This window comes from Clostridium beijerinckii, from assembly GCF_036699995.1.
Lineage (GTDB): Bacteria > Bacillota > Clostridia > Clostridiales > Clostridiaceae > Clostridium > Clostridium helianthi.
Genome location: NZ_CP144906.1, coordinates 2,185,001 through 2,242,671, shown reverse-complemented (window position 1 = coordinate 2,242,671; position 57,671 = coordinate 2,185,001). Strand labels below are relative to the sequence as shown.

General features: G+C 31.9%; 50 protein-coding genes, 1 tRNA gene and 2 rRNA genes (1 of these 53 cut by a window edge). 5 read left to right on the top strand and 48 right to left on the bottom strand.

All coding sequences use genetic code 11. From position 1 onward, the window contains the following. Positions 1-183: 183 nt before the first annotated feature. The 11 genes from nifK to PZA12_RS10385 form a co-directional block, all read right to left on the bottom strand. On the bottom strand, positions 184-1,548 hold the full coding sequence (gene nifK / locus PZA12_RS10435; RefSeq protein WP_077839356.1) for a nitrogenase molybdenum-iron protein subunit beta: 1,365 nt from the start codon (positions 1,546-1,548) through the stop codon (positions 184-186). After that, positions 1,548-3,134, bottom strand: coding sequence for a nitrogenase component I subunit alpha (locus tag PZA12_RS10430; protein ID WP_017212869.1), 1,587 nt, complete (start codon positions 3,132-3,134; stop codon positions 1,548-1,550). Before PZA12_RS10430 ends, nifK begins: the two co-directional genes overlap by 1 nt. 18 nt (positions 3,135-3,152) lie before the next feature. Next, a complete protein-coding gene (locus tag PZA12_RS10425; RefSeq protein WP_041896047.1) occupies positions 3,153-3,536 on the bottom strand; it encodes a P-II family nitrogen regulator in 384 nt (127 codons plus the stop codon). A 24-nt stretch (positions 3,537-3,560) separates the two neighbouring features. Then, entirely contained in the window at positions 3,561-3,887 is a 327-nt protein-coding gene (locus tag PZA12_RS10420; protein ID WP_041896046.1) for a P-II family nitrogen regulator, read from the bottom strand. A gap of 289 nt (positions 3,888-4,176) precedes the next feature. After that, entirely contained in the window at positions 4,177-4,998 is an 822-nt protein-coding gene (nifH, locus tag PZA12_RS10415) for a nitrogenase iron protein (RefSeq protein ID WP_077839355.1), read from the bottom strand. A gap of 460 nt (positions 4,999-5,458) precedes the next feature. Next, positions 5,459-6,388, bottom strand: a complete 930-nt coding sequence (locus tag PZA12_RS10410) for a hypothetical protein (protein WP_242984848.1) — start codon at positions 6,386-6,388, stop codon at positions 5,459-5,461. 37 nt (positions 6,389-6,425) lie between these two features. Beyond that, positions 6,426-7,034: a Fe-only nitrogenase accessory AnfO family protein gene (locus PZA12_RS10405; RefSeq protein WP_077844809.1), complete on the bottom strand. Its 609-nt coding sequence runs from the start codon at positions 7,032-7,034 to the stop codon at positions 6,426-6,428. A gap of 156 nt (positions 7,035-7,190) precedes the next feature. Then, positions 7,191-8,156 carry a helix-turn-helix transcriptional regulator gene (locus PZA12_RS10400; RefSeq protein ID WP_103698573.1) on the bottom strand — a complete coding sequence of 322 codons (966 nt, stop codon included), beginning with the start codon at positions 8,154-8,156 and terminating at the stop codon, positions 7,191-7,193. A gap of 61 nt (positions 8,157-8,217) precedes the next feature. Continuing rightward, complete coding sequence (locus PZA12_RS10395) at positions 8,218-9,180, bottom strand: ABC transporter substrate-binding protein (protein WP_103698572.1); 963 nt, start codon at positions 9,178-9,180, stop codon at positions 8,218-8,220. Between the two features lie 209 nt (positions 9,181-9,389). Beyond that, positions 9,390-10,907 (bottom strand): ATP-binding cassette domain-containing protein, encoded by a 1,518-nt coding sequence (locus tag PZA12_RS10390; protein ID WP_103698571.1) that lies wholly within the window; start codon positions 10,905-10,907, stop codon positions 9,390-9,392. 331 nt (positions 10,908-11,238) lie between these two features. Beyond that, a complete protein-coding gene (locus tag PZA12_RS10385; RefSeq protein WP_017212876.1) occupies positions 11,239-11,445 on the bottom strand; it encodes a TOBE domain-containing protein in 207 nt (68 codons plus the stop codon). A 635-nt stretch (positions 11,446-12,080) separates the two neighbouring features. On the opposite strand from PZA12_RS10385, the gene modA reads away from it, so the two are divergent. Further along, on the top strand, positions 12,081-12,884 hold the full coding sequence (gene modA / locus PZA12_RS10380) for a molybdate ABC transporter substrate-binding protein (RefSeq protein ID WP_078117375.1): 804 nt from the start codon (positions 12,081-12,083) through the stop codon (positions 12,882-12,884). 58 nt (positions 12,885-12,942) lie between these two features. On the opposite strand, the gene PZA12_RS10375 is transcribed toward modA, so the two are convergent. The 25 genes from PZA12_RS10375 to PZA12_RS10255 all read right to left on the bottom strand — a co-directional run bounded on the left by PZA12_RS10375 (position 12,943) and on the right by PZA12_RS10255 (position 45,329). Next, positions 12,943-13,374 carry an MOSC domain-containing protein gene (locus PZA12_RS10375; RefSeq protein ID WP_078117376.1) on the bottom strand — a complete coding sequence of 144 codons (432 nt, stop codon included), beginning with the start codon at positions 13,372-13,374 and terminating at the stop codon, positions 12,943-12,945. Then, complete coding sequence (gene moaC / locus PZA12_RS10370; RefSeq protein WP_103698570.1) at positions 13,374-13,853, bottom strand: cyclic pyranopterin monophosphate synthase MoaC; 480 nt, start codon at positions 13,851-13,853, stop codon at positions 13,374-13,376. Before moaC ends, PZA12_RS10375 begins: the two co-directional genes overlap by 1 nt. 78 nt (positions 13,854-13,931) lie before the next feature. Continuing rightward, positions 13,932-14,906, bottom strand: a complete 975-nt coding sequence (gene moaA / locus PZA12_RS10365; protein ID WP_103698569.1) for a GTP 3',8-cyclase MoaA — start codon at positions 14,904-14,906, stop codon at positions 13,932-13,934. 169 nt (positions 14,907-15,075) lie between these two features. Continuing rightward, positions 15,076-16,095 (bottom strand): molybdopterin-binding protein, encoded by a 1,020-nt coding sequence (locus tag PZA12_RS10360; protein WP_103698568.1) that lies wholly within the window; start codon positions 16,093-16,095, stop codon positions 15,076-15,078. Between the two features lie 97 nt (positions 16,096-16,192). Further along, positions 16,193-17,122, bottom strand: a complete 930-nt coding sequence (locus tag PZA12_RS10355; RefSeq protein WP_103698567.1) for an NTP transferase domain-containing protein — start codon at positions 17,120-17,122, stop codon at positions 16,193-16,195. Between the two features lie 574 nt (positions 17,123-17,696). After that, positions 17,697-18,515, bottom strand: a complete 819-nt coding sequence (locus PZA12_RS10350) for an FAD binding domain-containing protein (RefSeq protein WP_078117380.1) — start codon at positions 18,513-18,515, stop codon at positions 17,697-17,699. Then, positions 18,509-18,976 carry a (2Fe-2S)-binding protein gene (locus PZA12_RS10345; protein ID WP_041896024.1) on the bottom strand — a complete coding sequence of 156 codons (468 nt, stop codon included), beginning with the start codon at positions 18,974-18,976 and terminating at the stop codon, positions 18,509-18,511. The genes PZA12_RS10350 and PZA12_RS10345 overlap by 7 nt, the downstream gene beginning before the upstream one ends. Then, on the bottom strand, positions 18,976-21,090 hold the full coding sequence (locus PZA12_RS10340) for a xanthine dehydrogenase family protein molybdopterin-binding subunit (RefSeq protein ID WP_103698566.1): 2,115 nt from the start codon (positions 21,088-21,090) through the stop codon (positions 18,976-18,978). Before PZA12_RS10340 ends, PZA12_RS10345 begins: the two co-directional genes overlap by 1 nt. Positions 21,091-21,219: 129 nt before the next feature. Beyond that, the gene (locus tag PZA12_RS10335) at positions 21,220-21,831 is read right to left on the bottom strand and encodes a nucleotidyltransferase family protein (RefSeq protein ID WP_103698565.1); all 612 of its coding nucleotides are present in this window, start codon (positions 21,829-21,831) and stop codon (positions 21,220-21,222) included. 362 nt (positions 21,832-22,193) lie between these two features. After that, positions 22,194-24,761 (bottom strand): selenium-dependent xanthine dehydrogenase, encoded by a 2,568-nt coding sequence (gene xdh, locus PZA12_RS10330; protein WP_103698564.1) that lies wholly within the window; start codon positions 24,759-24,761, stop codon positions 22,194-22,196. Between the two features lie 424 nt (positions 24,762-25,185). Beyond that, positions 25,186-26,532: a nucleobase:cation symporter-2 family protein gene (locus PZA12_RS10325; RefSeq protein WP_103698563.1), complete on the bottom strand. Its 1,347-nt coding sequence runs from the start codon at positions 26,530-26,532 to the stop codon at positions 25,186-25,188. A 215-nt stretch (positions 26,533-26,747) separates the two neighbouring features. Beyond that, positions 26,748-27,815 (bottom strand): XdhC family protein, encoded by a 1,068-nt coding sequence (locus PZA12_RS10320; RefSeq protein WP_103698584.1) that lies wholly within the window; start codon positions 27,813-27,815, stop codon positions 26,748-26,750. A gap of 80 nt (positions 27,816-27,895) precedes the next feature. Beyond that, positions 27,896-28,273, bottom strand: a complete 378-nt coding sequence (locus tag PZA12_RS10315; protein WP_103698562.1) for a RidA family protein — start codon at positions 28,271-28,273, stop codon at positions 27,896-27,898. Between the two features lie 83 nt (positions 28,274-28,356). Next, a complete protein-coding gene (gene ssnA, locus PZA12_RS10310) occupies positions 28,357-29,685 on the bottom strand; it encodes a putative aminohydrolase SsnA (RefSeq protein WP_103698561.1) in 1,329 nt (442 codons plus the stop codon). A gap of 220 nt (positions 29,686-29,905) precedes the next feature. Then, a complete protein-coding gene (gene dpaL / locus PZA12_RS10305; protein ID WP_103698560.1) occupies positions 29,906-31,108 on the bottom strand; it encodes a diaminopropionate ammonia-lyase in 1,203 nt (400 codons plus the stop codon). A gap of 46 nt (positions 31,109-31,154) precedes the next feature. Beyond that, positions 31,155-31,766 carry a TetR/AcrR family transcriptional regulator gene (locus tag PZA12_RS10300; RefSeq protein WP_103698559.1) on the bottom strand — a complete coding sequence of 204 codons (612 nt, stop codon included), beginning with the start codon at positions 31,764-31,766 and terminating at the stop codon, positions 31,155-31,157. Between the two features lie 554 nt (positions 31,767-32,320). Beyond that, on the bottom strand, positions 32,321-33,745 hold the full coding sequence (locus tag PZA12_RS10295) for an NCS2 family permease (RefSeq protein ID WP_017212894.1): 1,425 nt from the start codon (positions 33,743-33,745) through the stop codon (positions 32,321-32,323). 161 nt (positions 33,746-33,906) lie between these two features. Next, positions 33,907-36,924 (bottom strand): putative selenate reductase subunit YgfK, encoded by a 3,018-nt coding sequence (ygfK, locus tag PZA12_RS10290; protein WP_103698558.1) that lies wholly within the window; start codon positions 36,922-36,924, stop codon positions 33,907-33,909. A 440-nt stretch (positions 36,925-37,364) separates the two neighbouring features. Next, positions 37,365-38,648: a guanine deaminase gene (gene guaD / locus PZA12_RS10285; RefSeq protein WP_103698557.1), complete on the bottom strand. Its 1,284-nt coding sequence runs from the start codon at positions 38,646-38,648 to the stop codon at positions 37,365-37,367. A gap of 404 nt (positions 38,649-39,052) precedes the next feature. Next, on the bottom strand, positions 39,053-39,694 hold the full coding sequence (locus PZA12_RS10280; RefSeq protein WP_103698556.1) for a helix-turn-helix transcriptional regulator: 642 nt from the start codon (positions 39,692-39,694) through the stop codon (positions 39,053-39,055). A 124-nt stretch (positions 39,695-39,818) separates the two neighbouring features. Next, a complete protein-coding gene (gene hydA / locus PZA12_RS10275) occupies positions 39,819-41,195 on the bottom strand; it encodes a dihydropyrimidinase (protein WP_103698555.1) in 1,377 nt (458 codons plus the stop codon). Positions 41,196-41,583: 388 nt separating this feature from the next. Further along, positions 41,584-42,504: a carbamate kinase gene (gene arcC / locus PZA12_RS10270; RefSeq protein ID WP_078117393.1), complete on the bottom strand. Its 921-nt coding sequence runs from the start codon at positions 42,502-42,504 to the stop codon at positions 41,584-41,586. Positions 42,505-42,507: 3 nt separating this feature from the next. Beyond that, entirely contained in the window at positions 42,508-42,750 is a 243-nt protein-coding gene (locus tag PZA12_RS10265; protein WP_206490957.1) for a hypothetical protein, read from the bottom strand. Between the two features lie 38 nt (positions 42,751-42,788). After that, positions 42,789-43,982, bottom strand: a complete 1,194-nt coding sequence (ygeW, locus tag PZA12_RS10260) for a knotted carbamoyltransferase YgeW (protein ID WP_103698553.1) — start codon at positions 43,980-43,982, stop codon at positions 42,789-42,791. Between the two features lie 36 nt (positions 43,983-44,018). Further along, on the bottom strand, positions 44,019-45,329 hold the full coding sequence (locus PZA12_RS10255; protein WP_103698583.1) for a YgeY family selenium metabolism-linked hydrolase: 1,311 nt from the start codon (positions 45,327-45,329) through the stop codon (positions 44,019-44,021). Between the two features lie 620 nt (positions 45,330-45,949). Here PZA12_RS10255 and modB point away from each other — a divergent pair. After that, on the top strand, positions 45,950-46,627 hold the full coding sequence (gene modB / locus PZA12_RS10250; protein ID WP_077844832.1) for a molybdate ABC transporter permease subunit: 678 nt from the start codon (positions 45,950-45,952) through the stop codon (positions 46,625-46,627). Then, positions 46,627-47,676, top strand: a complete 1,050-nt coding sequence (locus tag PZA12_RS10245; protein ID WP_078117395.1) for a sulfate/molybdate ABC transporter ATP-binding protein — start codon at positions 46,627-46,629, stop codon at positions 47,674-47,676. The genes modB and PZA12_RS10245 overlap by 1 nt, the downstream gene beginning before the upstream one ends. Positions 47,677-47,880: 204 nt before the next feature. On the opposite strand, the gene PZA12_RS10240 is transcribed toward PZA12_RS10245, so the two are convergent. From PZA12_RS10240 to PZA12_RS10205, 8 genes are all read right to left on the bottom strand, one after another. Continuing rightward, positions 47,881-48,825, bottom strand: a complete 945-nt coding sequence (locus PZA12_RS10240) for a polysaccharide deacetylase family protein (RefSeq protein WP_077844834.1) — start codon at positions 48,823-48,825, stop codon at positions 47,881-47,883. A 568-nt stretch (positions 48,826-49,393) separates the two neighbouring features. After that, positions 49,394-49,558 (bottom strand): hypothetical protein, encoded by a 165-nt coding sequence (locus PZA12_RS10235; protein ID WP_171771180.1) that lies wholly within the window; start codon positions 49,556-49,558, stop codon positions 49,394-49,396. 43 nt (positions 49,559-49,601) lie between these two features. Continuing rightward, complete coding sequence (locus PZA12_RS10230) at positions 49,602-49,817, bottom strand: hypothetical protein (RefSeq protein WP_034851911.1); 216 nt, start codon at positions 49,815-49,817, stop codon at positions 49,602-49,604. Between the two features lie 201 nt (positions 49,818-50,018). After that, positions 50,019-50,252 carry a hypothetical protein gene (locus PZA12_RS10225; protein ID WP_078117396.1) on the bottom strand — a complete coding sequence of 78 codons (234 nt, stop codon included), beginning with the start codon at positions 50,250-50,252 and terminating at the stop codon, positions 50,019-50,021. 306 nt (positions 50,253-50,558) lie between these two features. Continuing rightward, positions 50,559-51,437: a tyrosine-type recombinase/integrase gene (locus PZA12_RS10220; protein ID WP_017212908.1), complete on the bottom strand. Its 879-nt coding sequence runs from the start codon at positions 51,435-51,437 to the stop codon at positions 50,559-50,561. Between the two features lie 82 nt (positions 51,438-51,519). Further along, positions 51,520-52,152, bottom strand: a complete 633-nt coding sequence (gene spoIIM / locus PZA12_RS10215; RefSeq protein WP_065418827.1) for a stage II sporulation protein M — start codon at positions 52,150-52,152, stop codon at positions 51,520-51,522. 163 nt (positions 52,153-52,315) lie between these two features. Beyond that, entirely contained in the window at positions 52,316-53,098 is a 783-nt protein-coding gene (locus PZA12_RS10210) for an SDR family oxidoreductase (protein ID WP_103699357.1), read from the bottom strand. Between the two features lie 214 nt (positions 53,099-53,312). Next, positions 53,313-54,236 (bottom strand): ketopantoate reductase family protein, encoded by a 924-nt coding sequence (locus tag PZA12_RS10205; protein ID WP_103699358.1) that lies wholly within the window; start codon positions 54,234-54,236, stop codon positions 53,313-53,315. Positions 54,237-54,368: 132 nt separating this feature from the next. Between PZA12_RS10205 and PZA12_RS10200 the strand changes: the two genes are divergently transcribed. Both PZA12_RS10200 and PZA12_RS10195 read left to right on the top strand, forming a co-directional pair. Further along, complete coding sequence (locus tag PZA12_RS10200; RefSeq protein ID WP_103699359.1) at positions 54,369-55,250, top strand: LysR family transcriptional regulator; 882 nt, start codon at positions 54,369-54,371, stop codon at positions 55,248-55,250. A 106-nt stretch (positions 55,251-55,356) separates the two neighbouring features. After that, complete coding sequence (locus tag PZA12_RS10195) at positions 55,357-55,863, top strand: flavin reductase family protein (protein WP_103699360.1); 507 nt, start codon at positions 55,357-55,359, stop codon at positions 55,861-55,863. 77 nt (positions 55,864-55,940) lie between these two features. Here the strand turns inward: PZA12_RS10195 and PZA12_RS10190 are convergent, their stop codons facing one another. From PZA12_RS10190 to PZA12_RS10175, 4 genes are all read right to left on the bottom strand, one after another. Continuing rightward, a complete protein-coding gene (locus PZA12_RS10190; protein ID WP_103699361.1) occupies positions 55,941-56,354 on the bottom strand; it encodes an acyl-CoA thioesterase in 414 nt (137 codons plus the stop codon). Between the two features lie 90 nt (positions 56,355-56,444). Beyond that, positions 56,445-56,561 (bottom strand): 5S ribosomal RNA (gene rrf, locus PZA12_RS10185). 3 nt (positions 56,562-56,564) lie between these two features. Then, positions 56,565-56,639 (bottom strand) — tRNA-Asn (locus PZA12_RS10180). Between the two features lie 138 nt (positions 56,640-56,777). After that, positions 56,778-57,671, bottom strand: a 23S ribosomal RNA gene (locus PZA12_RS10175); it runs 2,017 nt beyond the window's last position.

The following is a 57,671-nucleotide window of genomic DNA, read 5'->3' as shown; positions in this document are numbered from 1 at the left end:
CGTAGAAGTTCTTAATTATAAGTTGTTCCATTTCTGCTTGTCCCAATCTTGCATTGGGAGCATGCAAAAATGGGTACAACTTATAATGCTAGAACTTCACAACTTTATTCTATAGCAACCGAAACAACAGAGTAACATCTCTTTCGGCTGACTACCACACAACCTTAAATTCCACATATTTATCTACATTACTAATTCAAAATCTTCATCTTTTACATCTCTATCTTGTCTATCCATTAATGCACCAAGCATTAATTCTAATAATCTCATAGCACCTCTATATCCAACATTAGGCATATATGAATGAACATATCTATCTAATACTGGGAATCCAATTCTAACTAGTGGAATATCTTCAGCTCTTGCTATGTATTTACCATGAGTTCCACCCATTAGTAAATCAACAGATTCATTCTTAATTAATTGATGTAATTCAAAAAGATCGGCATCTTGTTTAGCTATGCAGCCTTCAACACCAAATTCATCAAACAATGCTTGCATTTGTTTTTCAAATACATTGGATGGAGTTCCTGTAATTACATACTTAGGAATCATTCCAAGCTCTAATAAGAATTTAGATAAAGCAATTAGTACATCTGGATCTCCATATAAAGCTACTTTCTTTCCATCATAATATGGATGAGAGTCAATCATTATATCAACTAATTGTCCTCTTTCTTCTTCAAGTTCATAAGGAACTTGCTGCTTGCTGAATTTACTTAATTCCATAATTAACTCATCTGTAGAACCAATACCTATTGGCATTTTTAATGTAGAGTATGGAATCTTGAATGATTTTTCAAGAGTAGCAGCTCCTGCTTCTGAAGCAAAACTTCCTAGTGCTAATGTTTTTTCGCAGTCACCTAATTCAATAATATCTTGAATCTTTGTACCACCTTTTGGATACATTTCATATTTTCCAGTCATCGGAGCATCAAAAACTCCAGTTGTATCTGGTAACATTGTGAAATCTACACCCATAAGCTTTAATAATCTCTTTACTTCACGCATATCGCCAGGGTTAACGAATCCAGGAATCACGCACATTTTTCCGTTCTTTACTCCAGTTGTTTTAGATAAACCTTTAATAAAGCCAGTAACCATATTAGAGAATCCTGTAATATGTGATCCAACATAACTTGGGGTATTTGCATGTAACACATATTTTCCTTCTGGAATATCTATAGCATCAATAAAACCTTTTAAATCATCACCAATTGTTTCTGATAAACATGTAGTATGAACTGCAATTATTTCTGGATCATACATATCAAAGATATTTTTAACAGCAGTTTTAATATTGCTACCACCACCAAATACACAAGCACCTTCACTAAATGATGAACTAGTTGCTATAGCTGGTTCTTTGAAATGTCTAGATAAAACTGTTCTATGATATGAGCAACAACCTTGTGAACCATGACTGTGGGGCATACATCCATGAACTCCAAGAGCTGCATACATAGCACCAACAGGTTGACATGTTTTACTAGGATTAATAGTAATCGCTTTTCTTTCCTTAATTTCTTTAGGAGTTAAATCTAACATTATACCTCACCTCCAAATGTTCCTTCTAATATTGATTCTGTTTTCCATGGAGCTACAGTGTATTTCCATGCTGGAGTATATAAACTCATTGTTACATCTCTACCAAAGTTTGCAGCGCCCTTAAATCCTGCATAAGGTCCACTATAATCATAAGAGTGCAATTGTCTTGATAATACTCCACCTTTTTGTATTATATATTTATCCTTAATGCCTGAGAAAAACATGTCAAGTTTTAACTTTTTAATAAATTCTTCTGTTTCAAATTCATTTAAGTCATCAACTACAATCGAACCTTTTTTCATGTCACGCATCATACCTGGATAATATTCTAAATTAATGATTTCTTTCTTTAATTCTTCTAATTCTTCATCTGTTTTAACTGGTTTATATTTACCTTCAATTTTTTCTACTTCTAATACTTCGATATTTTTTAAATCCGCATCTTCAATTATAGTTGGTATTACTTCTCTACCTTCATAATCATCTCTATGTGCAAATTCAAATCCTGCAACTAATGTTTCTACACCTAAGTCATTTAATAGCATTTGATAATGGTGGGATCTTGAACCTCCAACATATAAACCTGCCTTTTTACCAGTTAACTTGCTTCTATAATAATCCATATCATCTTTAATATCTTCAAGCTCTTCAGCTATAACAGCTTCAGTTCTTTCTGTGAACTCTGGATCATTAAAGAATTTCGCAATATCTCTTAAAGTTCTAACAGTACAATCAACTCCGATAAAATCAACTTTTATCCACGCAGTACCATATTGAATTTTCATCATTTCTGCGATATAATTAATGGAACGGTGACATTGGACTAGATTTAAATCTGCAGTATGGGCTTTTCTTATATCGTCAATGCTAGCATCACCTGTCATGACTGATATAACTTCATAGCCTATTTTCTTTAGAATTCTTTCTATTTCCCAAGCGTCACCACCTATGTTATACTCACCAAGGATATTAACTGAATGAGTTTTTGGTGTGTAATCCATAGTTCCGATTACAGATTTTATCAGCTTGTTATTTGCAATATGATGTCCTGCTGATTGAGATACACCTTTATATCCTTCACAAGGGAATGATATAACATCAATTCCATACAATTCTTTAGATTCATTTGCAACTGCTGGTAAGTCATCACCTATAAGTCCAACTGGACATGTTGCACAGATAAATATTGCTTTTGGATTAAATATATCTACAATTTCTTTTATAGCAGCCTTTAATTTCTTTTCTCCACCAAATACGATATCACTTTCACCTAAATTTGTAGAAAAACAATATTGTATAAAGTTTCCGTCACCTTTTTGTGGTACTGCTTTATTTCTTCTAGTACCCCATGAATAATATCCACATCCTATCGGTCCATGAGTTAAAAGTACTATATCTTTTAATGGTCCAAGAACAACACCTTTACATCCAGCATAACAACATCCTCTATGTGTCATAACTCCTGGTATAGTTCTTCTATTTGCATCTATTTCTTGAGTTTCCTGCTCAAGTTCAAGCATATGTTTCTTTCTGTTTTTATATACTTTGGCACTATACTTGTCCAAAACGCTATCAACTTTACTCATTAACTTCACCTCCACACTTTAAATTGCCTCTTCACCTATTTGTCCATCTCTGACTCTGTATACTTCTTCAACTGGTAATACAAATATCTTTCCATCTCCTGGAGTCCCAGTTGAATTTACACTTATCACAGTCTCTACTACTGTTTTTACTTCGTCATCTTTTACTACTAAAGTTATAAATCTTTTAGGTATTAATCTTCCTCTTTCTGATAAATTCTCACCATACGATGTTGGTGGCACTTCACCAGTTTCCATATAAGCTTCAACTAAAGCTATATCAATTGATTTCTTGCCTCTTCCAAGTACTTTTCTGCAAGTAATGGATGGAAAGCCAGCTTCTGCGAGTGCTTCTTTAGTTTTATTAACTTTATTCAAACGAATAATACACATAACTTCTTTCATAAAGCTATTCCTCCTATTTCAATTTTATAATCCTGATTTCCCACTACTTACAGTGTATACTTCCTCAATTGGTGCAACGAATATTTTTCCATCTCCAAATGCACCTTTTTCTCCAGTTCTAGAATTTCTCATTATTACTTTTATGACATCGTCTTTATCTTCATCTTTAACTGCAATCAGAAGCATCTCTTTTGGAAGTTCATCATAATATATTTCTCCAACTTTGATTCCTTTTTGTTTTCCTCTACCATAAACCGCCATCTTCGTTACTTCTGGGAAGCCAGCATCCAATAATTCTGAAAGCACAGTACTAACCCTTTCTGGTCTTATTATTGCGCGAATCATATACATATCTCTCTATCTCCTTTTATTTAATATTTTGTTTTATATATTTTTCAACTTAAATTTCACATTATAAATAATTGAATTCAAAAAATCCTGAATGGAAAAGTGGTGCTCCAAAAGTGATGCTCCAAATCTTGTATTTGGATAGCAGAACTTTCCCCTTGCGGGCATCTTGCATTTGGATAGCAGATCTTTCCCCTTGTTGGAATCTTCTATTGGGTTAACAAAACTTTCTTTATGAGCTTCAACATTAATTAATAATTGTGAATTGTGAATTGATAATTGTGCATTGATCCTAGATATCCATTAAACCATATTCCATTAATATTTCTTCTAATCTTTCTTGTTTCATTGGTTTTGGAATAACAAACATTTTATTATTTTCTATATTTTTAGCTAATGTTCTGTATTCATCAGCTTGATCAGCCTTTGGATCAAATTCTATAACTGTTTGTTTGTGTATTTCTGCTCTTTGAACCATATTATCTCTAGGTACAAAGTGAATAAGTTGACTTCCAAGCTCTTTTGCAAATGCTTCTAATAGTTCGTATTCTCTATCAACTTTTCTACTGTTACAAATGATTCCACCTAATCTAACTCCACCAGTTTTAGCATATTTTTGAATACCTTTTGAAATATTGTTAGCTGCATATAGTGCCATCATTTCTCCAGATGCTACGATGTATATTTCTTGTGCTTTACCTTCTCTGATTGGCATTGCAAAACCACCACATACAACGTCTCCGAGTACATCATAAAATACATAGTCTAAATCAGGTGTATATGCTCCTAATTGTTCAAGCATTCCTATTGAAGTAATAATACCTCTACCTGCACATCCAACTCCTGGTTCTGGTCCGCCTGATTCAACGCATCTTATATTTCCATATCCTGTTTTCAAGATTGCATCTAATTCAATATCGTCTCCTTCTTCTCTTAAAGTATCTAGAACTGTTTTTTGTGCTAAACCTCCAAGAACTAATCTTGTAGAATCTGCTTTAGGATCACATCCTACTATCATTATATTCTTTCCCATTTCAGCTAAAGCTGAAGTTAAATTTTGTGTGGTTGTAGATTTTCCTATACCACCTTTTCCATAAATAGCTACTTGTCTCATATTAGTTTCCTCCTCTTAATTAAATAGATTATATAAGCCCAAATGGGTCGTTATAACTTATTTGTATTAATATAACAGTAAATTAGTTTAAAAAAATAAGCCTAATTTATTTAACTATTAATAGTTATAATAAAATAGACTCCTTTGTCCTTTCATTGTAATAAAAAAATCTAAGTCGTTAACTTCCTCATTGAGTTAAACACTTAGACTCCATTGCCTTAATGACAGGTTAATATTCATTTTTTAATTTAAGTTATATTGTTTCAAAAAAAACTTGTGTATAAATTACTTTTTTATTAATTTCTGTTTTTCATTTGTTTGTTTTATTTATTGAAACTATAATATCACAAAAAACTGATATTGCAAACTATTTTTTTATTTTCTATAACTTTTTTAATGATAACGATATATTTTTATCAATTTATCAAAATCATTCGTGTTTTGTTAAATTTAATGAGAATTATTTATTTCTATCTCCATTAAGGGTAAAGTGCCTTTCCCCAAATGCTTTTATCTCAAATTTATTTTCTTTAATTTCATATTCATATTGTTTATCTATTATGACCTTATCATCAATAAATTCCACCTTTAAAGTTATCGTATCCAGAACTTCACTGTTAGAATACAATCTAATTTTTTTTGGAGAATGAAAAATCGTGTCACCTTCCGATGTTTTAATTGTAATTGTATTAGTAGATGTGATAAGAGATTTTATGCTTCCATCCTCATAAAATTCTAAAGAATTACTATCCCCATGAATTCCCATTGCATTAACGTCATAAGCTTCGATTTTTCCAATTGGCGTTTTTATATTTGTTGCAATTAATGGCTCACAGGAGTTTATTTTTCCGCTTTTATATAAAGAGACTCCTATTCTCCCTGCGAAATTACATTCTCCAACATTTATTTTAATTTTTTCTTTTGGCCACAATGTGATACTTCTAAGTTCTTGTGTTTCATAAAAATGAAGAGACATAATCTTAGCTTCAAATGATGAAAAATCAAAACTAAATTTATAAGCTTTTGCTAATTTATATTCATCATCTTCAGTCCAATACCCTGACAATCTTCCATCCAAAGGAAACAATCTATTTATTTCACCATCTTCATAGAATGTTATTTTTTCAACTTCAAATACACCTATACTAGTATTTATTACTGTCAAATCATTTAATGAAATACTCTTAATATTGCCATTCTTAAATACCTTTACTGGTGGAAATTCTTTTCTTCTTTCATCTACAAATCCATGCAACGGTACTAAATTATAGTCTAAAACTTTTAATTCACTGTATTCTTCCACCTTATACGCTTCTGGTTCTCCAGTGGAATAATACTCAGCAATAATAGCATCATTTAAAATACCATACTTAGTTATTATTTTCTCCATAAATTCGCCTCCTAGTCTATTATTTCTTTCATGTGCCTCAAACATTTTTCTGTACAGTTACCATATAATCATTTCTTTTTATCTCATTAATGGATAATAAGATTTCACCCTTGTCCATTTTTGCAACCAGCCAAGGCGGTACATGACAACAGCGTACTTCTATTTTTTTAACATCCTCTTTTTCTAAATAAGGAATTATTGCCTTTTTAGAAGTTATTTCAGGATTTATCAGCTCTAATTCCTGTAGATCTATCATGAAATATCCATCGCCAAGTTTCTTAGCAATTTCAACTTCTTTATTTTCATTCTCCTCCTGGACCATTTCATTTTTAATAATTTCATCAAAATAATCAAATGGGTTTCCTTCCAATTCCCAAACACTAAAATCCCCCATATAAAATACACTATACGGAATTCCAAAAGCCTTTTTTACTATTATAATTTTACAATCATCCATTTCATTAATTACATTTTTGTATTCCTGTCTGATTTCATTTATTGATTTTTCACCACCTGCCCTATTAATTAAAATAGTTTTTTTTGTTTTCCACAAATGTTTTTCTTTTGCAAATATTTTTACATATCGTGCTTCTTCAAAAGAACTTATAAGATCTTTTTCGTTTAAAAATACTCCTATTTTATCCATATACTATCACTCCTTTATTTAGATATATTCAAAAAATAATCAATCATCATTTATTATTTTCTTTCATATACCTTATTTTTTAATAACAAAAAGGCACAGTAAAATTACTGCGCCTTTGCATAAAATTATAATATTAATCTTATACTATATCATTATTTATGTTTTATCAAGTATTTTGCCTATATCTTTTAAATCATATCCGCCTAAACTTTCAATTTCCCTCTTAAACTCTTCACTTTGAATAGTTCTAATTATAAGTTGATATATGGGATATTTTAAATCAGATTCCTTGATAACTAAGTCATATCTTTCTTCCTGAATTTTAATAAAATCAATCCCATCAACCTGATTAGCTGCCTTTTCATTTCCTATCCCAACATTACCTTCCCCTCTTGCAATACTTCTTGCTACTGCAGAGTGGGATTGTTTTTCAATATTATATCCTTTAATTTGTTCTCTATTTATATTATTAACTCTTAATTTCTCGTCAAGCAAAATTCTTATTCCAGAACCTTTTTCCCTATTTATCATGGATATATCTTGTTTAATCAAGTCCTTCCAATTAGTTATTTTATTAGGATTTCCTTTTGGAACATAAAAACCAACATTCCTGTAAGCAAGGTTTATAATTAAACAAGATATACCTGGAACTAGTTTCCTTACAAAAGCAGTATTATATTCATTAGTATCTCCATCCCACAAATGTACTGACGATATAGAAATTTTATCATTATATAAGTCATATAGACCTGAGTAGCTTCCTGTATTAGACCTAAGGACCCTTATATCATTTGCCTTTTCCCTAATTTTTTCTGCTAAAACATCTAAAATCACATCTTGTCCTGATATTATAATATCATTTGAATTTTCCGCTTTTTTTATATTACTCAGATTTTCTTCTATTACTGGCTCATCTATTAATATCTTAATCTGATTATTACTACCTTTTGTTACCTTTTGACTATTGATGTAATTCTCAACATCCTTTTTATCAATTCTAAGCTTTTTCCCTACTTTGTATCCAGGTAATTCACCTCTTTTGACCATTTCATATACTGTATTTTTAGTTATCTTTAATAGTTCAGCGACATCTACTGCCGTTAGGGATTCTTCATTATTCATAGAACTTCCCTCCTCCGTATAATAATTTATTCTAACATTTAGAGGTGAGAATTTCTAGCATTTAGAAACATTTATTTAAATTTGGAAGTAATTTGTTTATATAATTATTGCTTATAAAATCCCATCCCAACCAATTTAACTTATAATTGTTTTCTTTTAAATACTCTAAATAATCCATTGGATGAGGCAGTGCTGCATCTTTGCATATATTTCGTACTTGTTCACTAGTAAAATAACTCACTACATTTTCCAACATGTTTGAAATATCATTTTGGACTAATAATGTCACTGGACTAACTATTGCACCTTCTTCAGGCCAAACAATCTTAACATTCTTATTATTTTTAAGAAGCCTTGCATAAAAATAGGGAATAACACTAATTGTAGGTGAATTCTCAATTCCTTTCCCTGCATTCTTTACCATTTCAGCTGGATGTCCGCCAAAGCCAACAAGTTCTTTTAATTTCATAATTCCATCCATACCATAATCTTTATATATCGCTAGCAATGTTGTTTCACAATACTTTCCTCGCTTTCCTCTTATGGCAACTTCTTTTTTAAATGAACTATTCAAAAGGTCTCCCCACGAGGTTGGTATATTTCTTTTATTCAATTTAGTTAAATCTACTGCCATAACTAAATGATTTAATGCCATTATATAATAATTACCTTTTGGATCACTAAAATCATTTTCAATTAATTTTCCATCTTCTATGTTTTTGATTTCCTTAAAGTATTTCTCTTCTATTGCCTTATCTCTAAAATCTTTTCTATAAAAACTATTAACTCCAGCACTTATAATAATCTTTGGCAATTCCTCTTTTTTAGGAATATATGAAGACTCATCCATCCACATGACCTCATAATTAGAATTACCTTCAACAAGATATTTAAAATCACATTCACTTTCTAAATTATTTATCATTTCATCAAAACCAATTTCTATTGGCACTTTTATAGGGCACGGTAACAATCCAAGAACATCGTATTCTGATTTATCAATTATATTTTTCATTTTTCCCATATTTTTAACCTCCATCTTATATTTTTTTCACTTATTTTTAATAAGAAGATGTTCCATTTTTGCTTGTCACGAGCTTGCCTCGGGAGCATGCATAAATGGCGCAACTTCTGATGTTAGAAATTCACAACTGTATTCTATAGCAACCGAAACAACAGAGTTCACCTAATTTCGGTTGGCTATTGCGTAAGTCTAAAGTAGCATTTGGATATCTATAGAAAATATTCTTTCATATCCCAATCTATTACTTCTCCACTTCTTAAGGCATTTCTGAGTTCTAACATTTTATTATCAATTTGTTTCATAATCTTAAGATTATCTCTTTCCTTTGGAACTGTTGTGATTACTTTATTTATCGCACCATTTTTTATCACAATTCTCTTATCCCCAAGCAATGCTAATATAGGGTCATGAGTAGATACAAAAACTATTTTTCCTTCTTTAACTAAAAGTTCTAATGCCCTGCTTCTATCTACCCCTGCATTTTCAATTTCATCAATTAGTACTATTGGGGAAGCGCTTAATAATGCTGTATCTGCAATCATTAATGCCCTTGATTGCCCCCCGCTCAATGAAGTTATCGGTGTATCCCCAGTGAATTCTTCTCCTGCTAGTTCATTTGCATATTTTACTATTTTGTCTGTAATACTTTTTATCTCTATAACATTCCTGCTTTTTGCATGCATTCTTATAAATTCTTCTACAGATACATCCATTACAAAATTCATATTCTGCGAAAGCTCTGCAACCAGCCTGCTACAATTTAAATTTTCTCCATTTATTTTTATAATTCTTCCAGTTGGAGTATCACCACTCGCAATACACTCTATATCTTCGAGTAATCTACTTTTACCAGATCCTGTAGGTCCAACTATGCAAATTACTTCCCCTACTTTAATTGTAAGTTCAATATCTTCTTTATTTCCACCTTTATCATGTCCTCCTACAATTGTTAATGAGTTAACTATTGTGCAGTCTATTTCAGATATTTCACTATTTTTGTCTAAAGAATAACTCGTTTTAAGTTCTCTGTTACTTTTAATTTCTTGGAAATTTATTTTTTTTGTGTTTCCAGTTTGGTAATCTTCACCTATTATTGTTTCTCCAAGGCAATAAGAGCATAATGCTGAAGGCATTGTAAATCTAAGTTTCTCTCCTTCAAGACTCTCAATAGATTTTGCTTTTTTTATGCTTAAGCTTAATTCATAAGCCCCCTGACCAGTAAGACCATTAATATACACTATCTCTGCTTTGGAATTAGCCTCTTTTACCATAAAACTAAACACTTCTCTTTCAGCCTGAGAAACTATGTCACCTTTTGTAATTACTATAATATCCGCATATTTTAACATTGGTCCAATCTTTTTAGGGGTGTTTACTCCAGACAGACTATCTATTACGCATACTGCTAAAATACCCTTAATATGAGGTGAGCACCTATTACATAACCCCGCACTCTCGCTTATCAACAAATCGAACCCATTCTCTGTTCCATATTTAACACAATCATCTATATTACTGATATAAAAGTGATCCGGGCAAAGATTTCCTGATAATCCTACCATAACTTCAATTCCTGCGTTTTTATAAAGTAAATCATCAAAAGTTGTAAGGCAGTCAAATTTTACAACTCCACATTTTCTTTGTTCCGATTTTAAGCACTCAATTACCTTTAATATTACTGAAGTCTTGCCCGATGATGGTGGTCCAGAAAATGTAACAAATTTCAAATTAATCACTCCATTCTTGTTCAACCTTTTAAGATACCATTACTTAGATATCATAATTTAATTTTTTATAAACAAAAAATCTCAAAGAGTTTTCTACATTTCTGCATTCTCCTCTTTGAGATCATTATTAATGATTCCGAACATTGCATATAGATATCATAAATATACACACATATAACTATATTCTTGTAGTATTGTAAAGAATTATTTTTTTGATATATATCCTTTTATTTAAATATATATAGTAGTCTGCTAGTAAAAAAGAGAATATCTTAGCTTAAGATATCCTCTTTTGATTATGATTTCATATGTAGTATAAGATTATAGAGAACTAAGCCATAACCATTACTGATGTTGCCTTAATTACTGCTGTAGCTTCTGATCCTACTGTTAATCCTAGTTCCTTTACTGCGTCCATTGAGATAGTTGATGATATTATAATATTTTCAGCAATCTCGATTTTTACTGATGCATTTACTGCCCCTTCTTTAATTTCAACAACTTTTCCTGCCAATTGGTTTCTTGCACTTAATTTCATTTTTATTTCCTCCCCAAGTTAAATTCAATCAATGTTGTTATGTTACTATTGATTATGTACATTATAAATTATTCCAGCTTAATTTACAACAATATTTTTACTTATATGTTAATTTTTATCATTTCACAATACAATTCGAAAATAGTTTTACATCAGCATCACATTTATAAAATCCTTTATTATTTCAATAAATACACTGAGTCAAAAATATCTTGAAATAATTATAAAGGATTATGGGTAGAAGCAATAACATTACGTAATTACTGTTTCTAACTGACAAATGCAATATAGAGATGTGATATTACAAGCTATATTACTTTTACATAATTATATATTTTCTCAACATAAGCAAAAAAAGATCTCAAAGAAGCTCATACATTTCTGTAATCTCTTCTTTGAGATCTTTATCTAATAAAACATAATGTAACATCACATTACCATTAGGCTAATTATAATCATATCCTAATAATTTTGTCAATATTTCTATTCAAGTACTTATTTTTACAATTACATATTGTTTTTCTTATAAATAAATGCTAGTATAATAAGCAACAAGCAAAACATAATGAAACATATCCAAACATAACAAAACATAATTATAATAGAAATATTTTTATGAATGTGAGGTTTTATTTATGAAAAAGAAAATAGGATTATTTAGTTTAGTAACTGTTTTATTAACAACGTCACTTATTGGTTGCGGAGCTCAAAAGGCATCAACTACTCCACAAAAGGAATCTGCTACTGAAGCTTCAATAGAATTAAACATTTCCGCTGCTGCTAGTTTAAAAGAAGCACTGACAGATATACAAGACGAATACAAAAAGACTGCTCCAAATGTTACTTTAACTGTTAACTATGGTGCTTCTGGATCTCTACAGCAACAAATAGAACAAGGTGCCCCTTGTGATATCTTCATTTCAGCTGGTCAAAGCCAAATGAAAGCGTTAGACAGCAAATCTTTATTACTTGAAAATACTAAAAAAGACTTAGTTAAAAATGATTTAGTTTTAGTCGGACCTAAAGACACTGCTATAACCGGTCTTTCTGATCTAACAAGTGATAAGGTTAAAAAGATAGCTGTTGGGGAACCTAAAAGTGTACCAGCTGGACAATATGCTGATGAAGTTTTCACTAAGCTTGGTATTAAAGATTCTATTTCATCAAAACTTGTTTTTGCAAAAGATGTAAAAGAAGTACTTGCCTGGTCGACTTCTGGAAATGCTGAAGTTGGATTTGTATATAAAAGTGATGCGTTAAGCAGTAAAGATGCTAAAATTATAGAAACAATAGCAGGGGACAAGCATTCACCTATTACATATCCAATCGGAATAATTAAGGCTAGTAAAAATGCTGATGCCGCAAAAGCATTTGAAGATTTCTTATTTACTGATACTTGTAAAAAGATCTTTGAAAAATATGGTTATGGAATAGCTTAATATAGTTAAAAAAAAATAACAATTCAAAAATATCACTTGAATTGTTATTTTTCTTATTTTAAACTATTATAATATTATCTCCAGCTTTAATATACCCCTCTTCTAGTACTTTAGTAAATATTCCTTCCCTAGGCATTACACAATCTCCTACCAATTTTCTAATTTCGCAGCCCAAATGACATTCCTTTCCTATCTGAGTAACTTCTAGCATAACATCCCCAATTTTAAGCTTTGTTCCTATAGGAAGTTCATATAAAACTATTCCCTCAGTAGTAATGTTTTCAGCAAACTTTCCTGGAGTAAGTCCTTCGGCTTCTGATGATTTCATTTTATCAATACTTTCAATTCCAAGCAAACTTACCTGCCTATGCCACTCTCCTGCATGAGCATCCCCATCGAGACCATGATTAACTCTAAAAAAACCTTTTTCTATAGGATGTTTTATAACACCTTTTTTCTCACTTATATTCACTGCAATAACCTTACTCATCATAATCCCTTCCTTTCAAATATGCCTGATTTCCCTCCACTTTTTTTTACAAGCATAATATTGTTTATGACCATTTCCCTATCAATAGCCTTACACATATCATAAATAGTTAATGCTGCAGTGGATACAGCAGTAAGGGCTTCCATCTCAATGCCTGTCTTTCCTACAGTCTTAGTAGTTGCAGTTATTTCAATTTTATTGTTTTCAATGTCAATTCGAAAACTTATATCACAGCCAGATATCATTATAGGATGGCACATTGGTATTATTTGTGGAGTATTTTTGGCACCCATTATACCTCCTACCTGCGCTACTGATAATACATCCCCTTTTGAAATAGTACCTTCTTTTATTCTTTCAATGGTTTCTCTTTTCATGGAAACTGTTCCAATTGCTACTGCTTCCCGTACAGTGTCAATTTTTTCAGATACATCAACCATTCTTGCTCTTCCTTCTTCATTTATATGAGTTAGTTCCATTTTTCTTATTCTCCTATCTTATACTCCCTAAGTTTTTCATTCTATTGATGCATACTGCTATAACTTTTCCAACAGTATTTATCCTCCTATTTGAACCATGTTTTTTAATTCTATATTTTCCGTGTCACTGCTATTAAAACCATGGTGACTTGGTTTATTATATATTGTATTTTCAATAACTCTTTTTAATTGTTCTTTACTTATTCCACTACGTAGAAGAGGCTTTAGTGCGACTCCATTATTATAATGAAGACATAATTTCAAATTTCCATCAGCAGTCAAACGAATACGATTACAAGTATTGCAAAATTCATTTGAAATTGCACTTATAAAGCCAATACTTCCTTTAAAATCTGATAAGTTATAATACACAGCTGGTCCATTACCATGTTTAATTTTTGAGTTCTGAAGAGTTCCAAAATTTTGTTCTATCTGCTCAAATATTTGTTCATTACAAACAGGTGAATAACTTTTTCCAAAACCAATAGGCATAAGTTCTATAAAACGCACATCGATTGGATTTTCTTTAGCAATTTTCAATATATCTATTAAGTCATCACCATTTAACTGAGCTATTGGGACACAATTTATTTTTGTTTTCAATCCAAGCTCCACTGCTTTTTTTAATCCAAGCTTCACTTTATCTAAGCAGTCTCTGCGAGTAATTTTATTAAAGCTTGTACTATTTAATGTATCAAGACTGATATTTACACTATCAAGACCAGCTTCTGCTAAACTATCTGCCATGTCACCAAAAAGTACGCCATTTGTGGTCATTGTTATCTCTTCAATCCCATCAATATCTTTGATTCTTCTAACTAAATTTACAATACCCTTTCGTACTAATGGTTCTCCGCCTGTAATTTTGACCTTGTGAATACCAAGCTGTGAAACAGTTTTAACTATTAGCATAATCTCCTTAAAAGTAAGTATTTCGTCATGTTCTAAGTTTTCAATTCCACATTCCGGCATACAATATACACATCTAAGATTACATCTATCTGTAACAGAAATTCTAAGGTATTCAATATTTCTACCACTACTATCTACCATTTTATTCACCTCATATCAGCCAAGTTTATCACAGATAATTTTTAAATACTTATTAAAGACATTAAGCCATAGGAACACTTTCAGGTTGACCTTGCAATATTTATCTAAGATTCATATGGGGATCAAATCCCACCTTAATCAAGTTTCACTTAATTAAGCTTTGTCAGTCTTATTTCCCGAAACCACAATTAGGGAATGTACAAATATCGCATGAAAGACACAATCCACCATGCCCAAGGTTTGCGATATCCTCTAAAGTTATTTTGTCATTTACCATAACTCTTGGAAGAACCAAATCAAAAATAGTCCGTTTAGCATACATTACGCAGCCTGGAAGTCCAATAATTGGGAGTGTGCCATTATAATATGCTAGTAAAAACATTGCACCTGGAAGCACAGGAGCACCATAGGAAACAATCTTTGCACCTGTATTTTGAATTGCAGTCGGTGTTGTATCATCAGGGTCTACACTCATTCCACCTGTACATATTATTAATTCTGCACCTTCTTTAATAAAATCCTTTATAGCTTCTGTAATTAATTTAGGATCATCACTCAGAATCTTCTGTCCTAAAACTTCAACATTATATTCTGCAAGCTTTTCTCTAATAACAGGCCCAAATGTATCTTTAATTCTTCCATAGAAAACCTCATTACCTGTAGTTACAATTCCTGCTTTTTTGTGGATAAATGGAAGAATCTCCATTAATGGTTTATCACCGGCCAATTTAACTGCCTCGTCCATTTTCTTTTGTTCAATTACAAGAGGAATAATACGTGTGCCTGCTAATTTATCACCTTTTTTTACAGGAAAATTACTGTGGCGTGTTGCAATCATCATTTCACCAAGAGAATTTATTTTACGAAGCTTTTCAATATCAATTTTAAACAAGCCATCTTCTGCCGCAATTAGTTCAATTTTGCCTTCCTTCACCTTAGTTGCACTCATATAGTCACTTTTACATATTTTACAGAGAATTTCTGCTGCTTCATTTTCATGAAGCATCCCCTCCTTTTTTTCCCATACATAAAGATTATCTTTACCTATTGATAATAAAACTGGAATATCTTCTTCAGTAACAATGTGCCCTTTTTTAAACGCAACATCTTTTTTTTCTCCTTTGATAATTTGTGTAATATCATGACAAATTACATTACCTACAGCTTCTGTAGTTTTAATCTTTTTCATTTTTGTTCCTCCATCATTATTTGGTAATTTTGTATAAGTATAACGAATTATAAGTAAAATTTTTTTCAAAAAACTTTTTAAATATTAATTGCAACTTCTAAAATAACCTTTCAAATTCATTCTTTGCAAACTGGTGTACATTCTGTTCAAATTGCTGATATTTTTCCAAAAATTCAGTACCTTCTTTTGTAAGATAAGTTTTTCCACCATTGCTCCCACCATGCTTTCTTTCAACTACTGCATAATCTAGTTCTTGTTCCAACTGATTTAACATACTCCATGCTTTACTATAAGATAATGCCATATGTTTGCATGCACTTCGTACAGAGTGGGTATCTTGAATCAGAATTAGAAGCAATTTTGTTCTCGAATCAAAAAACAAGGATTCTTTTTCAATGCTGATTTTAACAAAGGGATGAAGTATATGTTTATTATGTTTTATTAAAAGTTGATCTAATCGGTCAATATAATCAGTATCATATAGAATACCTTCATCTTCTACATCTATCCATTGTCTTTTAACTCCAATATTTTCAATGGCTCCTCGTAATCCCATATTCCCATTATATTTTAGAATTTTAGGAATCAATTCAGACGATATCAAAAGGGGATGCCCAGATTTTCCACGATATGCTGGTGAAAGTAATTTTTCATCATATTCTATCATCATTTGAAGCGTCTCTGGTGTAAACATAGGAATATTAACTGGAGTGAATAATACCTGGTCGCATTTATTCTGTAAAAAATCTAGTCCTATCTTTGCAGAATCGAACTTTCGCGAGTTTTCATATTGATCATTTCGCAAAAATACAACTCCATAATCAGCTAAATGATGTTCTATTTCTTCAGCTTTATATCCAGTAATCACCACAATTGGTGAAATTCCAGCTTTTTGAAAAGTTAAAACAATTCTTTTTACTACAGTAATAGAACCAATTTTCAATAATGGATTTAATCCATTTCTTTCTGATGTTTTTCCTGCGGCAACAATTATACCGCCTGTTGTTCTCTTCTCTTTACTCTTCATATCTATACCTCTTGCTCTACTTAAGTAGTATTATCTTATTCTTCCACAAAACTCAAATAGGCTTGTACATATCATTCAAACTTTAACAAATTGATTAGTATCTTATATTTTGGTTATTAGATTCCAATTTGATCTCGCAGACTAATTGGTTATATTTTACTTTTCATACAATATTATTCTACACGTTTTTATAAAATAATTAAACCCTAAAAATACATATTATGGATTATTATTATATCTGTTTAGAATATATCCTTATTTATCAACAATTTTAATAATGAGCCATATTCAAAAAATAACGAGTCCATCTGCTACGCCTATTTTCCATCATCCTGCGTCAGCAGATTGCCCTAATAAGCCCGCTATGAGACAATCTACTTCCTTGCTTGATAAAAAATAATCATGGCATTTTGGACTTGTTATTTTCTTTCATATGCCTAAAAAGCATTCAATCCTATTGAGATTAAATGCTTATATTCTATTTAACTTTATCTTATCTCTAGCCACTAAGATTCAGACGGGAATCAAATCCCGCCTAAATAAAATTCCACTTAATGCCAGAATCTTATATAAGTTAAATTCCATTACTTTCAAGAAAATCACGTAATAAATTCATACACACAGTTTTTCTATATTTTGCAGATACTCTACCCCTTATTGGAACAATTTCCTTTTCGTATGCTGCTAGATACTTATCCTTGAGAGCCTTAGCTTCTTCAACAGTCTTTCCTATAAGCATTGCATCAATATCTGGACGGCTTATAACAACATCACTTACTGCACCAAATGCTGTTCTACAGTTAAAGACCTTATCATCAACTATATTAATTATGCCAACGAAAGAAACTCTTGAAATTGCCAAAGCATTTCTTTCACCAACCTTCTTGTAATAGTAATTATTTAAATTATTTTTATTCATTAGAATCTCAACAAGGAGTTCATCTTTCTCAATCGCAGTATTCTTTCTTCCAAGGTAAAAGTCAGAAATAGGAATTACTCGTTCCCCTCTGTTATTTGCAAGACGCAGTTTAGAGTCAGTGGCAAAAAGGATCAGTGCACTATCAGCCTTTGGAGAACCATTGCATATATTTCCACCAACAGTACCAATGTTTCGAATTGCTGGTGCTGCAATCTGTGAAACTGCTTCTTTCAATACTGCTGGAATAAGTTTATTTTCAATAATATCAGTATAAGTACATGCTGCACCAATACGAATATATTCTTTATCTTCTACAATATTTTTAATTTCTGCTACTTTATCAAGGAATAAATATGTGGCATTTTCATCTGGTTTAATCATCAAATCAGTACCTCCAGCATAAGGCGTAACACTTTCCTTTGCTAGGATGTCCAATGCTTCTTTTAAAGATGTTGGTCTATAACAATCTACCATAATCCTTTCCCCTCCTTTGCTGCAATGCCAATAGCCTTAACTATGGCATTATACCCAGTACATCTACAAAGATTTCCAGAAATACCTTCGCGAATCTCTGCTTCTGTAGGATTTGGATTCTTGTTAAGTATACATTCAGTTGCAAGGATCATGCCTGGAATACAAAAACCACACTGTACAGCACTGACTGATGCATATGCCTTATCAATAACTGCAAAACGTTCAGTTTCTCTATAGCCTTCAATAGTGACAACAGTACTACCTTCAATGCTACCCATAGCCACCATACAAGAATTAACTAACCTGCCATCAAGAATTATAGAACAAGCTCCACATTCACCTTCTTTACAACCGCACTTTACGCCAGTAATACGAAATTCATTTCTAAGTACATCTAGTAAGCGCTCATTTGATTTAGAATTTGATGCGACCTCTTTGCCATTAAGAATAAATTTTATCATTATTTATGCACCTCCTGTAAAACCATCATTGTATCTTCTGTTGTGAATGGAACCTTCTTTAGATTTCCACCAATGGCATTTTCCATAGCTTCAACATAAGCTGGAGCTGCACCTACTAGAGGTAGCTCACCTGCACCCTTTGCTCCATATGGACCATGTGTATATGGATTATTCATTATTTTAGTAACTAAATTTGGTACATCTACTGCTGTAGGAATAATGTAATCACTAAAACTATTATTTCTAATCACACCTTTATCGTTGTAATCCATCTGTTCCATAGATGCATATCCAATCCCTTGAAGGAACCCGCCCTGCATCTGTCCTTGTATAATATTCATGTCAATAGGAACACCAACATCAAAGCTGCCCCATGCTCCTAGTATCTTTGTAGTGGCAGTAAGTGTATCTACTTCCACTTCAATAGCATTTACTCCCCAAGAATAAGTTGGATATGCATCTCCCTTAAATTCATCAAGACTAAATGGAATTACAAAATCAGGTTCAACGAAATGTTCTTCTATAACTTGAACTTCTCCTGCTTTCCATTCTTTCTTAAGTCTCTCTGCTGCACGCCTTAATAATTCTCCAACTGTCATAAGCGAACGACTTGCGACAGTTGGACCTGAATCAGGAACAAGATCTGTGTCTGGATTATTGATAAATACTTGTTCATAGGAAATGCCAAGAGTATCCGCAACAATTTTAGAGAAAGTAGTTTTAAGACCTTGACCTATATCTGAATTACTTGCAAGAATATCTACAGTATCATCTGAATTTTTCCTTATTTTTGCAACTGCTTTAATGAAATCACGTTCTCCACTGCCAGTAAAACCACATCCATGGAAAAATAAAGACATTCCAATACCTTTACGATATCTGCCATTCTGAATCTTATACTGATCTCGTTTTGCACGGTAATTGCAAAGTTTATCAATCTGCTCAATCATTTCAGGTAGAGGTACATGGAAATGATATTTGCCACTAGTAGACGTAGAATCACCTTGTTTAACAATATATTCTTCCTTAAGCTTAAGGGAATCAACACCCATTTCTTTTGCAATATGATCCATAATCATTTCTACTGCAAAGAAAGTCTGTGGTGCACCAAATCCACGGTATGCGCCACAAGGTACAGTATTGGTCTTAACAGCACGTCCCTCAACGCGGAGATTATCTACACGGTATACGCCGTTTGCACAAATTAAGCCACGCTGTAAAACAACTGGAGAAAGTGTAGTGTATGCACCACTATTAAATAAAACATCAATGTCCATGCCAGTAATCTTACCGTTCTTAATAGCTACCTTATAGGTAGATATAGATGGATGACGTTTTGAAGTAAACTCCATGTCTTCTCTTCTATCAAATATAACCTTAACAGGTCTATTAGCCTTTTTAGCAGCAACTGCAACCTGGCAGGCAAGTATTGAAGGAAATGCTTCTTTTCCTCCAAATCCTCCACCAGTAACATCTTGAATTATTTGTATATCCTTTGCTTCATAACCCAATGCTTTTGAAACTGCTCCATAAACATAATATGGACATTGCATAGAACCTCGTACAGTCATTCTTCCATCATGGGGATAAGCAATCATCCCCTGAGTTTCAAGGTAAGCTTGTTCTTGATATCCAGTCTGAAATGTTTCTATGAAAACACGATCAGCTTCTTTTAACGTCTTATCTATATCCCCTTTTGCATAGTTGTAATGGAAAAAAACTGTATCAGACTTACGCATATCCAAAATAGGAACTTCTTCTTCGTATGCTACAATAATCTCATTTAAAATTCTTTCAACTTCTTTAAACTTAGGTCCAACAACCATTAAAATCGGTTCCCCAACATACTCTACAGTATCTTCAGCATAAACGGTCGTATCATCCTCAACAATATGGACACGGTTTACACCTGTTACATCTTTCTTATCAACAACAAAATAACCTTCCGGTAATTTAGGAATCGAAATATTGGCGATTCGTGCTTTTGCCTTTGCTGAATGCAGTAGTTTACCATAAAGCATGCCATCCATCACACGATCATCCACGAAAAGAGCACTACCCTTTATTTTAGATTCATGATCCTTTTTCTTTACAGATTCACTTATTTTTTCCATACATAGCGCCTCCCATATATCTACTAATTATTTTTTGCAAAATTTCAAAGTCTTTAACTTTATGTTATCTTACAAAAATATTTGCAATGTATTTCCTTACTTAAAATCCAATTTTAATATATTAAAATCTCAATTCTTTTCATCCATATAATGTACCAACCTATTGTAATCTTCCTTTGTATCTGCATCTATCGTACACCCAAAATCCTCAACAGGAACTGTTACTATTTGGTCTTCAAGCTGATTCCATAATTCTCTAAGCCCCCCATCTCCATGAAAATTAATAATAAAATCTATGCATTTCCAAGAAATCAAAGGTGGATGTTTTCGTTGTCCATTAATAGTAGGAAAAGCCACCATAGCACCTGTTCTGTTTATTGAATCTTTCACCATAAGGAAAGTTTTTGTTTCAATTGCTGGCATATCTCCCGGAAGAAGATAAAAGGCATCACAGTTATCCAATGCTAGTACTCCAAGCTTAACAGATGCAAGCATGTCCGTTTCAGCATATTTTTCATTGTATATAAATGTTAATTGTGAACAATCATATTTATTACGTAGTAAAGTCTCAACTTCTTCAGCATTAAATCCCAAAACTACAACGATTTGATTCACTCCAGCATTAAGCATACTATCAATACTGTATTCAATTATAGTTTTTTCTTTCAATTTCAGGAGTGGTTTAAATGCCTTCATACGGCTAGATAAACCAGCAGCCACTATAATGCCATTAGTTTTCATCTAAGAATCTTCCTTTCCTAGTAATATAGATAAATAATTTAAGAATTCGACTTATTAGATGAACATATTTACAAAGTTGCTAAAACTTTAAGTTCATATCTTCACTAGAAATTATAAATATATTTGTGTAGAAAACATTTGAAAGTGAGCTGTTAAAGGTTCTTAGCAGTAGGTTGTTCCATTTTAGCTTGTCAAGCTGAAAGTTGGAGCATGCTAAAGTGGCTGCAACCTGCTACTTAGAACCTTCAGCGATATTTTCATAGTTTTTCGGAATCAAAATATTTATAATTTCGGTAAGTTTCCACATAAATCTAGTTTTAAATTTGAGTATCTATAAAAGAATAAATACTTCCTTTTATATATTATTTATTCTTTTGTTTTTTATAAAATGTATCTTTTAGTGGCAACTGAGCACGGAATTTTCCGTCTAATCTATAGTAAGCAAGGGAACAAGCTGGAGCTGTTGGAATCAAGCATAGTTCTCCACAACCTTTGGCACCATAAGTCTCTGGAATTTTATTTTTGCTCTGCACAAGAATAACTTCAAGCTCAGGGGCCTCAGTCGCTCTCATAAGTCCTAGCGTGCCTAGTTTTGTTTTAGGATAACTTCCTTCAATTTTAAATTCTTCTGTCAAAGCATAACCTAATCCCATAACCATACCACCTTCAATCTGCCCTTCAACAGACTGAATATTAACAGGTGTTCCAACATCATATGCTGCAACTACTTTTTCAACTTTTCCTTCTTCATTTAAAATAACAACTTGAGCTCCATAGCTATAGCTTACATGACTAATTGGATTTTCTTTTATAGATCCCATTGGGTCTGTCTTTGCAGAATACTCTCCATAAAATTCTCTGCCTTCTAAATCATCAAGCCCTAAGCCTTTATCTAATTCTGCTTTCAATTTTTCAGATGCTCGTCTTACAGCTTCTCCAGTTACTACAGTTTGTCTAGAAGCTGTACTAGTTCCTGAGTTAGGTGTACGAATAGTATCTGGTCTTTCGTGTATAATAAGAACCGGATCTAACCCAGTTGTCTCACATAATACAGTAGTGCACATTGTTGCAATCCCTTGCCCCATGCATGCTGCAGAAGTTCGAATATGAACTTTTCCATCTTCAATTGATAAAATACAACGCCCAATGTCTTTATTACCTACACCAGTTCCGCTATTTTTGAATCCAATGGCAATACCCGCATATGGATTTGATTCATACACATCCTTAACGGCTTCCAAGCACTCTGCCATAGCAACACTTTCATCTGCTATCTGACCATTTGGCAAAACCTGACCAGGACGAATTGCATTACGATAACGAATTTCCCATGGTGAAATTCCGACCATTTCAGCAAGTAGATTAATGTTATTTTCAGTAGCAAAACAACTTTGTATTACACCAAAGCCTCTAAATGCGCCAGATACAACATTGTTTGTGTAAACTGACATTCCTAAGATATCAATATTCTGATAATTATATGGTCCAGGTGCGTGAGTACATGCTCTTTGTAATACAGGCCCACCAAGAGATGCATATGCACCTGTATCGGCAATAATAACACCTTTCATAGCTGTCAAATAACCATTTTCATCGCAAGCTGTTGTAAACTCCATTTCCATTGGATGACGTTTAGTATGATAATCCAGACTTTCCTGTCTCGAGAATTTTACTTTACATGGTTTTTTCGTATACCATGCCATTAATGCTGCATGATGTTGAACACTCATGTCTTCTTTGCCGCCAAATCCACCTCCAACAAGTTGTGAATGACAATGGATTTTTTCCATAGGAATCTGCAGCATATTTGATATTTCACGTTGCTCATCATATACAGACTGTGAACCAGAATACAACAATATGCCATCTTCTCCTTCAGGCATGGCTATTGCGCATTCTGGCTCCATAAATCCATGTTCCTGAAATGGTGTCTTATATTTTCTTGTTACAACATATTTAGAATTTTTAATTGCTTCATTAGCATTACCCCGTTTTAGAATATCACGGCTCATAATATTTCCATCAGAATGGATTAGAGGTGCATCTGCCTTTAAAGCATCTGTCGGACAAGTAATGGGTTCCAATTCAGTATAGTCAATTTCAACTAATTGACATACTTCATCAAGTTTGTCTTTATGGTAAGTTGCTACTAATGCCAATGCATCTCCTACATACCTAGTTGTATCTCCTTCAGCAATCATTACATCCCAGTCCTGCTTTATGTGTCCAATTTTATTGTTTGGAACATCTTTTGCAAGTAAGACTTTTGCGCAGTCTGGATGTGCTTCTGCTTTCTTTATATCAATTTTATTTATAATAGCTCTTGGATATTTTGTACGTACTGCTTTTACATATAACATTCCAGATATTTCGATATCATCTACAAAAATACCTGTCCCATTTATTTTTTCAGCTGCATCAACACGTTTAAATTTCTGTGCCATTTTCAATTCAGTAGGAGCAGTTGGAATTTTAAGATTGTCCCTAAAATATTCTGCCGCCATTAAAATAGCTTCTTCAATTTTCTTATAGCCTGTACATCTACAAAGGTTTCCATTAATTGCTTTTTTCACATCTATTCTTGTTGGTTTAAGATTAATATCTAATAATGATTTTGCGGAGATTACCATTCCAGGAATGCAAAAACCACATTGAACTGCGCCTGCTTCTGCAAAACAATGTTCATAAACTTCCTTTTCTCTAGAGCTTAATCCTTCAACAGTTAAAATCTTTTTTCCTTCGAATTTTGATATCTTTTGGAGGCAAGCCTTTACTTTTTTCCCATCTACTAAAACGGTACATGCTCCACACGTCCCTTCGCTGCAACCATCTTTTACAGAAGTGATTCTCAAATCATCTCTTAAAAAAGACATTAAAGATTTATCAATTTCAGATACTTCATCTTTACCATTTATATTTAATCTAAACATAAATAACCTCCCACTTAATATCTTTTAACAGTATTTACTATAAATAGTATAAATCTGTAAATAAATTCTAGCAAATTATTTCTCAAAAGAACTTGCTAAGTATAGTTTCTAACATTTTAATATATAGATAAATAACTTGTGAATTCAACTTATTAGATGAACATATTTACAAAGTTGTTAAAACTTTAAGTTCATATATTCATTAGAAATCAAGTACATTTTTGTGGAGCAGGCATTTGAAAATAAGCTTCTATAAGTACTTAATAGAAGCTTGTTTGCATTAGCTTTTCACAATGAAATTGGGATCAAGCTAATGTTAGTGTAAGCTTCCATTTAAATTTTCATAGTCCTGAGAAACAAAAATGTATTTGATTTTGGTAAGTTATCAAATAACTTTAAGTTGTATGCTAGATATCTGTAAGATTCATTCTGAAACCGAATTTTGCTTTATACTGCTCTCAATATTCCTATTACCATGATTCAAAAATGCATTTAGAATTACGGCAGTTACTGATGCCGAAACTATACCACTACTAAAAATTGACTTGAAAAATGTTGGTGTTTGGTCAAGTAACGTAGGTACAGCAGTAATTCCAAGTCCTATACCAATAGAGCAAGCAACAATCATCATATTTGCATTATTATTAAAATCTACACCTTGAAGCATTTGAAAACCTGCGACTGCAACCATTGCAAACATTATTGTTGTAGCTCCGCCTATAACAGGCTGAGGAATAATAGTAGCTAATGCCGCAAATTTAGGAATCAATCCTAGTGAAATAAGAATAATACCAGATGCTATAACAACAAAACGGCTTTTTACTTTACTTAAAGCTAAAAGTCCTAGGTTCTGATTAAATGTTGTATATGGGAATGAATTAAAGATACCTCCTAGAAATGTTGAAATTGCTTCTGCTCTAAGTCCACGTACAATATCCTTTTCAGTAATAACCTTTTCACAGACCTTGCCAATTCCAAGAAATGTACCTGTTGATTCAATCATTACTGTTAACATAACGAATGTCATCATGATTATTGAACCAATATCAAATTGAGGTAATCCAAAATTAAAAGGATGAACAATACTTATCCATTTTGCATTTGTTACTACTGAAAAATCTACTTTTCCCATAAATGCAGCAACTATTGTTCCTAAAATAATACCATTTAAAACAGAAATTGCTTGAAAAAATCCCTTTAGAAATTTATTAGATATTAAAACAATGATCATTACAAATGATCCTAATATAAGGTTGTCTACACTTCCAAAATCTTTAGCTCCTGAACCGCCACCAATACTAGTAACCCCTACATTTACTAAAGAAAGACCTATCATTGTAACTACTGTTCCTGTTACAACAGTAGGGAAAAACTTTAATATCTTTCCATACAATGGCGCTACTAATATAACAATAATTGCAGCTACTATTATAGAACCATACGCTGTTTGCATTCCTAAACTTTTGCCAATAATAATTAGTGGACCAACTGCAGCAAATGTACAACCTAAAATTGCTGGCAACTTAATACCAACATACGGACCTATACCAATCGCCTGTATTAAAGTTGCAATACCACAAGTAAATAAATCTGCAGCCACCAAAAATGCTAATTGCTCGGGTGTTAGACCTACAGCACCGCCAATTATTAATGGTACTGCAACTGCACCTGCATACATTGCTAGTACATGTTGTAATCCTAAAATAGCAAGCTGACTTACTGGTAGCATTTCATTTACTTTGTCATCTTTTTTAATATTATTTTGTGACATAATCAACCTCCTCAATAAAATTTAGTAATAATTAATGTTATGGAATTAACTCTCCCTAAGGCACATTCAAAAAATAACATTTCCATTTGCTAGCCTATTCTCCATCATCCTTCGTCGCCCAATTGACCTAATAGCCCGCTATGAGGGCAATTTGCCTCCTTACCTGATGAAAAATAATCATAGCAACTTTGGACTTGTTATTTATTTTCATGTCCCTAAATTACTTCAATTAGCACTTCCATAGTTCCACCACATGCCATACCTTCAGATTCAGCCACATCACCGGTCATGTCAACTTGCTCTATATAAAAACCTTTTTCTCGCATAATTTCTCTTGCCTTTTGCAATACACCCGATTCACTACATCCTCCGCCTATACTTCCGATAGTTCTGCCATCAGGATAAGTCAACATTTTAGCTCCTGCTTTTCTAGGAACTGATCCTTTAGAAGACAGTATAGTTATAAGTGCTTTAGGTTCTGATGATTTTTTAGATATATTTTCTAATATTTCTGCATCAAACTCTGGAATGGCAAAATTTTTACCAAACTTGCTCATAGCCCCCTTATTTTTAAAGCTTATAAGCTGTGCTACTATAGAAATAGCTATTTCATCTGGAGTGATAGCATATATCTCTATACCTATTGGAGCATTAACCAATTCCAGCTTTTCTTTAGAAAAGCCCTCCTCTAATAGCTCGCTTCTCATAGCATTTACTCTGCGCCTTGAGCCTATCATTCCAACATAACTAAGGTCATGATTTAAGACTTGACGCAAAACAACTCCATCATATCTATGCCCTCTTGTTATAATAACTACATAATCGGACTTCTTTAAGTTAATTAAATCAAAGGATTTCTCGAAATTTTCACAAATAACTTTTTCTGCTTCAGGAAATCGCACTGTATTAGCAAAGGAAGGTCTATCATCTATAACCGTAATAGAGAAACCTGCTCTTGATGCAAATTCTGATAAAGGTTTTGCTATGTGACCGCCGCCAAAAACAATTAAACGTGGTTTAGGGATGAATGGTTCAATTAAAATAGTCTCATTTTCTTCTATATTAAAAGATTCAAGTTTCCCACTTTCTAAACAACTACATATTTTTTCGTAAATATAGTCGCTAAGTGAAAGAGACTTTTTTTCTATATCTTCCTTTGTTAAAATAACTTTTCTGACAATGGAACCTTGTCTCTCACTATGCAAATCAAGATAAGTTAACATTACGCACTGATTACAGTTGTTAACTTCAATTAATATTTGCTTGTATATGTCTTCAAACATTTTTTCACCTTCCACCGTAAATATTCTCTTAATAATATTCTCACCATTCTCTTATCACTTTTTATAAATCTATCGTAATATTATTCCATTGTTGCAATGACTTCTATTTCAATAATTGCATCCATTGGTAATTTAGCAATTTGGACACAACTTCTTGCTGGTGGATTTTCTTTAAAATATGTTCCATAAACTTCATTTACTGCTGCAAAATCATTTAAATCTTTTACAAATACAGTTGTTTTAAGCACTTTATCCATACTTGTTCCTGCTTCTTCTAATATGGCTTTACAATTTTCTAAACTTTGTTTAGTCGCTGTTTTTATTTCAGTTTCTAAAACTTTTGTTTCCGGATTTAATGGTAGTTGACCTGAAGTATATACTAATCCTTGAACTACCACTCCTTGAGAGTATGGTCCTATTGCTGCTGGTGCCTTTTGAGTATTAATCATTTTTTTCATTTTTAATTCTCCTAATCTTGTTATATTTTATTTTTATTACATTTACTTTTAACAAAGATATTCATTTCCAAAATATTTTTTGATTAAATTCTATCCCATAGCTTTTGACTTACTTTTCTAGCTTCATTTAATATTTCATCTTCGTTAACATTAAGAAGCTTACCATTACTAACTAAAACATTTCCATTTACTATAGTTGTGTCTACAGATTTTCCCATCATTCCAAATAAAATATGTGAATTATAATTACTTTCATTCATTGGCGTTAATGGATTGTAATCTACTATTATCACATCTCCATTAGCTCCTCTTTCAACAATTCCAAATTTACCCAAAAAGTGCCTTTCTGCAATCCTTCTATTATTTTCAAATAGCATTAAAGGTACTTCACTCCAAGCTACTGATGGATCTTTTAAATTATGCTTATGAATTATATTGGCAACCTTCATAGACTCAAACATATCTTGAGTATAACCATCTGTTCCAAGTCCCACAGTTACACCTTTCTTTATAAGTTCAAGTGCTGGTGATACACCTACTGCATTGCCCATATTTGATTCTGGATTATGCACTACAGACGTATTGGTATTTAAAAGTAATTCTTGCTCATTTTCATTTGCATGCACACAATGTACTGCAATTGTTTTTTCTCCTAATATATTAAAATCATTTAGTCTCTCTACTATTCTCTTGCCATGCTTTTCTAGACATTGCTCTTCATCTGCTAATCCTTCAGCTACATGAATATGATATCCGCAATTTAACTTTTCAGCTTCCTTTACACATTTTTTTAAGGATTCATCAGATAACGTAAAGCTTGCGTGCATTCCAAACATTGCAGACTTCATATTATCATGCTTTTCATTGCAATAATTTATATAATCTACATTTTCTTTAATTCCCTTTTCTAAAACTTCTTCTCCATCTCTATCAGATACTTCGTAACAAAGCGAAGTTCTTATCCCAAGTTCTTCTGCTACATTTCCAATTGTAAAAAGGCTGTCTTTAACAGCATTTGGACTTGCATGATGATCAAAAAATGTTGTTACTCCAAACTTTAAACTATCCATCAATGTTGTGTAAGCACTATACTTTATATCTTCTAAAGATAAGTTTTTATCTAATCTCCACCATAAATTATTTAATATATCTAAGAAGTTTTTAGATGTTGGACCATCTAAGTTCATACCTCTTGCAAATGCGCTATATATATGTCCGTGAGTATTTATAAGACCTGGCATAATAACTTTTCCTTTTGCATCTATATATTCTGCCTCATTATATTTATCTAAGATGTCATCAGTATTTCCATAGTCAATTATCTTACCATCATTTATAACTAATGCACCATTTTCAAAAAATGGATTTTCCTTGTTTTGAGTTATTAGTCTTCCATTACCTACAATTTTCATAAAAACTCCTCCATACCTTTTTATACTAGCTTTCACCTTTTTAAATTTTGAACAGCTACTTGGTTATTTATCTGATGTCTAGCCGCTGTAACACTCCCACTTCAATAAGTGGGAGATAACAGCGGCACGACCCTAGATAAGTTCAACTAAGATTCAGATTGGGATCACCCCCCACCTGAATCAAGTTTCACTTGATAAAACATTCATTGTGATCTAATTGTTAATATCTACCATCCCAAACTATTTCTCTATATTTCTCTGGATCTGTATCTCCTTCTGTACTAAATAAAAGCACTTTAGAATTTTCATCTAACTCTAAAGCTTCTTTTAAATCTTTATATTCATCATTAGTCATAATTTCATATAAAGCACCAGTCGTTACTGCTCCTGATTCACCTGAAATTACGCCTGTATCTCCCTTTAATGGATTTCCAAGAATCCTCATTCCTTTAGCAGCTACCCAATCAGGGCATGAAATAAATGCCTTTGAATAATTCTTTAATATGGTAAAACCAATTGTGTTAACTTCTCCACAAGCAAGTCCAGCCATAATAGTCTGCATATCTCCACCAACTGATCTTGCTTCCCCATCATTTGCTATTGCTGATTTATAGTAACAATCGGCAAGATTTGATTCTACCACTACAGTTTTTGGGCAGTCGTCTCCATATTGCGAAGCAAAGAAACCTTGAACAGCTCCTGCGAGTGAACCAACACCAGCTTGTACAAAAATGTGAGTAGGCTTTAAAACATCAAGTGCTTTTAATTGTTCACTTGCTTCTAAAGCCATTGTTCCATACCCTTGCATTATCCATGCAGGTATTTTCTCATAGCCTTTCCATGCAGTATCTTGAATAATTACACCATTATGTTCTTCTGCATATTTATTTGCAAGTCTTACGGCATCATCATAGTTTAGTTCTGTAATACTAGCTTCTGCACCCTCTGCCTTTATGTTATTTAATCTTTTAATTGAGGAACCCTTTGGCATGAAAACTACTGATTTTTGTTTCAATCTATTAGCTGTCCATGCAACTCCTCTTCCATGATTACCATCTGTTGCTGTTACAAAAGTTATATCTCCAAGCTTATCTTTAACTTCCTTACAAGTCATTTTTTCATATGGTAAATCGTCTATATCCTCACCTAACTTTTCTGCTAAATATTTCCCCATGGCAAATGAGCCGCCTAACACTTTAAATGCATTTAATCCAAATCTATAAGATTCATCCTTTAAATATATTCCTCCCAATCCAATCTTTTCAGCTAACTCTTTTAAATCTATTAATGGTGTTTCATCATATTCTAAAAAACTTTCATGAAATTTCTTTGCCTTTGATACTTCTTCTTTATTAAGAAATTTTACACTTTCTTCCTTATCAATTTTAGGCAAGGTATTTTCTTTCCATAATATTTTTTCCATTATAATTCCTCCTATTAAATTAATTCTTGTCTTACTAAAAATTTAATTACTTTATGCTAAGGCAAATGGGCTTGTTATTTTTTTGAATTTGCCCAAATATCACTTCCTCTGCTAGATCAAAATATTGATCTAGATCAAATTTCCCCTCATCAATTAAGTATTGCAGTGAAGCACCTAGCATCAAAGACACTGCTAAGTACGGTAACATTTCCAAATGCTTCGTATCCTTATCTTCGGTTTGATCACCTTTATATAAAACTTCACGAATATTGTCACGCCAAATTTCAAATGTATTTTTAAATTTTAGTTTTATCTCTTCATTTACTGTTCCTTGCACCCAATAATCAATCTGGGTATAATCAAATTCCTTTTTGTTGAGAATATCATTCTTTTTTTGATCAAAAAAACCTCTGATATTTTCAACTACACTTTTATTTTCCAAATTAATATAATTCTTTCGATCATTAGAAAATTCTTCTTGTATCTCATCTAAAAGAGAAATCAATATATCATTTTTAGATGAGAAATGATAATGTAAATTTGCTTGACTCATATGCGCTTCATTGGCAATCATATGCATACGAGTACCACTAATTTTCTCTTTTGAAACCACTTTCATTGTAGCCTTTAGTATTTTTTCTTTAACGTCATCAGACATAATTAATCCCATCTTTCTTGCAACATTTTATTATGTAGAAATTTATGTTTATCCAATTGATTTTTCTCTTATCCAATAACTACCATCTGTAAACTTTCCCAATAGTGAATATTTCAAACTTACAGATACTTGTTCTATCTTTAATAGAAAATGTCATATTGGCTGAACTAGGTGATATAGGTTATTTTATTAAACCTAAACACCTAGTTACCTTATTGGGCATAGACATTTTAGGCACATGAAAATAAATAACAAGTCCGAAGTTGCCATGAATATTTCCCATTAGGCGAGGAAGTCAATTGCCCTCATAGCGGGCCTATTAGGTCAATTGACCGATGAGCAGAGAACCCAAATCTATGATTTGGTGTGAATCGCTTACTCAGTGAGCGTAGCGAGTCGAGCTTCCCATGATGGAAAATAGGCTGGCAAATTGACTTGTTATTTATTTGATTGTGGCTTAACTTATCTCGCAAGTTTTGTGATTACTAACGTTTTAACTCATAATATACTTCCTACTAATCATTAACTGGTCTATAAGTTACTATTCCATGGTTTTATTCAAATGGAAGTAAAATATATCTAAGAATGAATAATACTGCAAGTATATATACTATTGGATGGATTTCTTTTTGTCTGCCTGTAGCTATTTTTGTTATTGGATAAAAAATCATAGCAGCTGCAATTCCATTAGCTATACTATAAGAAAAAGCCATTAATGATATAGCAAAAAAAGCTGGAACTGCTTCTGTAAAATCGCTGAAATCTATATTAACAATTGCTGACATCATTAAAACACCTACTATTACAAGGGCTGGAGCTGTTGCTTGTCCTGGAACTATACCAACAAGGCCTGAGAAGAATAATGATAAAATAAATAATATTCCTACTACTGTTGAAGTAAGTCCAGTTCTTCCTCCTTCTGAAACACCAGCTGTAGACTCAATATATGTTGAAATTGTACTTGTACCTAAAACTGAACCTGCAGTTGTTGCTACTGCATCACAAATCAATGCTTTTTTCATTCTTAAAACCTTACCGTTTTCGTCAACCATTCCTGCTTTTGTAGCTGTACCTACAAGAGTTCCGATAGTATCAAAAAGATCAACTAAACAAATAGTTATAACAACCATTATAACGCTAAGAAATGCGCCTCCTATTGATGTGCCGCCTTTTGAAAAAAGTCCTGCAAAATCAAATGCTGCAAATGTAGGAGCAAGTGATGGTGGTGCACTGAAAACATGTAAATTTTCGAGTGATGTGATTTTGAATGGAATTCCTATTATTGTAGTTGCAATTATTCCAATTAAAATTGAGCCCTTAATCCCCCTAGCCATTAGAACAGCAGTTATTATGATTCCTATTATAGTAAGCAGTGTTCCTGGACTTGCAAAGTTTCCGAATCCAACTAGTGTTGCTGGATTTGACACTACTACACCACCAGATTTTAATCCAATAAGAGCTATATAGAGTCCAATACCTCCAGAAATTGCATATTTTAGATTTTGAGGTATTGCATCAACTATCTTTTCTCGTATGGATGTTACTGTAATAAGTATAAATAATACACCTGACATGAATACGCATGATAAAGCCTGATGCCATGTAAAACCTAAGGTTAAACATACAGTATACGTAAAAAATGCATTAAGACCCATACCAGGAGCCTGAGCAAAAGGAAGATTTGCATACAGCCCCATTATTAATGTGCCAATGGCAGCTGCGAGACAAGTAGCTACGAAAACTGATGATACTATTGGATCAGAGCCTACACTAAACTGTGCTGCTGCATCTCCTACTGCATTTGCAGAATTCATACCAGCTATTTTTAATATATTAGGATTAACAAATATAATGTATGCCATTGTAACAAAAGTAGTAATTCCAGCAAGTATTTCTGTCTTTACATTTGAGTTATTTTCTTCCAAGTGAAAATAACTCTCCAAAAATGATGGTTTTTGTTTGGTTACATCTTTTTTCATGAAATGTCCTCCTTAAAATTATAGCTAGTGTTAGGCACAATCAAATAAATAATAACTTCATGTGCCTTATTGTTGTTTCAATTTTCTAAATCCTTGCCATACACTCCCCCTCTTGTAATGGTACATAACCTCTTCGCTTGCTATCTATTTAATTTTTAATACTAAAGGATATAATCATACTTATCTATACACGTTTGAATTAGACTAGCCATTTCTTTTGAAACTTCTGATTGCTGCGAAGCAGTATAACTTACAATATCGCTTTCTTCAGTTCTTACTAGACAAATGCCTTTTTCTAAATTTTCAATAAAGAATCCTTTGTTATCACTATTTTCAAAATCTTCTTTACTCCAAAAAACTGTTATTTTATCCTTATATGGATTTCCTTTATGAGGACAAAAAATACCACAATTACCGCACTCATTACACATACCATCTAAATGTATAATCTGATGATTAGAAACAAAATCACTGTTTACATTAATCATTACGTTTGCTCTATTAGGACAAACATCAACGCATAATTCACAAATGTTCTTACACCCTAAACATCTATCAGCCTCTTCCTCGCAAGACTTTGAGTCTCCTAATATTCCCTTCCTTCCATATAATATCTTTTCATCAGTACAATAACCTTTTTGCTTAAAATCAGAACTTAAACCTTCTTTTGCTAGAATATCTTTTGTAACTATTTTTGCATCTGCTATTGCATTAACAATTGTAGATGGACCTTTTTTTAAATCACCAATGATATATACATTTGCAATATTTGTTTCTAATTTTTCGTTAACAACAGGAAACTCATTAAAATCCAAATTTATTTCATTTTGTCTTAATAAATTACTATCAATTTTTTCACCTGTTGCTATAATGACTGTATCTGCATCTAATGTTGTTATTTCTTCAGTACCTACAGAACTTCTTCTTAAGGATGCATCTCTATCACCTAGAATCATTTTTTCACAAGTAAGTTTTCCATCATTAATAGAAATTGGCGTAAGGAGTTCTTTAAGTAAAATACCTTCAGAAATAGCAAGTTCTATTTCTTCATTATCCGCTGGCATGTATTTTTTAGTTCTTCTATATATAATAGAAACCTCTTCAACACCACTCACTCTTTTAGCTGAGCGTGCTGCATCCATGGCAACATCTCCTCCTCCAATAACACAAACTTTTTTACCTAAAGCAATATTTCCTTTTTGTTTCTTATATTTTTCTAAAAATGAAATAGCATTAATTGCTTTATTATCGGAATCGCTTAGTGAAACTTTTCCAGGTTTCCATGCTCCTATGGCTAACACTACATAATCATATTCCTTTTTTAATTCCTTCAAATTAATATTTTCATCTACACAAAATTGAAATTTTACCCCATGTTTTTTAACCATTTCCAAGTCTTTTTTTATCATTTCAGAAGAAATTCTAAACTCAGGTATGACATGCTCTACAATACCTAACGCTTTTTCTTTTTTATCCCTTACAGTAACATCTACACCATTTCTTCTTAAGAAAAGAGCTAGTGAAAGACCTGCTGGACCCGCTCCAATAACAACAACTTTTTTGCCAGTTCTAATATCTGTTGGTTCAATGGATTCAATAAATTTATCCTGTGCATTTAAAACTGCAATTTGTTTTAAATCTCTGATTGAAACAGATTCATCATAATCAAGTCTAGTACATTTAGTCTGGCATTTATGATTACAAATAGTTGATGTAATAGCCGGTAACGCGTTATCTATGGCAATTATTGAAAAAGCCTCATCATATTTTTTTTGTCCTACTAAAGCTGTATATTGTGGGATTTGCTGATTAATTGGACATCCTACAGAGCAAGGTGCAACTGCACAATCATAAAATTGAAGGTTAGAATTAAGTTTTCTGCTATTAACAAGTCGTAGTTCTTTTCGATAATGCTTATCATTAATAGTTTCCTTGACTATGTCCTCCAGAATTTCTACATTAATTCCAGAAATTTTACCATTAAGCTGCTTCTCAACTTTTTTAGCCATTTGAGTTATTCTTTCGTAACCACCTGGCTTTAAGATAGATGTAGCAAATGTTATTGGACTAATTCCTGTAGATAATATTTTATCAATATTAAAGAAATCAGCCCCACCTGAATAAGAAATTTGTAAATCACCATTAAATTCTTTAGCTAATTTACTTGCTAAAGATATAGATAGTGGGAATAATGCACGTCCTGACATATACATTTCTTCCCCTGGTAATTCATTATTAATTATTTTAGCTGGCAGTGTGTTAGTTAGTTTAACTCCTATTTCTAAATTTAAGTTATTTGCGACCGCCTTCAAACGTTTTAGCATTGCAACTCCATCTGAGTACTGCAAATCATTTGTAAAATGATGTCCATTAAGAACTATATAGTCATACCCCATAGCTGTTAAAGTTTCTTTAACAAACTTTTCTCCTAGTAATGTAGGATTCATTTTAATATAAGTATTTAATTTCTTTTCTTCAAGAAAATAGCTAGCAATGCTTTCAATTTCATTAGCAGGACAACCATGAAGTGTTGAGATCGTAATAGATGAACAAATAGTAGGTGAAATTTTTTCCAAATCTTCCTTCGTAAATTCAGAAAACATATCTATATGAGAAAGAAGTGTTTCTTGACATTCTGTCCAAATTTTTGTAGACGAAGCGTCTTGCATCCCTTTAATATAAGTATCAATTTTAGAAGATTTTATGCCTTTCAAGTCATATCCCACGCTCATATTGAACATAAAATCTCTTTCCTTTGCAAATTTGAGCTCTTTCATTAAGACATGAAGTAAAAACCAGGCTTTTACATATTCATCAAAGGCTTCTGACACTTTTAATTCTGTAGACCACTCTACGTTGTACCCCTCATCTTGTGCATTGATGCAAGGTTTAGACACTGTAATATCTTCTCCATCAATAACTTGTACTGTTTTTAATTCAATAAAACGACTTCCAGTTAAATATGCACAAACAATATTTTGTGTTAATTGCGAATTGGGACCTGCTGCCGGTCCAATTGGTGATGAAAGTTTCTCATTAAATAAAGTAATTGATTTTCCAGTTTCATTATAATAAAATTTATCTTTATGCACGCCAAAAATAGATTCTTTTTCTTTTAACTCTCTAGTAATCCAAGTTAACATTTTTTCAAAAGGAATGCGTTGCATTTTATCACTCATAAATAATCCCCCTATTTTCTATTTTTTCTGTTTAAATTATAGATACCCCAGCTAAGACCTGAACTTATGCGTATGTCTCACCGAAATGAATAACATACCTTTGTTCCAGTTTCTAGGTAATTTTGATGGGTGATTCTAAGGCTATAAAGTTGTACCCAAAGTGCTGGCCTCAAAGAACAAGCGCTCACAGAGAAAGTTCGAAGAACGAAATATAAAATTTCGATTCTCACTTTTTGAACTAGCACATTTGGAACAACTTATAGCCAAAGAATCACATCCATCAAAATTACCAATGAAACATTCCACAAAAGTATATTACTCATTTCTGGTTGGAAGATATTTCATAGTCTAAGTGCAGTTTATGATTGTGATATCTATAACTGAAATAAATATAAGTCAATACTTATTGACTAGTTAATCAAATTTTAGTATAAAAATATTCAATATTGTTTGGGCTCTTCTATCTTTTTACCTGCTACATATCTTTCCTTAATATTTCTGTCATCACCTGTGTAAATAAATTTTTCTAGCCTTTCCTCTATTGACAATGGTTTGAATATAGATAAACTGCTATCGTCAATAATTAAGGCATCAAATTCATATCCTTCTTCAAAACTTCCCACTTTACCAAAAAATTTTCCTCCGCCCTTTGTTGCCAAATATAATAATTCTGCTGTGGTCAAAGGCTTGTCTTCTTTATTACTTTCTAGCCATTTTAACTTTGACACCTGAGCACAACTAGCAATTACATTCGCCATCGATACACTATGTCCACCTGATATATCTGTTCCAAGTCCTATGTTTAACCCTTTTTTCATCAATTTTCGAATAGGTGCAATACCACTTGATAAATTGTTATTTGAATTAGGACAGTGGGCAATGAAAGCTTCTTTTTTCACCATTAGTTCAATTTCATCTTCTTCTAACCAAATACAATGGGCCATTATAGTAGGAAGATCACCAAGCAATCCCGCTTCATTATAGACACTTGCATAGTTTTTTAATTTGGGATGTAGTTTTTTCACAAAACTGATTTCGCTCAAATTTTCACTCAAATGAGATTGCACTGGAACATTATATTTTTTTGATAATTCCCCAAGACTTTTTAAGAGCTCAAAGCTGCATGTTGGAACAAATCTTGGTGTAATAATAGGTTTCACTAATTCATATTTTTGCCCATATTCATCTAATAGTTCTTTAGTATTATGAATGGATTCCTCCGTACTTTCTAATAAATATTCTGGTGCATTTCTATTCATATTAACCTTTCCTACATATGCACCTAATCCTGCTTCTGCAAACAAATCCATTAATAACTTTGTTGAATTCTTATGAATGGTAGCAAAAACGCAAGATCTAGTAGTGCCATATTTCCATAAACTTTTTACAAAAGCAGAATACACTTTTTTTGCATAGTCTATATCTGAATATTTTTTTTCTTCTGGGAAGGTGTATGAATCTAACCATGGCATAAGTTCCTTATCTAGTCCTAATCCTAGATTTGGAAACTGTGGTGCATGTGAATGGATGTCAATAAATCCTGGTATTATAAGTGCATGTCCATAATCTAAAATCTTTAGTTTACTGAATTTTTCAGGCAGCTCTTTATAAACACCTTTAACAAATTTACCATCAATAACAATATATCCACTTTCAAATATTTCATATTTACCTAATTCTTTGGTAAAAATAATATTGCCTTTAACAATATACTTATCTTGCATCACAAGACCTCCTAATAAGGCACATTCAAAAATGTAATTTCCTTTTATGTACCCAAAATATACATTACTAATGATCAAAGGGACACTTTTATAAACTAAATATAAATCCCTAAGGAAACGTTTACTATATTGTTGATTTGACAAACTAGTCATTTCTTGTTTTTATTATCACTAACTGACTAGTTGATCAATTTCAATTATATTCCATATATTGGTATTTTTTAATCAATTTATATATGCCAGTAATATATTTCATCTAAGCTTATTTATTTTACATATGAGTTCTATTATTATATATATCTGATTTACACAGAATTATTACTTATTAAATTAATAATCTATAGAATGAAAGACTAATTGTTCGATTTTTTATTAATCCTTTTAAATATTTTACAGTAATATATTTAATCCTCATTGTTATTTAAATAGCTGTAAAGTGAATATTTTGAAATATCATAGAACTTTGAAATTTTATCTCCCGATCTTTTAATTAAAAGCGCACCTTTACTCTCTAAATACTTAATGGCTTTCATTTTATCTTCTTTAGTCATAACTGCAACAGGTTTGCCAATTAATTGATATGATTCCTCAATTAAATCTTTAAGAAGTTGATTAACATCAGTTGGAATTGTAACATCACCTTCATCACTGTGTTCTACTTCCTTTATTGAAACAAAATCTTCTATAATCTTATTAGATACCATTAGCTGAGTGATATCATAATTAATACAAAGAAGTGCTTTCGCTTTACCATTTTCATCTGGAATACATATAGTAGTAGATTTCAAAATACGTCCATCATTTGTACGTGTACTATAACTATAATGGTCTTTATGCTGAAGATTTGAGTGAATTGTTTCCATTGCAATTCGCGATGCAACATCCCCAACTTTACGTCCTGTGACATGACCATTTTCAATCGCTATAATGCTATGTTCATATCCTGCTTTTAGATCATGAATCGCGACTTCACAGTTTGGACCAAACTCTTCCGCAATCCCTTTAATAAGCCTTTTAAAAAAATCCAAATCATCATATACATTCATGCTAAAATCTCCCTTATCGTCTTATATTTACATTACAATGCAAATATGCCTCTGTTAATAATTCAAAGCATGCAACCAACGCTTATGGCTGATGTGCTTAATATGTTAAATAAATAATTTTATATCATTCAATTACTTTTCTCTTAATAAATTTTCCATCACCTTTTTTCCCTAAAAACTTATTATTTTTATAAGCTACTTTACCACTCTGTATTACAATATCAATATCTCCCTTTAATGTCATGCCTTCAAAGCATGTGTAATCTACAGCTCCATGAAGCATACTTCTTGTAAGAGTATACTCAGAATTTGGGTTAATTATAGTAATATCAGCATCCCCACCTGGAATCAAAGAACCCTTTTTAGGATAAAGTCCATAAATCTTTGCAGGGTTTGTACATAAAAGTTCTACAAAACGATTAATTGAAATTTTCTTTTTCATAACGCCTTCAGAGAAAATCACCCTTACTCGTTCAGCAACGCCAGGAGCTCCATTAGGGCATTTTGTGAAATCGTTAATGCCCTTTTGTTTGTCACCTTTTAGATTAAATGAACAATGATCAGTAGCAATTACATTAATTGCACCATCTTGTACGCCTTTCCATAGAGCAGCAATATCATTATTTTGACGCAAAGGTGGAGACATTACATATTTTAGTCCGTTATTGTCTGGCTCAAGATATTTTTTCTCTGTCATTGTTAGGTACTGAGTGCAAGTTTCAGAAAAAATATTCTTTTGCCCCTGCGCTCTTGCTTTTCTTATCTCATCTAATCCCTTTTCAGTAGAAATATGAACAATATAAATCGGGGCATCTCCTGCCAATGCTGCAAGATGTAGCACTCTGCTAATTGCCTCTGCTTCACAATGGTCTGGTCGTGATTTTGCATGGTATATTGTTTCTAAACAGCCATTTGAAACATAATTTTCTCTAAGGTAATTTATAACATCATTGTTTTCAGCGTGTACAGCAATAATTACTCCCAATTCTTTTGCTTTTTTTAGTACCTTTAAAATTGAGACGTCATCCAGTTTAAAATCATATGTCATATAAATCTTAAAGCTAGAAATTCCTTCTTTAGCCAAAGACTCCATTCCAGATAAAACCTCATCATTTACATGCTGTATTACTCCATGGAATCCATAATCAATTACTGCTTTTCCATTAGCTAATTTATGATATTCGTCAATTTGATGACGAATAGCACAATTTTTAGGACCAAAGGCTACATGGTCAACAATACTTGTAGTTCCACCGCAAACAGCTGCAACAGTTCCAGTATAAAAGTCGTCTATTGAACGGCTACTTCCAGATTGCAAATCCATATGAGTATGCACATCCACTGCTCCAGGAATTATATACATTCCCAAAGCATCAATGATTTCTGCATTATCATTGGACAAATTTACCCCAATACAAGATATTTTATTATTTTCTATCATAATATCTGAACAATAACTTTCCGATTCAGTCACAATAGTTCCATTTTTAATAATAATCATTCATAAGCACTTCTTTCATTTTATGTTTTTGTGATTATTCCTTATATGTAGTTGCATTGCTATAGCTAGAATAATTAAAACTAAGCCTGTAGATTTTTTGTTTTATGGCATTTACAGGCTTGTTATAGATATCCAATTTAAGGGTTTAACTTATAATTAGAATGCATTTCCATATCAGAAATCAAATACATTTTTGTGAAGCAGGCATTTGAAAATCTCGCTGCCAAAAGCACTTAATAGGAGCTTGTTCCACATCAGCTTGTCACGTTGAAAACGGGAGCAAGCTAATGTGGGTGCAAGCTTCCATTTAGTGCTTTCAGCGAAATTTTCATAGCCCTGTGGAATAAAAATGTATTTGATTTCGGTAAGCTGTTGCCTAAGTTTAACTTTACATTTTAAAGTGAGTTCCTGTTTTACCTAAAATTCCATCATGTACTTTGCTTAGAAGCGTAATAATTGCAGTCCTTCCTTTACCTGAAGAAACAAATTCTAAAGCTGCTTGTACTTTTGGTAGCATAGACCCTGGTGCAAATTGACCTTCATCAATATATTTTTTAGCTTCTTCTACAGTTAGTGAATCCAACCATTTAACATCTGGCTTTCCAAAGTTTATAGCAACCTTTTCTACTGCGGTTAGTATAATTAAACAGTCTGCATCTATCTCTTTAGCCAATAGCGCAGCTACAGAATCTTTATCGATTACTGCTGGTACACCTTTTAAATGATTGTTTTCTGTTTGAATAACTGGAATTCCACCACCACCACATGCAATAACTATTTCTCCAGCTGATACTAGCTCTAAAATCGTTTCCTTTTCAATTATATCAATAGGTTTTGGAGAACAAACAACTTGCCTATATCCCCTACCTGAATCTTCTTTCATCACTATTCCAGTCTTCTCTAATTTTTCAGCATCCTCTTTTGAATAAAAACCTCCAATTGGCTTTGTAGGGGTTAAAAATGCTTTATCATTTGGATCCACAAGAGTTTGAGTAATGAGAGTTGTGACAGGATTATTTAAATTACGTGATAAAAGTTCTTCCCTAATGGCATTTTGCAAATCATATCCAATATACCCTTGACTCATTGCAACACACATTGTTAATGGTATTTGAGATTTTTTAACAAGCTCCATTGCTGAGTTTATCATTCCCACTTGCGGTCCATTTCCATGAGTAATAACTACCTGATTTCCACTTTCGATCAAATCTACAATACTTTCAGCAGTTAATTTAACTGATTTCATTTGCTCCTCCAACGTATCTCCCAGTGCATTTCCTCCTAACGCTATTACAATCTTACTCACCATATATCACTCCAATTCTCTTTTTAAATATTTAGGCACATGAGAATAAATAACAAGTCTAAAATTGCCATGAAATGTTCTTATATTCAGCATAGCTGCTCTTTTTAAATAAAATGTTCTTATATGCAGCATAGCTGCTCTTTTTAAATAAAATGTTCTTATATGCAGCATAGCTGCTCTTTTTAAATAAAATGTTCTTATATGCAGCATAGCTGCTCTTTTTAAATAAAATGTTCTTATATGCAGCATAGCTGCTCTTTTTAAATGTGTATATTTTTTATTAGTTACTAACCCCTGAATCTTATATCCTCGCTTTGAGCCATTTTTTCTAGAACTTCTGCAGGATTCTTTACCTTTGCTAGAAGAATCATTGCTGCTATAATATATGGCTTATAGCTTGCTTCTTTATAAAGTGGAACTCTGTAACGGTCAAATACAGAATCTTCAACTTCACCTTTCTCACATGACAAATTACTAATATCAGCTGGTAAGCAATGTAAATAAAGTGCCTTTCCATCTTTAGTTGTTTTCATTAATTCCTCTGTACATTCCCAATCTTTATGTTCTGCATTTTGAGCAAGAAGTTTTTTCTCTAATTCTTTAATACCTTCAGAATCGCCTTCTGAATAAAGATCAGTACGTTCTTTCATTGCTGCAAAAGGAGCCCAGCTCTTTGGATATACTATATCTGCATCTTTAAATGCTTCTGCCATATTATTAGTTTTTGTGAATGTTCCACCTGATTCCTTAGCGTTATTACGAGCTATATTTTCAACTTCTTCCATTACTTCATAGCCTTCTGGATGTGCTAAGCAAACGTCCATACCAAAACGTGTCATTAACCCTATAACCCCTTGTGGTACAGATAATGGTTTACCGTAAGATGGTGAATAAGCCCAAGACATAGCTATTTTTTTACCCTTTAAATTTTCAATGCCACCAAACTCATGTATGATATGCAGCATATCTGCCATAACTTGAGTTGGATGATCAATATCACATTGTAGATTTACTAATGTTGGTTTTTGTTCAAGAACTCCATCTTCGTATCCTTCCCTTACTGCATCAGCAACTGTATGCATATATTTATTTCCTTTTCCAATATACATATCATCACGAATTCCGATGACATCAGCCATAAATGAAATCATGTTAGCTGTTTCCCTTACAGTTTCACCATGAGCGACTTGACTTTTACCCTCATCTAAGTCTTGTACTTCAAGACCTAAAAGATTACATGCACTAGCATAGGAAAAACGAGTACGTGTTGAATTATCACGGAATAATGAAATTCCAAGTCCACTATCAAACAATCTTGTTGATTTGTTATTTCTACGTAATTCTCTTAATGCATCTGCCACTTCATAAACTGCCTTTAACTCATCTGTAGTTTTTTCCCATGTAAGAAAAAAGTCATTTTTATACATTTGATCAATTTCTAAGCTTTTTAATGCATTAACATATTTATCGACAATATTCATAATTTTAATATCCCCCTTAATTTTCGCTGACAATATTTATTTATTTGAAATATATATAGTTGGAACAGCAGCATAAACTGCAGCACATTTTACTAAATCTTCTTTCCATGTCTTTTCATTAGGAGCATGTGCTTGAGCTTCTGCACCAGGTCCAAATCCTATTACAGGAATTCCATTACGTCCCATAATTGAAACACCGTTTGTAGAGAATGTCCATTTATCAGTAAGTGGACGAGCTTTTCTCATTGCTTCATTTTCAGCAGCACCGATTCTTGTTGTGCCGTAAAGACCTTTATATGCTTCTTCTAATGCTTTTGTTACAATATGATCTTCTGGAATTACCCAAGTTGGGAAGTAGCATTCAATTGGGTATGCTAAACCAGTGTAGCTTGGTCTATCATAGTTATACATACTTACTGTTGCATTGTATTTTTTAACAGCTGGAAGTTGACGAATTTCTTCTAAACAGCTTTCCCAAGTCTCACCTGCTGTCATACGGCGGTCTAATGAAATTGAGCATGAGTCAGCAACTGCGCAACGGCTTGGTGAAGTATAGAATACTTGAGAAGTTGTAACAGTACCTCTTCCTAAGAAGTTAGCCTCTTTAAACTCTGGGTTGTATTTTTCATCTAACATTTTTACTAAGCCTTTGATTTCTTTATTATCAGCTGCATCATTTTCGTTAAGGTCACGAATGTTCATTAATATTTCAGCCATTTTATAAATTGCGTTGTCTCCTCTTTCTGGAGCTGAACCGTGGCATGAAATTCCTTGAACATCAACACGTATTTCCATACGGCCTCTTTGTCCTCTATAGATACCACCATCTGTTGGCTCTGTAGAAACCACAAATTCAGGTCTGATTTTACTTTCTTTGATTATATATTCCCAGCAAAGTCCATCACAATCTTCTTCTTGAACTGAACCAACAACTAATGCTGTGTATTTTTCATTTAAAAGGCCTAAGTCTTTCATTATTTTTGCACCATAAACAGATGAAACGATTCCGCCTAATTGATCAGAAGTACCACGTCCACCTATTTCAGTTTCTGTTTCATATCCTTCGTATGGATCAAAGTCCCAGTTATCTCTGTTTCCTATACCAACTGTATCAATATGAGCATCAAAGCCTATTAAAGTTTCTCCTGTACCCATATATCCTAAAATATTACCCATTGGATCTATTTCTACTTTATCAAATCCAACGCTTTTCATTTCTTGTTCTATTCTTTTTATAACGCCTTCTTCTTCTGCACTTTCACCAGGTATTGCAACTAAATCACGAAGAAATTTGGTCATATCCTCCTTATAGTTTTCAGACTTTGATTTAATTTGATCAAAATTCATATTCTCTTCCCCTATCTTAATTAATATTTTATTTGAAATCATATTTATCTGATGTCTATCCGCTGTAACACTTGCACTCACAAACCCAACCTGAGTCAAGTTTCACTTGATAATGGAAATAAATGCTTGTTTACTTTGTTTGTAATGATATTTAGTAGCCTATAAAATCCACTTCTGAAATATTATTATTAAATTAATCTCTTATATATTCTACAAATCATTTTATTTCCTAAAAAAAATTTTTTATGTCAAATTTATTTTTATGGTAATATCATACATCTTTTCAATTAAATTGTAAATATTTTCAAATTATCTTTTTTAATAATATTTCTATTATTTTTTTACTATCAGAAAACAAAATTAAGCATATGTAATACACTATTGTATTTTTATAGAATTAATGCTAATATTATAAAAATCATAATAAAACCGAACTAAACATTATCAAACATGACTATATAAAACATATTTAAATATTGTATTATATATTTATTCTATTTTGCATGGTTTTTTAACAATAATAATCTACTACAATTAAAATTTTTAAACTGGCTACCACTAAATTATGCTATATCTTTTAACAATTTTTTAGTCTTTCTAACTTTTGAGGAGGAATTAATATGGATTTTTCACCTTTATGGATTTCTATAAAAACTGCTACATTATCAACAACAATAACATTCTTTTTAGGAATTATAGTTTCTTATTGGATGTCAAATTTTAAAGGAAAATCTAAAGGAATAATAGATGGGTTATTTACTTTACCTTTAATTCTTCCTCCAACTGTTGTAGGTTTCTTTTTATTGCTTATCTGTGGTAAAAATGGTCCTATAGGAAAGCTACTAGACCTCTTCAATACTTCTTTAATTTTCAGCTGGAGTGCTACGGTTATTGCTGCTATAGTGGTTTCATTTCCTATGATGTATAGAACTACACGTTCTGCTTTTGAGCAAATAGATATTAATATTCTTTCTGCTGCCAGAACTCTTGGACTTAGTGAATTTAAAATATTTTATAAAATCGCTATTCCATTAGCCATGCCAGGTATTATAGGTGGACTAGTTCTATCTTTTGCAAGAGCTATGGGTGAATTTGGTGCAACACTTATGCTAGCAGGTAATATCCCAGGGAAAACTCAAACTATGCCACTTGCAATATTCTTTGCGGCCGAAGGTGGAGATATGCAAAAAGCAATTCTTTGGGTTATTATAATTGTTACTTTATCATTATTTCTAATTCTAATATTAAACTATTGGTCAGAAGTTCAATTAAAACTTATGGGAAGGAGTGCTAAATAATGTCCTTATACGTAAATATAGAAAAACATCTCTCCTCATTTAATTTAAATGTGAATTTTGAGCAAAAAAGCGGTGTTCTAGGTTTCTTAGGTGCATCAGGATCTGGTAAGAGTATGAGTTTAAAATGTATATCCGGATTAGTTACTCCTTCTAGAGGAAAAATAATTGTAAATGATAAGATTTTTTTTGATTCAGAGAATAAAATTAATTTAACTCCACAGAAAAGAAAAATCGGTTATCTATTTCAAAATTATGCTTTGTTTCCTAATATGAATATAATTGATAATATTGAAATAGGTATTTCTAAGATGGAAAAAGATCAAAAGAAATCCTTAGTCAGAGAATATATAGAAAGATTACATCTTGGTGGACTCGAAAAACGCTATCCTTGGCAGTTATCTGGTGGGCAGCAGCAAAGAGTAGCTTTAGCTAGAGCACTTATAACGTCTCCTGATATTTTACTTTTAGATGAGCCTTTCTCTGCTTTAGATCAACATTTAAGAAATGATTTAGAAAAAGAGTTAATGTCTATAGTAAAAGATTATAGTGGTAATGTTATCTTTGTTACTCATGATATAGCTGAAGCTTATAGAGTTTGCGACAATATAATTGTTTATGAAAATGGAGTTTCTTTAGAAAATCGAGAAAAGAGAGACTTATTTAAACATCCTAAAAGTCTTACAGAAGCTACATTAACAGGATGTAAAAACATATCTAAAGCTAAAAAGACTGGGAAAAATACCATTTATGCTGAAAATTGGGGGCATGAATATGTTATTAATAAGGAGATTCCAGACAATATCCAATATATCTGCATAAGAGCTCATGATATCGAAATATGTGGAAACAATAATAAAAACATTAATACTTTTCCTTATACTATTGATACTATTATAGAAAATCCCTTTGAATTCACTATATATATGAAAAACAATACTAAAAAAGATGCAAAATTGATTGAATTTAAGGTAGAAAAAAAGAATATGAATTTCTCTCTAAACACTAGTGTATATCTCAACTTTCCAAATGACCATCTATTTTATTTTTAGACTTAAGTCATTTACTACTATACATAATTAAAAAGACCCATTTTAAATTTATGTGAATATACAAAAGGTGATGGATAAGCTTAAGTTAACTTTTCCATCACCTTTGCATAAAACTGCAAATCAAGACTACAGAAATCTTCTTATCTAAATAGAAAAAGGTGAATTTTAATATAATTTCTAAATTCATCTTTTTCCTAATAAATACTATTTAATAACCTTAAATTCATATCCCTGCTGCTTTAAATATTCTATAATTCCTGGTAATGCTTTTGCTGTTTCTTCTTTACCATAAGTATCATGCATCAAAATTATTGCCTTTTCCCTTCCTGCTGTAGTTTTTATAACTTCCTGTTTTAATTGCTCTGCATTCTTAGGTGTACCTTCCGCATCTTGAGATAATGAATTCCAATCTATTTGATGATAATTTTTTTCATGTAAAGCCTTGTCCATAGTATCCATACCAACTGAATCTTTATTCTTCCAAGTCATATGCCCACCCGGAAATCTAATAGCTCTAGTTGAAAAATCTTCTCCTAAAACCTTTTTTAGTGACTCATTTGTTTTTTCAATGTCAGACATACAATTCCATAAGTTTATCTTTCCATTTGGATATAAATAATTATAATTATGTGAATAAGTATGATTACCTATAGAATTTCCTTCAGATAATTCTCGTTTAACTATATTTTTAGTGTTCTCATCTTTATCTAGTGATTTTCCCACAATAAAGAATGTTGCATGCACATTCTCCGACTTCAAAACATCTAATATTTGAGGTGTAACTGTTTCCGATGGACCATCATCAAATGTTAAATATACTACTTTCTTACCGTCTGCTCCATCTGGCTTTTGCCCCTTCATTTGCTGATTCAAATACTTTTCAATAAATGAAGAATCTTCTACTTCTGAATTACTCTCAACATTCAGAGAATCTCGGTTATCCTTTTTATCATTTGAATTTGAATCTGAATCTCCACTTTGCTTAGTGTCATCAAGTGCTTGTACTTCTTGTCTATTTTGGAAAAACTTCGCTGCAATGAGAGAGCTACCTCCGACTATTAAAAAAACTATAGTCATAAATAAAATAATTATTCTAGCTTTTTTTATGTTATTATCTTTACTTTTATTATACCTATAATTTTTTCTCATATATTTTTTCCTCCTATAGCTAGATTAATTTACATTTGTATAAGAATATCCTATTTATTTTACTTATTGCACAGAAGTTCGACTTAAATATAAATTATGTATTTTTTCGTAATAATTTATATATTTCCTCTTACTTTATTGTATAATTTCCCCAGAATCATTTCACTACAATATACAACATTATTTATACTAATTTAGCTATTTGTAATCCCTAATATATGTTACTAATAGTATTTACTAACTCAGCATGTACAATACAATTATAAATTAGTATTCTAATTCCATATTACTTTAAAATAACCATAAATAATTTATTCAAATCTAAAATTGCTATTAAAAAGGTTATAATTTTTCTTTTATTTTTTTAGTCTGCCATCATACTGACACAATGATATACTAAAATAAGTACATAAAGTTAATAAAATCTTTTTTTCATAAATATTTACCCTATAATATAAAGAACAAAGAGCAACATTCATATTACCCCTATGTATGCTGCTCTTTGTTTTTATAGTTTTAAATAATAATGCTAAAGCATTATTACAGTTTATCTTATTTATAATAAATATCATGTTTTTATATTTAAAACCGAAGTGATAAGTGTTTTAAGCTTTATATACAATCTAAAGCCAATATACGCTGACGACTTTCTAGCTACTTCTTTATATTGATTGTCAAGCCATTCGTAATCATAAATTTGAAAAAACATATCATCAATTTCTTTATCATTCATTATCTCACCTGCTTATATATGCTCTCAATAAAATTGATAATTATTAATAATTTTCATATTTGTTGCTATTTATATAATAATCTCCCTTTGCATGTCCTTCTTTTTCTCCTATATAAATGTCAAGCGCTCTTATACCTCTATTAGCTAGCTTTATAAATAATATGAATGCATATATTGATAAAGCAAATATTACTATTGATAATATTAAATATACTATAATTAGTATGGCACTTAATATTGTAGTGCTTGTTGGATGCATAAAAAATTCCTCCCCAATCTATCATTAATTAAAATTGCATTTAAGATTATACCATTAATTACCTATAACCACAATCATCTATAAATATTATTATTAAGTTACTTCTATACTTTTTCTATATGAATTTAAATTTAAAATAAAATTTTATAACGTCAAAAAGAACCCTATTTCTAGAGTTCTTAGTTAAGTTTACTCTCTATATCATTTCTCATTATTACACCTTGGCACAATAATATAAAACTTATTTAAAGCTTTACATTTGGGACATTTCACTTTAATATCATATTTCCCCTCTTTAGCACTTACTAGTTTAGCACTAGCTATTGATGAAGTCTCTCCTTCAAAATTCAATACTCTGTCTGTTTCTGGAGTCGTGTATTCCCATGCAAAACTTATATCACACTTAGAGCATTTCTGTATTGAACTTAATAACATTAATCTTCCTCCTCTTATATAACTAATTGTATATAAAGCTTTCTCCTCTTATACAGCTAATTGTATATAAAGGCTACTCTATCCATATGCACCTTTCCTTTTTGACCATAAATATTGCCTCCTCTCATATAAGTTAATTATACAAAAGTTGGAATATTCCTTCTGTAAATTTTAATAAATAAATATTAATCTACAAACACAAAAATTCATCCTTAAATAAAACTTGCCACCAATTTGATAAGTGGTGGCAAACGGGTGGAAACTCCCGTAATATTTTTAATTAATTCCTTGTACAAATAACTATTCTCAAGCTCTTGGATGAGTATGCATGTATATATAGTTTATTTTATCATTATTGATTATCTCATAGTACGTATCCATATATGTTAATACCTGATTACCGAGTAACTTCTGAACAGCCCTAACATTTGCTCCATTTTGAAGAAGATGAACAGCAAATGAATGTCTGAAAGTGTTTAAATTAACGTCTTTATCTATACCAGCTTTTCTAGAGTATTCTTTAACAATTCTCCAAATACCTTGTCTTGTAAGCTTATTACCATTTAAATTCACAAAAAGGTTAGAAACACCGCACTGCGCTATCTTATACCTTATGCTTAGATATTCTGTTAATGCTTTACAAGCACTTCTTCCTATAGGAATAAGCCTTTCATAATGCTTGTTATCTGTACATTTTACAAAATTTAAATCAAGATTGACATCATCTACATTTAATGCAATAAGTTCTGAAACTTTCATTCCAGTAGCGTACATCAACTCTAACAATGCATTATCACGAATTCCTTTTGAGCAGTCTTTTTCTACTATTCTAATTATCTTATCTACTTCTTCAATGGTCAAAATTTGTGGCAATTTTCTATTATTTTTTGAACTCTTATATTCAATTTTAGGAACTTCCTTAATTAAAGTTTCACTTTTCAAATATGAATAGAAATTCCTTAGGCTTATAACTATTCTATTTATAGATCTTTCTGATTTTCCTTGATTAGTGAGATTTTGTATATATGACATAACTGTTGATTTATCACTTTCATATAAATCTATCTTTTTTCTATTTAAGAATTTTAGATAGAGACTAACATCTGTTACATATGCATATATAGTATTCTCACTTTTACCACTCTCAAACAAATAATTTTTATAATTATTTATACTATTTATCATTATTAACTCCTATACCATTGATTATGATTAGCATTCGACCAAATCGTCATTTTTCCTTCCTTATTTAAAATCATCTTTTGTTTTATAAATAGAATTTATTAGCCACAAATCTTATCAGAGACGGTGATATATAAGTTTCAACTAATATACCTATTACAAATAATATTAGGATTACAATTAATTTATTTAATACACCATCTAGAAAAGGATCTTTTATCTTTCCATGTTTGAAAAATCTTCCCTTAAACCTTTCTGCAGACATAGATAAACTAATAACACTTAATGCTATAAAACATGGAATATATATTAAATTCTGAGGAACAATAGATACTAAGGCTAGTCCAATCCCTTTTCCTTGAAACGTAGTTATCATGAAAGAAAAAGTATACCCTAATGTAAAACCTTTTAATAAGTCCAAAATTAATATTACAGGAGCTCCAAAAAAAGTTAAACCTAATATAAATATAGGTATAATAATTAGTATATTTTTCTTTATAACCTCGAATAATAAATTTCCATAATTAATAGGATGGCTACCTATAGAATTAGTAAAACTAAAAAAATAATTTGTTAAATCCGTTTTATCTGATTCCCCCATATATTTAACAGTGTAAAGCCCAAAAGATATTCCTAAACAAAACATTATCAGTACAATGAAAAAATAGGCTTTCTTATCCCTAAAAGTATCATTTAGCTTAGTAAGTAAAAAATTCATCTCTTATTCCTCCTTTAGTTACTCTACTTTATACTATGTTTTATATTTGAAGTTTATTCCAGCACCTAATTATAAATATGTAAATCCGAAAAAAAATCTTATACATATAGAAAATAACTTCTATATACATAAGATTTAAAATATTTTTATAACGTATTAAATACTAATTATTATCATATCTCCATCCATTATCATCGTTATATATCATAAGTTTTGTCATTCCGCCATCTATATTAATATTTTCTCCATTAATAAAGCTATTTTCTTCATTACACAAAAACATAGCTGCTCTCGCTATATCTTTTGGATTCCCTATTCTGCCTGATGGATGCTGCAATAAATCACTCTCACTATACTTTGGTACATATTCTTCATCATAATAAGCACCTGTATCAATCCAACCTGGGCTAATCGAATTCACCCTGACTTTATTAGAAAGACTAACAGAAAGTCCATGAGTCAATGCCAAAATTCCGCCTTTAGCAGCTGTATAACTTTCTGTATCAGATTGTGACATATAGGCTCTAGTAGATGAAATATTTACAATTGCACCATTTTTATTAAAATTATTCATAAGTAACTGGGTTAATATGTATGGCGCGGTTACTCCAACTTTGAGTACATAATTAAAATCTTCATATGAACATTTAGAAATAATTCCTTTTTTATTAAGGCAAGCATTATTAATGAGGTAATCTATATGTGTATATCTTTTTATTATAAACTCTGCAAACTTATATAAAGTATCCTCTTCTGCAATATCGCCTAAAAAGAATTCAACTTCTCCACCTTTTCTTTTTATATATTCTACGTTTTCATTCCCTGCTTCTTTATTTTTATCAATGAAGATAACTTTAGCACCGACATTTGAAAATTCTCTTGTTAAGCATCTTCCTATCCCCAAAGCTCCTCCAGTAATTACGCATACTTTATTCTTATAATCCATAATATATCTTAGTGCAAGAATTAAATCACACTAAAAATTCACCTCCATAAATAAGTCAAAATAATAAACTATTATTATATTTGCTAATATTATAACACACTAGTGAATTTTTAAGGATTAATCTTATTTCCTGCTAAATAATCATATTCGTGAACCATAAATGAATTGTTTAAGAAAATGCATTGCATACCTATTATATATTCTTCAGAATATCTTACACAGGTTGTAAAACTCTTAGCTTTTCATAAGCTTTTTGAGTATAAGGGGTAGGAACTCCCAAATCTTTTCCCATCCTACATAAATCGCCACAAAATAATTCAAGCTCAAATTTTTTCCCAGATACAACATCTCTATGCATTGAACTTATACTTTTTTTAGATAAGCTTTTTAGTGTATTGATTGCATTCTCATAAATATTAGGATGAAGATTTATTCCCTTACTTCTAGCAACTTCTTCACATTCCTTTGCTACATTACAAAATGTTTCAAATTTCATTTTATCTTCTAATATTCCTTTTACTTTCACATCGTAGTATGAATCAGTTATATTAAAAGCACAATTAAATACGTAGTTATTCCATGCAAAAATTTCTGCATCTCTTCTTACCTCACATAAAATATTTGATTTAGTCAAAACATTATAGATCCGTTCTAAATCTCTTTTATACATAGGGCGTTTTTTATTAGATGATATAAATATTCTAGTATTTTGGCTAGTATGCTTAATAACTCCATCACCTTCAATTTTTGAGCTAATTGACATAATAGCATCTGTTACTTTTCCTTTTCTTAAGTAAGAATATAGCTTATTTCCGCCGTCTACCCCATTAATTATAGGAATAATTAAAGTATGATCACCTACCATAGGTAAAATTGCTTTTGCTGCCGCCTTTAAAGAATATCCTTTTACGCAAACAAAGATAATGTCAACAACACCAATATCATCTGAATCATCTGTTGCAAGTGTAGGAAAAACAGTAAAACTTCCATTTATTTCACTTTTCAATGAAATTCCATCAGTCTTTATTTTATTTAATGTTTTTCCATACGCTACAACATTAACATTTTCTTTACTTCTACAAAGCATAGCAGCAATATACCCACCTATCGCTCCCATTCCAATTATTCCAATCTTCATAATATATTCTTCCTTTCTTTTATATTTTTAATATAAATTCAAATATTTTTCTAGCTTATTACTATTTTAGCTTGTCTTAATGTATAATAAAAATATATATTAGTTATGAATACTATAATTAGGAGTTATACTATGATTTTTGATCTAAATCTTTATAAAGTCTTTCTCACAGTGGCCAAATGTAAGAATATATCCCGTGCAGCTGAAATTCTTTTTGTTTCTCAACCTGCTGTAAGTAAATCAATAAAAACATTAGAAACTTCTTTTAATGTAACCTTATTTTCGAGAAGTTCAAAAGGTGTGACCCTAACACCAGAAGGAAAAATATTATTTGATCACATAGAAAACGCTTTTGATGAACTTAACCTTGGAGAGAATATTTTGGAAAAGCTAAAAAATAAAGAAACTGGTACAATTAACTTGGGTGTAAGCACAACCATTGGGAAAAATTATTTTTTACCTAGATTTCGAGAATTTATAAAAGAATATCCTTATTTTAAGACCAAGATAATAAATAAACCTACTTTGGATACAATAAAGTTAGTTCAAGAAGAGAAATTAGATTTAGGCATAATCGGTACTACTTCCACCCAAGATGATCTTAATTTTATAAGGCTTTGCAAAATTCAAGATATCTTAGTAGCAAGTGGTACTTATTTAGAAAAACTAAACTTGAATTCTGCTGATGATACATTAGCTGAAGGATCTTTTATGCTTCTTGAAAATCCTAACGCTACACGAGAACATATAGAAAGCTATTTTAATAAACATAATATCAATATCATTCCAGATATTGAAGCCAGCAATATGGATTTTTTAATTGAATGCGCAAAAATGGGACTTGGTATTACTTCTGTTATAAAAGAGTTTTTAAATGATGAGCTTGAAAATAAAATCCTTTTAGAAATTCCTCTAAAAGATGAGATCCCTCCCAGATATATAGGTGTGATCTATAAAAATTCAAATAATCTTTCAATAGCCGCTAAAACACTTATTGATTTCCTAAAAAATTGATTTAAGTAATTATATAAAATTTTAAATTATGTAATTGAACTTTTATTATAATAGCTTTAAAATAAGTATAAATTATTAAATAAAAAAATTTATAGGAGGCAAGCATATGTCATTCAAAGAAATTGAAATTAAAAACCTAAATATAAATCCATTCACTCTCATCGGACACGAGTGGTTATTAATCACAGCTGGTACTGAAAATAAATTTAATACCATGACTGCAAGTTGGGGAGGACTAGGCGTATTCTGGGGTAAAAACTCAGCTACTGTATACATTAGACCTGGACGTTACACAAAACAATTTGTAGATTCAAATGATACATTTACATTATCATTTTTTAGCGAAGAATACAGAAAAGCTTTAAATATTTGTGGAAGTCTTTCTGGACGAGATAATAACAAAGTTGAAAAAGCAAATTTAACTCCAATTTTTGATGAGAATAATACTTACTTTAAAGAAGCTAAAATGGTGGTAGTATGCAAAAAAATGTATCATACAGAAATTAAACCTGAAAACTTTGATAATCCTTCTTTTGATGAGAAAATTTATCCTGAAAAAGATTATCACACAATTTATATTGGAGAAATCGTAAAAGTATTGGTTAATGAATAAACCTGCTACAAAACAAAGATCATATCTAAAATTCTTAATTTAAGATATGATCTTCAAGATTCACAACACGATATATTTTATATTAAAGATTCTAACTTATTAAATATTTCTTTATTGACCTTCTTTAAGTTAATTATCTTAAAGTCATTGTTAACAAAAACATGTAATGTACTTCCTTTAGCAATTTCTTTTTGATCATTTTCTCTGATAACGGAATAATTAAACTCTACCTTAACAGGTGTTAGTTGCTTAACCCATGTTTTTATGATTAATTCATCTTCATATTTTGCTCCTATAATATATTTACAATTACTTTCAGATAAAGGTATTAGTATGCCATTTTCCTCCATTTCACTGTAACTTATATTACTTCCTTTTATGAAATCAGTTCTCCCTGCCTCAAACCAAATAAAGTAATTAGAATGGTGAACAATTCCCATTTTATCTGTTTCTGCATATCTTACTACAATCCTTGTTTCACTTATATACAATTAAAGCACCCCTTCTTATGATAAATATACTATTTATTTCATAATTTCTGTATAAAAAAAAGACAGCCATTATGACTATCTTTAATACTTACCTCGCAACGTCCTACTCTGCCACACAGTCTCCCATGCAGTACCATCGGCGCTATAGACCTTAACTTTCCTGTTCGAAATGGGAAGGAGTGTTACCTCTATGCCATCATCACGAGATATTGGCTCCGCGAAGAGGACTCGAACCTCCAACCTATCGGTTAACAGCCGAGTGCTCCACCATTGAGCTATCGCGGAACGCTATTTGAAAGAATTTGTTCTTTCAAAATTGCACATAAGTGAGAGTCCAAATTTTATATTTGGATACTCGAACTTACTCAGCGAACGCCAGTGAGTCGAGCTTCCTCTATTAATGTATATTACAACTTGATTATATTGGTCAAGCCCTCGACCTATTAGTATCAGTCAGCTAAATATGTTACCATACTTACACCTCTGACCTATCAACCTTGTAGTCTTCAAGGGGTCTTACTAGCTTATGCTATGGGAAATCTCATCTTGAGGTGGGCTTCACACTTAGATGCTTTCAGCGTTTATCCCTTCCCGACTTAGCTACCCAGCTATGCTTCTGGCGAAACAACTGGTACACCATAGGTCAGTCCATCCCGGTCCTCTCGTACTAAGGACAGCTCCTCTCAAATTTCCTACGCCCGCGACGGATAGGGACCGAACTGTCTCACGACGTTCTGAACCCAGCTCGCGTGCCGCTTTAATGGGCGAACAGCCCAACCCTTGGGACCTACTTCAGCCCCAGGATGCGACGAGCCGACATCGAGGTGCCAAACCTCCCCGTCGATGTGAACTCTTGGGGGAGATCAGCCTGTTATCCCCGAGGTAGCTTTTATCCGTTGAGCGATGGCCCTCCCACGAGGTACCACCGGATCACTAAGCCCGACTTTCGTCCCTGCTCCACTTGTAGGTGTCGCAGTCAGGCTCCCTTCTGCCTTTACACTCTTCGAACGATTTCCGACCGTTCTGAGGGAACCTTTGGGCGCCTCCGTTACATTTTAGGAGGCGACCGCCCCAGTCAAACTGCCCACCTAACAATGTCCTGTCACCAGTTTCATGGCATCCAGTTAGAACTTCAATACTATCAGGGTGGTATCCCAACAACGACTCCACCAAGGCTGACGCCCTAGTTTCCCAGTCTCCCACCTATCCTGTACAGACAATACCGAAATTCAATGCTAAGCTACAGTAAAGCTCTACGGGGTCTTTCCGTCCAATCGCGGGTAGCGAGCATCTTCACTCGCACTACAACTTCGCCGG

Excerpts from the sequence above, each read along its gene's own strand:
- nifK (WP_077839356.1), bottom strand. The coding sequence starts at position 1,548 with ATGTTAGATTTAACTCCTAAAGAAATTAAGGAAAGAAAAGCGATTACT.
- PZA12_RS10430 (WP_017212869.1), bottom strand. The coding sequence starts at position 3,134 with ATGAGTAAAGTTGATAGCGTTTTGGACAAGTATAGTGCCAAAGTATAT.
- PZA12_RS10425 (WP_041896047.1), bottom strand. The coding sequence starts at position 3,536 with ATGAAAGAAGTTATGTGTATTATTCGTTTGAATAAAGTTAATAAAACT.
- PZA12_RS10420 (WP_041896046.1), bottom strand. The coding sequence starts at position 3,887 with ATGTATATGATTCGCGCAATAATAAGACCAGAAAGGGTTAGTACTGTG.
- nifH (WP_077839355.1), bottom strand. The coding sequence starts at position 4,998 with ATGAGACAAGTAGCTATTTATGGAAAAGGTGGTATAGGAAAATCTACA.
- PZA12_RS10410 (WP_242984848.1), bottom strand. The coding sequence starts at position 6,388 with ATGGAGAAAATAATAACTAAGTATGGTATTTTAAATGATGCTATTATT.
- PZA12_RS10405 (WP_077844809.1), bottom strand. The coding sequence starts at position 7,034 with ATGGATAAAATAGGAGTATTTTTAAACGAAAAAGATCTTATAAGTTCT.
- PZA12_RS10400 (WP_103698573.1), bottom strand. The coding sequence starts at position 8,156 with ATGAATAATGAAGAATCCCTAACGGCAGTAGATGTCGCTGAACTATTA.
- PZA12_RS10395 (WP_103698572.1), bottom strand. The coding sequence starts at position 9,180 with ATGGGAAAAATGAAAAATATAATTGATAAATCAGAATACGATGTTCTT.
- PZA12_RS10385 (WP_017212876.1), bottom strand. The coding sequence starts at position 11,445 with ATGAAATTAAGTGCAAGAAACCAATTGGCAGGAAAAGTTGTTGAAATT.
- modA (WP_078117375.1), top strand. The coding sequence starts at position 12,081 with ATGAAAAAGAAAATAGGATTATTTAGTTTAGTAACTGTTTTATTAACA.
- PZA12_RS10375 (WP_078117376.1), bottom strand. The coding sequence starts at position 13,374 with ATGAGTAAGGTTATTGCAGTGAATATAAGTGAGAAAAAAGGTGTTATA.
- moaC (WP_103698570.1), bottom strand. The coding sequence starts at position 13,853 with ATGGAACTAACTCATATAAATGAAGAAGGAAGAGCAAGAATGGTTGAT.
- moaA (WP_103698569.1), bottom strand. The coding sequence starts at position 14,906 with ATGGTAGATAGTAGTGGTAGAAATATTGAATACCTTAGAATTTCTGTT.
- PZA12_RS10360 (WP_103698568.1), bottom strand. The coding sequence starts at position 16,095 with ATGAAAAAGATTAAAACTACAGAAGCTGTAGGTAATGTAATTTGTCAT.
- PZA12_RS10355 (WP_103698567.1), bottom strand. The coding sequence starts at position 17,122 with ATGAAGAGTAAAGAGAAGAGAACAACAGGCGGTATAATTGTTGCCGCA.
- PZA12_RS10350 (WP_078117380.1), bottom strand. The coding sequence starts at position 18,515 with ATGGTAGATTGTTATAGACCAACATCTTTAAAAGAAGCATTGGACATC.
- PZA12_RS10345 (WP_041896024.1), bottom strand. The coding sequence starts at position 18,976 with ATGATAAAATTTATTCTTAATGGCAAAGAGGTCGCATCAAATTCTAAA.
- PZA12_RS10340 (WP_103698566.1), bottom strand. The coding sequence starts at position 21,090 with ATGGAAAAAATAAGTGAATCTGTAAAGAAAAAGGATCATGAATCTAAA.
- PZA12_RS10335 (WP_103698565.1), bottom strand. The coding sequence starts at position 21,831 with ATGAAAACTAATGGCATTATAGTGGCTGCTGGTTTATCTAGCCGTATG.
- xdh (WP_103698564.1), bottom strand. The coding sequence starts at position 24,761 with ATGTTTAGATTAAATATAAATGGTAAAGATGAAGTATCTGAAATTGAT.
- PZA12_RS10325 (WP_103698563.1), bottom strand. The coding sequence starts at position 26,532 with ATGTCACAAAATAATATTAAAAAAGATGACAAAGTAAATGAAATGCTA.
- PZA12_RS10320 (WP_103698584.1), bottom strand. The coding sequence starts at position 27,815 with ATGTTTGAAGACATATACAAGCAAATATTAATTGAAGTTAACAACTGT.
- PZA12_RS10315 (WP_103698562.1), bottom strand. The coding sequence starts at position 28,273 with ATGAAAAAAATGATTAATACTCAAAAGGCACCAGCAGCAATAGGACCA.
- ssnA (WP_103698561.1), bottom strand. The coding sequence starts at position 29,685 with ATGAAAATTGTAGGTAATGGAAGACTAATAACTCAAAACAAGGAAAAT.
- dpaL (WP_103698560.1), bottom strand. The coding sequence starts at position 31,108 with ATGGAAAAAATATTATGGAAAGAAAATACCTTGCCTAAAATTGATAAG.
- PZA12_RS10300 (WP_103698559.1), bottom strand. The coding sequence starts at position 31,766 with ATGTCTGATGACGTTAAAGAAAAAATACTAAAGGCTACAATGAAAGTG.
- PZA12_RS10295 (WP_017212894.1), bottom strand. The coding sequence starts at position 33,745 with ATGAAAAAAGATGTAACCAAACAAAAACCATCATTTTTGGAGAGTTAT.
- ygfK (WP_103698558.1), bottom strand. The coding sequence starts at position 36,924 with ATGAGTGATAAAATGCAACGCATTCCTTTTGAAAAAATGTTAACTTGG.
- guaD (WP_103698557.1), bottom strand. The coding sequence starts at position 38,648 with ATGCAAGATAAGTATATTGTTAAAGGCAATATTATTTTTACCAAAGAA.
- PZA12_RS10280 (WP_103698556.1), bottom strand. The coding sequence starts at position 39,694 with ATGAATGTATATGATGATTTGGATTTTTTTAAAAGGCTTATTAAAGGG.
- hydA (WP_103698555.1), bottom strand. The coding sequence starts at position 41,195 with ATGATTATTATTAAAAATGGAACTATTGTGACTGAATCGGAAAGTTAT.
- arcC (WP_078117393.1), bottom strand. The coding sequence starts at position 42,504 with ATGGTGAGTAAGATTGTAATAGCGTTAGGAGGAAATGCACTGGGAGAT.
- PZA12_RS10265 (WP_206490957.1), bottom strand. The coding sequence starts at position 42,750 with ATGCTGCATATAAGAACATTTTATTTAAAAAGAGCAGCTATGCTGCAT.
- ygeW (WP_103698553.1), bottom strand. The coding sequence starts at position 43,982 with ATGAATATTGTCGATAAATATGTTAATGCATTAAAAAGCTTAGAAATT.
- PZA12_RS10255 (WP_103698583.1), bottom strand. The coding sequence starts at position 45,329 with ATGAATTTTGATCAAATTAAATCAAAGTCTGAAAACTATAAGGAGGAT.
- modB (WP_077844832.1), top strand. The coding sequence starts at position 45,950 with ATGGATTTTTCACCTTTATGGATTTCTATAAAAACTGCTACATTATCA.
- PZA12_RS10245 (WP_078117395.1), top strand. The coding sequence starts at position 46,627 with ATGTCCTTATACGTAAATATAGAAAAACATCTCTCCTCATTTAATTTA.
- PZA12_RS10240 (WP_077844834.1), bottom strand. The coding sequence starts at position 48,825 with ATGAGAAAAAATTATAGGTATAATAAAAGTAAAGATAATAACATAAAA.
- PZA12_RS10235 (WP_171771180.1), bottom strand. The coding sequence starts at position 49,558 with ATGAATGATAAAGAAATTGATGATATGTTTTTTCAAATTTATGATTAC.
- PZA12_RS10230 (WP_034851911.1), bottom strand. The coding sequence starts at position 49,817 with ATGCATCCAACAAGCACTACAATATTAAGTGCCATACTAATTATAGTA.
- PZA12_RS10225 (WP_078117396.1), bottom strand. The coding sequence starts at position 50,252 with ATGTTATTAAGTTCAATACAGAAATGCTCTAAGTGTGATATAAGTTTT.
- PZA12_RS10220 (WP_017212908.1), bottom strand. The coding sequence starts at position 51,437 with ATGATAAATAGTATAAATAATTATAAAAATTATTTGTTTGAGAGTGGT.
- spoIIM (WP_065418827.1), bottom strand. The coding sequence starts at position 52,152 with ATGAATTTTTTACTTACTAAGCTAAATGATACTTTTAGGGATAAGAAA.
- PZA12_RS10210 (WP_103699357.1), bottom strand. The coding sequence starts at position 53,098 with ATGGATTATAAGAATAAAGTATGCGTAATTACTGGAGGAGCTTTGGGG.
- PZA12_RS10205 (WP_103699358.1), bottom strand. The coding sequence starts at position 54,236 with ATGAAGATTGGAATAATTGGAATGGGAGCGATAGGTGGGTATATTGCT.
- PZA12_RS10200 (WP_103699359.1), top strand. The coding sequence starts at position 54,369 with ATGATTTTTGATCTAAATCTTTATAAAGTCTTTCTCACAGTGGCCAAA.
- PZA12_RS10195 (WP_103699360.1), top strand. The coding sequence starts at position 55,357 with ATGTCATTCAAAGAAATTGAAATTAAAAACCTAAATATAAATCCATTC.